The sequence below is a fragment of the Tardiphaga sp. 285_C5_N1_2 genome, from assembly GCF_052076065.1.
GTDB lineage: Bacteria > Pseudomonadota > Alphaproteobacteria > Rhizobiales > Xanthobacteraceae > Tardiphaga > Tardiphaga robiniae.
Map to the genome: position 1 here is coordinate 2150276 of NZ_CP197241.1, position 57671 is coordinate 2207946.

The following is a 57671-nucleotide window of genomic DNA, read 5'->3' on the forward strand; positions in this document are numbered from 1 at the left end:
CCAGCTCCGTGTTCAGGGCTTTCGCTTCGGGCATCTGATCGGTAGGGGCAAATGCCCTGGAAGCGACGCTGGAAAGCCTCACTGGGGGTTTTCCCGCGCCCGCGGTCGCGGTAGAAACCGCTCCATGAACGCACCTGTCAAACCTTCGAAGCTCATCAAGGGCGCCACCGGCGACTGGGAAATGGTCATCGGTCTGGAGATCCACGCCCAGGTCAATTCTCACGCCAAACTGTTCTCCGGCTCGTCCACGGAGTTCGGCGGCGCGCCTAACAGTCATGTGTCCCTCGTCGATGCGGCGATGCCGGGCATGCTGCCGGTCATCAACGAGGAATGCGTGAAGCAGGCGGTCCGCACCGGCCTTGGCCTGAAAGCGCAGATCAACCGGCGTTCGACCTTCGACCGCAAGAATTACTTCTATCCGGACCTGCCGCAGGGCTACCAGATCAGCCAGTACAAGTCGCCGATCGTCGGCGAGGGCGAGGTCACGGTTGAGCTGTCCGACGGCCAGACCATCGCCGTCGGCATCGAGCGTCTGCATCTCGAACAGGATGCCGGCAAGCTGGTGCATGACCAGAGCCCGACGCAGACCTTCGTCGATCTCAATCGCTCCGGCGTGGCGCTGATGGAGATCGTCTCCAAGCCAGACATGCGCTCAAGCGAACAGGCGCAGGCCTATGTGTCGAAGCTGCGCACCATCCTGCGCTATCTCGGCACCTGCGACGGCGATATGGAGAAGGGCAACCTGCGTGCCGACTGCAACGTCTCGGTCCGCAAGCCGGGCGATCCCCTGGGAACCCGATGCGAGATCAAGAACGTCAACTCGATCCGCTTCATCGGCCAGGCCATCGATTATGAAGCCCGGCGCCAGATCGGAATCCTCGAGGATGGCGGTTCGATCGATCAGGAGACGCGGCTCTACGACCCCAACAAGGGCGAGACCCGGTCGATGCGCTCCAAGGAGGAGGCGCATGACTACCGCTATTTCCCGGATCCCGACCTGCTGCCGCTGGAATTCAGCGAGGACTATGTCGCTGCGCTGAGAGCCGAGCTGCCGGAACTGCCGGACGAGAAGAAGGCGCGGTTCATCAGCGCGTTCGGCCTGTCGGCCTATGACGCCGCCGTGCTGGTGGTCGAGCGCGAGAGTGCCGAGTTCTTCGAGACGACGCTCGCCGGGCTTGCCGACAAAGCGCGCGACGGCAAGCTCGCCGCCAACTGGGTGATCAATGAACTGTTCGGGCGCCTCAACAAGGAAGGCCAGGACATCGCGTCGTCACCGGTGTCGGCGGCGCAGATGGCTGCCATTATCGACCTGATCGGCTCAGGCGTGATCTCCGGCAAGATCGCCAAGGACCTGTTCGAGATCGTCTGGACGGAAGGCGGTGATCCGCGCGCGCTTGTCGAAGAGCGCGGCATGAAGCAAGTGACGGACACCGGCGCCATCGAGAAGGTGGTCGACGACATCATCGCAGCCAATCCCGACAAGGTCGCGCAGGCGCAGGCCAAGCCGGCTCTGATGGGCTGGTTTGTCGGCCAGGTGATGAAGTCCTCGGGCGGCAAGGCCAATCCGCAGGTCGTCAACGACCTCCTCAAGAGCAAGCTCGGTATCTGACGACGGCCTTGCGATGACCGCGGCGCCGCCTCGAGCGGCGCCGTTTTCGTTTTGGCAGACCTCGTTGGCGCGTCGTAACCTACGCGATAAACGGTCACGAGCGCGGGATCAGATCGCGAATCGGCGTGCCGTCAGCTGACAAAAAGTGCGGTTGTGGCCAGCACCGATAAGTCGCGAACGCGTTTTCCCGAAAAATATTTTCATTGCCAAAAATCTCGACTCAGAGTCCGCAGCACCTGTTTTCAGTGCCCCGACTCAGGCCTGGGGGCGGCAGAAGTTTGTGTAGTTGTTTGATAGTACGAATTGCGGGCGTACGGAAAAAATAAGCACTTTCTGCAATCTTGACATTTGTGGACGCAACGTTTTCGGGCGTTTCTCGCGTCGCCTCGCGTGCCGGATTTCAAGTTGTGACTGAGCCCGTGGGGGAAGTGGCGCGTTGCGCTCATCAACACTTCCTTAAGCGGGAGACTGTTCTTTTGAAATCGTTGGTGTATTCGGGATGAAGTGCATTTCGATTCCCGAGTGCACGCAGCGATCAAGTCATCTCTTTATTGGAGGGCAACATGGCCAAGAAAGCTACGAAGAAGGCAGTCAAGAAGACCGTCAAGAAGGCAGCGAAGAGCGCTGTGAAGAAGACCGCGAAGAAGACCAAGAAGGTCGCCAAGAAGAAGTAACTTCTTCTGCCACGATCGACGCCGGTGGCAACGCCGGCGACGTCACGAGAGCCTCGACGACAATTTGCTTCTCGAAGCGGATATTGATCGCAGCTCTGGTCGACGAAAGAGGGTGTCGGCGAGACATCAGGTCAAACGGCTGGACCGTCACTTCGAGGCAGAGCTTGCTCTCCCCGAGAACCGGTCCGGCAAAGAAGCCGGTCATTCCGTGATTGGCGTTCTTTATTCGGTGCGGATCATTGGTCCGCAGTTTCATCGGTGGCTCCGGCCACATGAGATATGATCCTGACGTGTTGCCGACGCCCTCGTTTTTTGCCGGTGCGGTTCATCCCCGGCGCTTTGAATGTCCCGATCCCGAATAGCTTTTGATCTGCTCGCTGTGACGTATCTCGCATTGGCGTCGTCGCATGCGCGGAGCAGGCCCTTTTAACATCCCTGGTCGCCAACGCTGCCGAGATGGTTACGGCATCCCCAAACAGCAGGGTAAACCGAATTCCGCGGAAATGCAGAAAACCCGCATAAATGCTGGGTTTTTGGCGGCGTATGAGCCGGTTTCGGCTTCGGCTCTTCAGATTTCGTTCATCCCGATACTTAAACTGCTCTTCAAATTTGATCGGTCATATTGATCCCAACAAGCCGGCAAACGGCGGTTGGGATTGCATCAGATAACGGACGGGAGCCGCGCTCGGTTTGGGGCGGCAAAAGCAAAAAAAGGAATGACCGATGTTTCAGGGGCAGATCGATTTTGAAGCTGCGATGCCGATCGCAGAGACCGCCATCCAGGACGTGCTGTTCGAGCGCGGTCTGTACTGGGCGTCGGGCCGTTCGGGGATCGTTGACCTCGTCGCCGCGCACAAGTGGTTCAACCTCGCTGCCCTCAAGGGCCGGGTCGACGCCATCCCGATGCGCCGCGAAGTCGCCGAGATGATGTCGGATGTCGAGATCGCCGCCGCGCAGCGCGATGCCCGCGCCTGGCTGTCGACGGTTCATTAATCCGACTGCGCGCTTTCGCGGTGGTTTGGCAGGCGGCGATGCCCGCCAGGGCAGCGTGATGAGCCGCTACTTCTTGACGATGGTGAAGATGCCGTCGGTCTCCGGCTCCGCCACATAGCGGTTGTCCGGCGTCGAGAAACGGATGCGCAGTTTGCGGGTCGCGTCGGCCAAGCCGATCGTCCATCCCTCATAGAGCCGCCACGCCGCGATCTCGTCCATGACGGGGAAAGTCCAGGCGCAGTCCTTGGCCACGTCGATCTGTGAGCCGCCGATGGTGCTGTCGCTCTTCAAAACGACGCGGCAGCGTTTGCTGCCTTTGGCGTCCTGCAGCTCCCAGGCTCCGTAGATATCCCTAAGCAGCGCCGGATCGACCTCCTTGAGATCCATCAGCTTAAGGGTCTGCCCCGGGGCGGCAGATGAGATCGCCATCGCGACGGCCATCACGGCAGCCCATTTCATATCGCGCACTCCCTCGCATGTTTCCAAATGTGCCGTAGCCACGTCACGGCCTTGTTACGAGCATCACGGTTGTAACGGGCATGTGCGCCCCAATGTCTGTCTCGTCGCCTGCAACGAGGCCGAGAGGCCGCGCAACAAAAAGGACAATGCCATGTCGACGAAGAAACTCACGCTCCCATCGATCATCCGCGCCAGCGGCCTTGCGAGTCTGGTGGTTATTGCCGTTGGCGCAGCCCAGCCTGCAGTTGCTGCATCGGCGCCCGCCTATCTGCAATCGATCAACGCGTCCGCTGCTGTCACATCCACCGATATCAGTGCGGCACGCAAGAACCGGCAGGTGAGGCGCGCATCGCCGCGTGATGCCTTTGGCAGCTATGTCGGCGGGGGCAGCTATGTTGGGGCGCCCGGCGGGGTATCGCAGTCCTATCCCGGCTACGGCTATGGCGTTGGAGACAATTCGCGGAATCAGACCTGGTAGATCAGTCATCCAGGATGTGACGCCACGGCGGCGACCGCGAGCGTCGTCCGGGGAGGGGGCGTGCTGTCGTGGCAGGTGATGGCGGATTCGTACCCGGCTTCGTCTATCATAATCATGTCTCGCAGCGAGGACGGCGGATGTCAGACCTGAATCCAAAAAGCTTAGGCCGACTTGCTTTGGGCGGCTTCTTTGTTGCCTTTGCTGACGTCGAGATGAGAATTGGAGAAGTGCTGAAATCTCTGCTCAAGGCTGAGGGGCCGCATCAGGATCTTATACTTGCAGCGATCGGAAATTTCGCCGCCAAGGCCAATGCTATTAAAGCGGGTCTTGGTAATGCGACTTCGTATGGCAGCCAGCCGGGGACTCAGGACCGACCCAAACTAGAGCAGCCCGTCGTCGAGATGGCTAGGAAGGCAATGAGCAAGGCTCTGGCACTGAACGAAATGCGGGTAAAACTCGCACACGGCCATCTCGCGCAAATGGATGATGGCTCATTTGTCGTAACCCACCTGAAGATTCAGGATGGCCGACTAAAGAAGGACCGTTACGAATTTTCGGTCCAGGCTTTGGAGGATAAATGCACGGAGCGGGAAGGTTGGGCCCGGGACATCTGAGATCAGGAGGCGGCTTGCCTCCACGGTCATCTTGCTTCCGGCAATTCGGCTCAATCTCTCCACAGGACAACTCCGAGGCGTTGGTAGCGTCGGCTCAGCCGAGCCGTTTGGGCTACTCTAATCGCGCGCGTTTGGGGCAGAATCCAATCGACGAGCCTAATCAATGATTTCAGATAGTTGCAGGAAGTAATGGCGGAGCCGGAGGGATTCGAACCCTCGATACCCTTGAGAGGTATGCCGCTTTAGCAAAGCGGTGCCTTCAGCCACTCGGCCACAGCTCCATCATTGCTGCATATGCCCGACACCGTCGCGAGCCGCAAGCGCCAGATCGCAGTCTTCAGCGCATGTTCGCAGAAATCGGACACGTCCGATGTGGATGTGTCTTTATAACATTCAGATGCCGCGCCCGCCTGTGGTGCATTTGCCGCTGGGAAATGGGCCCCGAGGCCGTTTATCGATTGCCATCCGCCCGGAATTTATCGCTCCGGCAAATGCGAGGCGATTCGGCCGATGGGCCAGCAAAGTCGGCCAGATACATCGAATGCGAGTGAGAATGTGTTTCTGCTCGTTACGGGATGGATCGGTGCCCTGAAATGCGGCGCTGGAAATTCTGATTTTGAAACAATTGCTTGCCGAGAATTCGCATTCACGAGTCCGTGTGATTTAAGCAACACAGCCTAGGAAACGGCCGAATGGAGGCCGCTTTGAGGCGTTCCATTGTTGCGGAGCGAGAAGCCTTAGGAGATGGTCTCGGTGCGACGGAGGGGGGCATCCCGAGGTCGTCCCGTAAGGTGGTTCGTCCTGAATCTCGTCGGCACGCTCGTGCGACGGGTTTTGCGATTCGGAGCGTTTGCGGGTTGTCAGGGATTAAGGGGACTTGTCTTCAGGGTGGCCTCCACCCCGTTGCAGAACCTTCCCTAAAGCAACTTGGAGGTTTACATGAAGACGATTAAGGGCCTTATTCTCGGCTCGACGGCAGCTCTGCTCGCCGTCGGCGGAGCTCAGGCAGCCGATCTTCCCGTCAAGGCCAAAGCGGTCGAATACGTGAAGATCTGCTCCCTCTACGGCGCGGGTTTCTACTACATCCCGGGCACCGACACCTGCATCAAGATCGGCGGCGCGATCCGTTTGGACACCTCGTTCAACGCCGCAGCTTACGACACCCCGTTCTGGCAGGGTGGCGCTGGTGGCAATAATCTTTGGACCAAGGATTATTTCATCACCCGCGAACGTATCAACCTGACCACCGATACCCGCACTGCCACCGAATACGGTGTCGTTCGTACCTACGCGAACATGCAGTTCGACTTCTCGCAGAACCGTGAATCGATCGCTGGTGGCTTCACCGAAGTCGACTACGCCTTCATTCAGTTCGCCGGCTTCACCTTCGGTAAGGCCGTCTCGCAGTTCGATCCGCAGTGGGCCCTCAACAAGCCTTACATCTCGTCGGGCTTCATGGCCGGTTCGAACAACACGACCGGTATCCCGCAGATCGCCTACACCGCTTCGTTCGGTAACGGCGTGTCGGCGACGATCTCGCTCGAAAATGCTTCGGCCTACCGCAATGCAGGTCTCTGGAACACCAACACCTTCATCACCGGACCGGGCGCGAGCACGTTCACGGGTACGTTCTACGGCACGAACTCGAACACCTTCCTGGGTAACGCCTACGGCGGCAACCACATTCCTGACGTCGTCGGCAACATCCGCCTCGACCAGGCTTGGGGCACGCTGCACTTCGGCGCTGCGATGCACGCTGCAACCCCGGGCTTCTACGCCACGGCGGCTGGCGGTGGAGGCACCGAGGCGCTCGGTCATCCGGATGACAAGTACGGTTTCGCAGTCAACGGTGCGGTTGAATTCAAGAACCTGCCTACCGGCGCTGGCGACACTCTGAAGCTCGAAGCAACCTACGCCAAGGGCGCAGCGAAGTACGCGATCGCCGGCGGCACCACCGACACCTCGGGCGGCGGTCGTTTCGCGAAGGTCGACGGCAACACCATCGGCTTCGGCTATGTTCTGGACGGCGTTTACAGCAACGGCGGTCAGATCATCCAGAGCGAAGCTTGGTCGGTCGCTGGCTTCTACGAGCACTACTGGAACCCGGCATGGCGCACGTCGCTGTTCGGCAGCTACAGCAGCATCTCGTATGGTGACGGCAATGCTCTGATGCTCGCCGCATTCCAGGGCCTGTCCACCGGTGGCCCGGGCACCAGCAGCTCGTCGGCTGCAGCGTCTCGCGCTGGCACCTTCACCGGCACCGGCAACTTCGACTTCGCCGTGGCCCAGATCGGTACCCGTACTGCCTGGACCCCCGTCAAGAACCTGACCCTGTCGGCTGAATTCACCTACAGCCGCCTCGAGCAGAACCTCAACGGCACCTACGCCGTGACGAGCATGTCCGGCAAGCCGGCCGGCACGCTCCTGAACACGAGCAACCAGAACCTCTACAACGGTTCGGTGCAGATCCTGCGCTCGTTCTAATATCGACTGCCTCACGGCAATCGCTATCTGAAACAAAGACCCCCGGCAGGAAACTGCCGGGGGTTTTTGCTTGCGTGATTGATCGCTATGCCGAGGGGCAGGACGGGTTTCGCTTCGACGCTTACGCGTCTGCGGTCTACCCATCCGACGTATTCGCCCTGTTCTGGTTGACGCTATTCGACGCTGCTGCTGGCGCCACGATGCAGGTCGGCCTCGATCTGAAGCCGCGAGCCACCGCCGAAGCGGGCGCGATAGACCTGCAGGTTCTCCATGATGCGCTGGACGTAGTTGCGCGTTTCCGAGAATGGAATCGACTCGACCCAGTCGACCGGATCGACCTTGGGGTCACGTGGATCACCGTAGCGTTCGATCCACTTGCGCACGCTGCCGCGCCCGGCGTTGTAACCGGCGAAGGTCATGATGTAGGAGCCGCGATAGTCCTCAAGGAGGCCACCGAGTTCGGCGGCGCCCAGCGTAGCATTGTAAACCGAATCGCCCTTGAGGCGGGCGAGGTCATAGGTGCCGCCATGTCGCTTGGTGACGTATTGCGCCGCGCTCGGCGTCACCTGCATCAGACCATAGGCCTGGGCTGGCGACACGACGGCCGGATTGAAGGCGCTTTCCTGCCGCGCGATCGCATAGACGACAGCGGATTCGACTTCAGGTCCGATCGGACGATAGCTCGGAATGCCCGTTGTCGGATAGGCATAGTGATCGAACGGCAGGCCGCGATTGAGCGCCGCCTTGCCGACCAGCAACGTACCGCGGGCATCCTTGTTCTGTTGCGCGAGCTCGGCAAGGCCTAGCACAGCTTCCGGATCTCCGTTCTCACCGACGTCGGCGAAGATCGGGATGGCGACTTCGCGCTCGTCCAAGGCGTAGAGCAGTTGCACCGCGCGTACGATTTCCAGTCGATCGAGCCCGCGCGCGCGGGCGGTCAATGCACCGCTGATGTCGAGCTGCTGCAGGCCAAGCTTCGCGCGGGCGAGCTGGCCGTAATAGCTGGTGGATTGCTCTGCTGCGCGCGTGTAGGCGGCACGCGCTTCCTGGCTGCGGCCTGCGGCTTCCGCAGCACGGCCCTGCCAGTAACCGGCGCGGGCGAGGGCTGTCGGATTGACGCTGCCGACGCCGATACGTGCGAAGTGCTGAGCGGCAGTTGCGGGATCTTTCAGGAAGCGCAGCGCGATCCAGCCGGCGGTGAACTCCTGCTCGGTCTTGTAGATGTCGCGCGCCGGCAGGGCAGCATCGCGTGCCACGAGATAGGCCGAGCGATGTTCGCCGACGTCGAGTAACTTGCGCGCCGTGAGACGTCGCTCGATCCACCATTCGTCGAGATTGTGCAGGCGCTGCGGTTCGCGCGGCGCTGCAATCATCAGCCGCGCTGCTTCGCTGAATTTCTCCTCGCGGCGCAGCTGCTGAATGTGGCTGAAGATGTAGCCGGGGTCGCTATGCAGCTCGGACGGCACTGCAGCGAGCAGCGCGTTGGCGTTCGATGCCTTCTTGGTGACGCCGATGCGCGCCCGCGCGAGCGCCATCTGCGCGCCGCCGAGGCGCTTGGCAGAGCGCAGCGCAGCATCTGAATCGCTGCCATAGAGCAGCATGTCCATGCGCGCCTTGTGATCGCCGGGTGTGATCAGCGGACCGAACATGTCGATGGCCATGTTCTCGGTATCGCCCGATAACGGATCGCTGCGCCATGCATCACGGATCAGCCGCTCCGCGCCGGCACGGTCGCCGCGCGCGAGGAGCGACTTGGCGAGCGCGAATTTGCCCTTGGCGGAAATCGGCTTCTCGCTCTCGAAATAGGACTGGATTGCGGAGTCGTCGCGCTTGTCGTCCCACAGCGCCGCTTCGATGCGGCGTCGCAGGAAGGTCTGCGACGGCCAGCTCGGATTGGCGGCGACGAAAGCGCGGTAGCGCTCGACCGAAGCGCCATTGTCATCGCTGCGCAGATAGATCCATTCGCCAAGCTTGCGCGCCACCGGATCGCCAATCGTCTGCACGACCTGCGCGGCTTCCGAGCCCTTGCGCTTGCGGATCAGCTCGATGACGTTTTCGAGCGTTTCGGCATCCGCCTGTGGGGTGGATGTTGTTGCCGCCACCGCGGCGCGGGCGATCGGCTTCTTGGCAGCAGGGGGAATCGCCGCATGCTGGCGTGTGGCGGGCTGGATTACGGGAGTCGGGCTCGCAGCATCCGGCGCGAGCGGCTTCGCCGGGGTCGCCACGGCCGTGGGGGCCTGTGCGGCACTGCGCGCAATGGGGCGCGCTTTCGGCAATGGAACCTTGGTGGCCGCCCAGGCCTCGACGGCCAGCACCGATACTCCGACCGCCAGCGCCAGACCGGAGCCCAAGGCTGTCCGTTGCAAGGCCGTCCGCCGCGCAGTCGTGGTGAGGAGCAGGTGCTTCACGGCGTTCCCTCGCGGCGAATCAGACAATCGCACGCATTCCCATGATGTATTTGATTGAAACGGTGACCAAATCGTCAATTTCTGTAACCGCTTGGTCCTCTCTGCCCGGCTACGGCGGCGAAATCACGGCCAAACAGCCGGTAAACCGCGCTGAAACCGCTTCGGGCGGTCTTTCGCCGCAGCCATAGACTCGATAAGACTTGCTGTTCAATCAATCGGTTCAAGCAGACGGCTAAAGCCGCATCGCGTTCGGAGCAGACCATGGCAGCCACCAAGACGAATTTCCGGGGGTCTTACACCGCGCTGGTCACGCCGTTCAAAGATGGCGCGCTGGACGAGGCAGGCTTTCGTGCGCTCGTCAGCTGGCAGATCGCCGAGGGCAGCAACGGCCTCGTTCCGGTCGGCACCACGGGCGAGAGCCCGACGCTGAGCCACGAAGAGCACTACAAGGTCGTCGAATGGTGCATTGACGAAGCCAAGGGCCGTGTGCCGGTGATCGCTGGCGCCGGGTCCAACTCCACCAAGGAAGCGGTAGCTTTGGCGAAGCACGCCGAGAAGGCCGGTGCGGATGCGGTGCTGGTGGTGACGCCGTATTACAACAAGCCCACGCAAGAGGGCATGTATCAGCACTTCAAGGCGGTGAACGACGCGATCGGCATTCCGATCCTGATCTATAACATTCCGCCGCGTTCGGTGGTGGACATGTCCGTCGAGACCATGACCCGGCTGTTCGAATTGAAGAACATCGCCGGCGTCAAGGATGCCACTGCCAATCTCGCGCGCGTGTCGCAGCAGCGCCATGCCATGGGGCCGGATTTCATCCAGATGTCCGGCGAAGACATGACTGCGCTGGCCTATATGGCGGCGGGTGGCCATGGCTGCATTTCGGTGACGGCGAATGTTGCGCCGAAGCTCTGTGCCGAACTGATGTCGCTGGTGCTCAAGGGCGACTATGCCGGGGCGCTCAAGGTCCAGGATCGCCTGACGCCGCTGCATGACACGATCTTCAAGGAGCCGGGCCTTGCCGGTGCCAAGCACGGCCTCGCACTGTTGGGCCGCATCAAGGAAGAAGTACGTCTGCCGCTGATGACGGTGACGCCGCCCACCGGCAAGGTGATCCGCGATGCCATGGTCTTCGCGGGCCTTATCAACTAGGCATCTGCATCAACCAGATGTTGAGTGACTTGGCTGCGTCATCTCTCCTTGTTTGTAAGCGCGTACGCGTCGTTCGTTGAAAACAAAAGGAATTGCAGATGCTGAAGGAATTTCGCGATTTCGCGATGAAGGGCAATGTGGTCGATCTCGCCGTCGGCGTGATCATCGGCGCAGCCTTTGGTGCCATCGTCTCGTCGATGGTGGCCGATGTCATCATGCCGATCATCGGTGCGATCACCGGCGGTCTCGATTTCTCGAATTACTTCACGGGTCTCTCGAAATCCGTTACGGCAACCAATCTGGCCGACGCCAAGAAGCAGGGCGCCGTGCTCGCCTGGGGCAGCTTCCTGACCCTGACGCTGAACTTCATCATTGTCGCCTTTGTCCTGTTCTTGGTGATCCGCTTCATGAACCAGCTGAAGCGCAATGATGCCGCCAAGCCGGTTGAACCGCCGAAGCCGACCCGTGAAGAAGAACTGCTGACCGAGATCCGCGACCTGCTCAAGAAGGCCTGAGCCCAAGGCTTGGGTCGGGCATTCGCGGCACCTATATTCGGTCAGCATGCTGAAAGTATTGAACGATGGCCGAAAAGAACGAACGCCCGATCAAGGTGATCGCCGAGAACCGCAAGGCGCGGTTCAACTACGCCGTCGAGGATACGGTCGAGGCGGGCATCGCCTTGACCGGGACCGAGGTGAAGTCGATCCGCAACGGCAAGAGCACCATTGCGGAATCCTACGCCGATCCGAAGGACGGTGAGATCTGGCTGATCAACTGCAACATCCCTGAATATCTGCAGGCCAACCGCTTCAACCACGAGCCGAAGCGGCCGCGGAAGCTGCTGCTGCATCGCAAGCAGATCAACAAGCTGATGGGTGCGGTAGAACGCCAGGGCATGACCCTTGTGCCGTTGAAGATGTACTTCAACGAACGCGGCCGCGTTAAGCTGCAGCTCGCGCTGGCAAAGGGCAAGCAGCTCCACGACAAGCGCGCGAGCGAGAAGGACCGTGACTGGGGCCGCGAGAAGGGCCGTCTGTTACGCGCGCGGGGATAAGGCTGGGCGTCGCCCATTCTTTCAAACAAGAGGATGAGATGACGCAAGGCAACCTGCTCGAAGTCGACTGGAGCAAGATTCCGGCGCCGGAAGACGACGGTGCCGCCAATCATCTGACCGGCATGACGATCCCTCCGGTCAGCCTGCGCGCAACGAACGATACGGCGGTCACGCTGTCCGAACTCACCGGCCGCACCGTGGTGTTCGGCTATCCGCGTACAGGCGAGCCCGGTAAAATTGGGCTGGTCGATGACTGGGACATGATTCCGGGCGCGCGTGGCTGCACGCCGCAAACCTGTTCGTTCCGGGATCTGTTCGCGGAGCTGAAGGCCGCTGGCGCCAAGCATGTGTTTGGCCTGTCGACGCAGAGCAACGAATATCAGACCGAAATGGCCGGGCGGCTGCATCTGCCGTTTCCGGTGTTGTCCGACAAGCACCTTGAGCTGAGTGACGCACTCAGCCTGCCGACCATGGAGGTTGCCGATCTCACGATGATCAAGCGCATGGCCATGATCATCGACGACGGCAAGATCACCCATGTGTTCTATCCGGTGTTTCCACCGGACCGGAACGCGGGCGATGTGCTGGAATGGATGAAGGCGAACCCGGTTTGATCGCGTTGTCGCGGTCCTAGCCCGGATAGCGCTTCGCTCGTCCGGGCTACAGGTTAGGCATCACTCAGATCCGCCTTTACCCGCGCAAACACCGCACGGAACATCTCGGGCGTCAGTACGCGCGTGTTCGTGTTGTAGCGCGAGCAGTGATAGCTGTCGTAGAGCTTGAAGCGGCCGACATCGTGAACGGCGCCGTGCGCAAAGGGCGCTGTCACGGCGCGAATGCCGAGCGTCCTCAGCATCGTGTCGTGGGCGACGCGGCCCAGCAGCACGATAGCGCGCAATCGCGGCATGGTGTCCATCGTGGCAATCAGAAACGGCCGGCAGGTGGTGATCTCGACGGGCAGCGGCTTGTTCTGTGGTGGTACGCAGCGCACGGCATTGGTGATCCGGCAATCCTGCAGCATTAGCCCGTCATCAGGGCGTGCTTCATAGGTGCCGGAGGCAAAGCCGAAATCGAGCAAGGTCTCGTAGAGCAGATCGCCGGCATAGTCGCCGGTAAAGGGACGCCCGGTACGATTGGCGCCCTGCACGCCGGGGGCGAGGCCCACGATCAGGAGGGCAGCATCGGACATGCCGAACGACGGCACGGGTCCGTTGTAGCCGTCGGGGTCACGCTCGCGCACCTCCAGCCGGTACTCGACGAGGCGGGGGCACAGGGGACAATCGCGCCCGGGATCGGTGGAAGTGCCAGCGGAAATCGCGGTTGCGACCACCGCCGGCTGTTGTCTGCTGAGTTGCGTCTTAGTCTTCGAAATCTTCATCGCCTCGTGGCGCCATGGTGGTCGCGCGCTGCAGGAATTGCGGCGTCTGGTGACGCGGTTCGCGCGGAGCAGGGCGCTCTGCCGGATCGCGGCCGAGCTTGCTCTGCAGCTCCATGAGATCGGTAAACACGTCTGCCTGCCGGCGCAACTCGTCGGCGATCATGGGGGGCTGGCTCGAGATGGTGGACACCACGGTGACGCGGACACCGCGACGCTGCACGGCTTCGACCAGGGAGCGGAAGTCGCCATCGCCCGAGAACAGCACGATCTGGTCGACATGTTCGGCCAGTTCCATGGCATCGACGGCGAGCTCGATATCCATATTCCCTTTCACCTTGCGTCGGCCGGACGCATCGATGAATTCCTTGGTGGCCTTGGTTACCACCGTATAGCCGTTGTAATCGAGCCAATCGATCAGCGGCCGAATCGACGAGTATTCCTGATCCTCGATGATGGCGGTGTAATAAAAGGCCCGGACGAGGGTCCCGCGGCTCTGAAATTCCTTGAGGAGGCGCTTGTAGTCGATATCGAAACCGAGGGTCTTGGCGGTGGCGTACAGATTGGCGCCGTCGATGAAGAGTGCGATCTTGTTAGATGTGAGGGACATCAAGTTTTCTCATGTGGTTTGTTGTTGTTAGCGTTTTTGGCGCGACTTCGTCGTTGCGCATTTGAATCACATTTGTCGTCCGCTCTTCGTCGGATCGGCCTTATTGACGCCACGCAATCAGCTGGTCTGGAACTGCCCGAATATGCCGATCCATCTTCCCTTGCAATGAAGCCTTTTGGTGTCGAGATATCCGCTTCTGGCCAGATGGTGTCACCGCTTCTGCGGTCTTTTTGAGGGTACCATAGTGCGGCAGAAAACCAAGCCAAGAAGGACGCAATTCCAAATTGGTCCTTGCGAATGCCGCAAAGCCCCTATACCTACGGGACTTAATCATCATATTCGGTCCCACAACAAACGGAGCGACATTTTATGGCGCGCGTAACCGTCGAAGATTGCATCGATAAGGTCGACAACCGGTTCGACCTGGTGTTGCTGGCAGCACACCGGGCACGAATGATCTCGTCCGGTTCACAACTTACGATTGATCGCGACAACGACAAGAATCCCGTTGTTTCGCTGCGCGAAATCGCTGATCAGACCATTTCCCCGGAAGATCTCCGTGAGGAACTGGTCCATTCGCTGCAGAAGTTCGTGGAAGTGGACGAGCCAGAACCGGATACGATTCCGCTGATCGGCTCCGCCGGCGCCAGCGTCGATGCCGACGATACCGAAGTGGCTGTCGAGCGCATGACCGAAGAAGAGCTCCTCAAGGGTCTCGAAGGCCTCGCTCCGCCGGAAGAGCAGCCCGAAGAAGACGAGTAAAGCGATACACACGGTCTTTTGCTTAACCGTTTTGATTATCAGTCATCACAAAGGCCCGGACATGCGTCCGGGCCTTTGCTTTTGCAGTCCGTTTCGGGGCAAACTTGAGACGAAGAATCCAGGTCGCTGCTGACCGGATCGAACGAGGCTAGGATGGCGACTTCGCGCCGTAATAAACGGCAGATGCAGGCTGCGAACGACACGGTCGCCGCGGTCTCGCCAGTTTCGCCTGAAGCGCTGTCTGCAGAGACGCCAATTCCGGCCAAGGTGCCGCGGACGTCCCGTGTCCGGATGATGCGGCAATACGATCTGGTGGACCGCGTCCGGGCCTATAACCCGAACACCGATGAGGATCTGCTCAACCGCGCCTATGTCTATGCCATGGTCGCCCATGGCGAGCAGACGCGGGCCTCGGGCGACCCGTATTTCTCCCACCCGCTGGAAGTGGCAGCGATCCTCACCGACCTCAAGCTCGACGACGCCACCATCGTGGCGGCGCTGCTGCATGACACCATCGAGGACACCGAGGCCACCCGGACCGAAATCGACAAGCTGTTCGGCGCCGAAATCGGCGCGCTGGTCGAGGGCCTGACCAAGCTGAAGCGGCTCGAACTGGTGTCGCGCGAAGCCAAACAGGCCGAGAACCTGCGCAAGCTGCTGCTGGCGATCGCCGACGACGTCCGGGTCCTGCTGATCAAGCTCGCCGACCGTCTGCACAATATGCGGACGATGGAGTTCATGCCGCCGGCCTCGCGCCGTCGCATCGCCGAGGAGACCCTTGACATCTATGCGCCGCTCGCTGGACGCATGGGTATGCAGGCGATGCGCGAGGAGCTTGAGGAACTGTCGTTCAAGGTGCTCGATCCCGACGCCTATCTGGTGGTGATGCAGCGTCTGGACTCACTGACCGAACGCAATCGCAACCTCATCGACATGATCGAGAGTCATCTCTCCACGAAGCTGGAGAAGAACGGCATCGCGGCGCGGGTCACCGGCCGACGCAAGAAGCCGTTTTCGATCTGGACCAAGATGAAGCGCAAGTCGGTGGGCTTCGAACAGCTGTCGGACATTTACGGCTTCCGCGTCGTGCTGCAGGACATGGAGGCGTGCTACCGGGCGCTCGGCGTGGTGCACACGACCTGGCCAGTGGTGCCCGGCCGCTTCAAGGACTACATCTCGACGCCGAAGCAGAACGACTATCGCTCGATCCACACCACGGTGATCGGCCCCGGCAACCAGCGCGTCGAACTGCAGATACGCACCGAGGACATGAACAGCATCGCCGAATACGGCATCGCGGCGCATGCGTTCTACAAGGATGGCATCGGTTCGCCGACCGAAATGCTCAAGCGCGAATCCAACGCGTTCTCGTGGCTGCGCCATACCATCGGCATTCTCTCGGAGAGCACCAATCCGGAAGAATTCCTGGAGCATACCAAGCTCGAACTGTTCCACGACCAGGTGTTCTGCTTCACGCCGAAGGGCAAGCTGATCGCGCTGCCGCGCAACGCCAATGTCGTCGACTTCGCATATGCCGTGCATACCGACGTTGGCAACAGTGCGGTGGGTTGCAAGATCAACGGCAAATTCGCGCCGCTGTCGTCCGAATTGCAGAATGGCGACGAGGTCGAGGTGCTGACTTCGGCGGCACAGCAGGCGCCGCCATCCGCATGGGAAGGCCTGGCGGTCACTGGCAAAGCGCGCGCTGCGATCCGCCGCGCGACGCGAACGGCGGTCCGTGATCAATATGCCAGTCTTGGCCGCCGCATCGTCGAGCGTCTGTTCGTGCGCGCCAAGATGGAATATTCGGACGACCAGTTGAAGGGGGCGCTGCCGCGTCTGGCGCGCACGTCCATCGACGATGTGATGGCCTCGGTGGGGCGCGGCGAATTGCGCGCCGCGGACGTCGCGCGTGCGATGTATCCTGACTACAAGGAAGAGCGCATCGGCCGCTTTTCGGCCAACAACAAGAAGTCGACGGCGGACAAGGTCAGAACGCCGGATGGCGCGGCACGCTTCACCTCGATCATCTCGATCGGTGGCGTCGATTCCGATCTGCCAATTAAATTCGCTCCGAACGGTGGCGCCGTGCCGGGCGACCGCATCGTCGGCATCGTTACGCCGGGCGAGGGCATCACGATCTATCCGATCCAGTCACCGGCGCTGAAGGATTTTGAGGAAGAGCCGGAGCGCTGGGTCGACGTGCGCTGGGATATCGATGAATCCTCGCCGCAGCGTTTTCCGGCGCGGCTGTTCCTGCAGAATGTCAACGAGCCCGGCAGTTTGGCGCAGATCGCTCAGGTGATCGCCGACCATGACGGCAATATCGACAATATCAGCATGCATCGACGCTCGCCCGATTTCACCGAACAGACCATCGATCTCGGTGTCTACGACCTCAAACATCTCAGCGCGATCATCAATCAGTTGCGCGCCAAGGCCGTTGTCGCCAAGGTCGAACGGGTCAATGGGTAGCGTCTTCCCTTAAGGTTTTCTGGAATTCCGTCATGTCCTCATCCTCGCTGCGCCTCGGCGTCAACATCGATCACGTCGCGACCCTGCGCAACGCGCGGGGCGGTAAGCACCCGGATCCCGTTCGTGCTGCGCTGGAAGCCATTTCGGCCGGTGCCGACGGCATCACGGCGCATTTGCGTGAGGATCGTCGCCACATACGCGACGCCGATATGGAGCGGCTGAAGGCGGAGATCTCCAAGCCGCTGAATTTCGAAATGGCGGCGACGCCGGACATGGTGCGGATCGCGCTGGCGGTGAAGCCCCATGCGGTCTGCCTGGTGCCGGAGCGGCGTGAGGAGCTGACCACCGAAGGCGGGCTCGACGTGGTCGGCCAGCGTGAATCGCTGGAGCCATCAATCGCGCGCTTCACCGAAGCCGGCGTGCGGGTGTCGCTGTTCATCGCGGCTGATCCCAAGCAGATCGAAATGGCCGCTAAACTAAAGGCCCCCGTGATCGAACTCCACACGGGCGCCTGGTGCGACGCGATCACCGATGGCGATACCGCGAAGGCCGCCAACGAGTGGCAGCGCATTGCCGCCGGCGCCAGGCTGGCGAAATCCGTAGGCCTGGAAGTGCATGCCGGCCATGGCCTCGACTATGCGACCGCCGAGGCGATCTCGGCGCTGCCCGAAATCATGGAGCTGAACATCGGCTACTATATGATCGGCGAGGCACTGTTCATCGGCCTGTCCGATACGGTGCGTCTGATGCGCGCGGCGATGGATCGCGGGCGGATGCAGTCCAAGGGCGCCTCATGATCATCGGCATCGGTTCCGATCTGATCGACATTACGCGCGTCGCCAAGGTGATCGAACGCCATGGCGATCGCTTCCTCGATCGCATCTTCACCGAGGCTGAGCGGGCGAGGGCGCAGCGCCGCGCGAAGAGCGAGAGGATGGTGGTGGCGACATATGCCAAGCGTTTCGCTGCCAAGGAGGCCATGTCCAAGGCGCTGGGCACCGGCATCCGTCAGGGCGTCTGGTGGCGGGATATGGGCGTCGTCAATCTGCCAGGTGGCAAACCCTCCATGAAGCTCACCGGCGGCGCGCTGGAACGCCTGCAGGCCCTGATACCGCCCGGCCACGAGGCCCAGATCGATCTGTCGATCACGGACGATTGGCCCCTGGCGCAGGCTTTCGTCATAATTTCGGCCGTCCCGTCGCCCAAGCCCTGAGGGCTGGCTGGGAGCCGCACCTGAAGCGGTGCGATCACAAGCCGGCACGTCAAACTGGCGGGAAATAGCGGCTTTTCGGGGCGGTTCATTGCACCGTTACCAACAACCGTTTAAACCTGCGAGGACACCGAACCGACGCCAATTCTCGCTGACGCCGCTCATGGCATTTGCAGGACTTTGCCGTAATTATATGAATCTAATGCATTTTTCGTGCGAGGCGCGACGCCGCCTTGCCCCAAAATGCGCTACCAGCCGCGCGGCGACGCTGCGGGAATCGGGAAAGCGATGAGTGTGACATCCGGGACCAAGACTGAAAGCGGCGTCGGCGAGACCATCCGTGTTGTCATCAACGCACTGCTGATCGCGCTGGTGATCCGGACCTTCCTGTTCCAGCCCTTCAATATCCCGTCGGGCTCGATGAAGGCCACGCTTCTGGTCGGCGATTACCTGTTCGTCTCGAAATATTCCTACGGCTACAGCCACTATTCGATCCCGCTGTCGCCGAATATCTTCTCCGGCCGCGTCTTCGGTTCCGAGCCGTCGCGCGGTGACGTCGTGGTGTTCCGTCTGCCGAAGGACGACTCCACCGACTACATCAAGCGCGTGATCGGTCTGCCCGGTGACCGCGTCCAGATGAAAGAGGGGCTGCTCTACATCAACGAGAAGCCCGTGCAGCGCGAGCGTATGAGCGACTTTGTCGGCGAAGATCCGTGCGGTTCCGACGCCACGGCGCGCGTCAAGCGCTGGAAGGAAACGCTGCCCAATAACGTCACCTATGAGACACTCGATTGCGTCGACAACGGCTTCTACGACAACACCAATGTCTACACCGTGCCGCCCGGCAACTTCTTCATGATGGGCGACAACCGCGACAATTCGACGGACAGCCGCGTGCTATCGGCCGTCGGCTATGTGCCGTTCGAGAATCTCGTCGGTCGCGCGCAGATGATCTTCTTCTCGATCGCCGAAGGCGAACACGCTTGGCAGATCTGGCGCTGGCCGACCGCCGTACGCTGGAATCGAATTTTCTCTATCGTGCGATGACCGACGACTCCAACAATCCCATCGAGACCGCGCCGAAAACCGACGAAGTCAGCTCGACGACCGAGGCTACGCCGGAGACGGCGGCTGCCCGCAAGAAGAAGGCACGCGCAGCGGCGAAGGTCGCCGCAGCCGAGATCGAAACGCGCATCGGCCACAGCTTCAAGGATCCGCTGCTGCTGGCGACAGCCTTCACCCATGTGTCGGCCCTGAAGTCGCAGCGCAGCCGGACCGAGAGCTACCAGCGTCTTGAGTTTCTGGGCGATCATGTGCTCGGCCTCGTGGTCTCCGACATGTTGTTTCGTGCTTTCCCGAATGCGGATGAAGGCGAGTTGTCGAAGCGACTCGCCGACCTCGTGCGCAAGGAAGCATGCGCCGACGTCGCACGGCTGTTGGGTCTCCTCGAGGGTATCAAGCTCGGCACGGTCGGCGCCGGCGCCGGTCAGCGGTTGCGCAAGTCGGTCCTCGGCGATATCTGCGAAGCCGTGATCGGCGCGATCTTCCTCGATGGCGGCTATCCGGCTGCGGAAAGCTTCGTGCAGCGCAACTGGACCGAGCGCATGCGCAAGCCGGTCCGTCCGCTGCGCGATCCCAAGACGGTGCTGCAGGAATGGGCCCAGGGCCGCGGTCTGCCGACACCGGCCTATCGGGAGGTCGAACGATCCGGTCCGCATCACGATCCGCATTTCAAGATCGAGGTGGACGTGAAGGGTTTTGCACCGGCCGAAGGCGAGGGCGGCAGCAAGCGCGCCGCCGAAAAGGCCGCGGCGCAGGCAATGATTGCGCGTGAAGGCGTCAGCAGTGGCGGCAATGAAGGATGATGTCGTGAACGATGCTGAACCAGATCATGAGTCCGAAGGGACACCCGTTGAAACCCGCTGCGGCTTTGTCGCTCTGATCGGTGCGCCCAATGTCGGCAAGTCGACGCTGGTCAATGCGCTGGTCGGCTCCAAAGTCACCATCGTCTCGCGCAAGGTGCAGACCACCCGCGCACTGATCCGCGGCATCGTGATCGAGAACCACGCCCAGATCATTCTGGTCGATACGCCCGGCATCTTCCTGCCGAAGCGGCGCCTCGACCGGGCGATGGTCAAGACGGCATGGAGCGGTGCGCATGATGCCGACGTCGTTTGCGTGCTGCTCGATGCCAAGGCGGGCATCAACGAAGAGGCCGAGGCGATCTTCGCGCAGCTTGCGAGCGTCAATCACCCGAAGATCCTCGTGATCAACAAGGTCGATATCGTCTCCAAGGAAAAGCTGCTGAAGCTGGCGCAGATGGCCAATGAGCGGCTGAAGTTCGAAGAGACCTTCATGATCTCGGCGATGACCGGTGACGGTGTCGACGACCTGCGCCGCAGGCTCGCGGCTGATGTTCCCGCCGGCCCGTATCATTATCCCGAAGACCAGATGTCGGACGCGCCGATGCGGCATCTCGCGGCGGAAATCACCCGCGAGAAGATCTTTCGTCAGTTGCATCAGGAATTGCCGTACCAGTCGACGGTGGAGACCGATAGCTGGACCGAGCGCAAGGACAAGTCGGTCCGCATCGAGCAGACGATTTTCGTCGAGCGCGAAAGCCAGCGCAAGATCGTGCTCGGCAAGGGCGGTGCGACGATCAAGCAGATCGGTGCGGACTCGCGCAGGGAGCTGACCGAAATCGTGGGCGCGTCCGTGCATCTGTTCCTGTTCGTGAAGGTGCGCGAAAACTGGGGCGACGATCCCAATCGTTATCGCGAAATGGGCCTCGAATTTCCTCACGAGTGATCGAGGAGCGATGATGGAAGTGCAGCCGACAAGATGACCGCTCCCGCCAACCTTCCGAAGAACGTCTTCTATTTCGAAGTCCTGCTCTACATGTCGCTGATCCTCGACGCGCTGTCGATCGCGTTCCAGGACCGCACGCCTGACCTTGCGATGTCCGAGAGCACCATCATGGCGGCAAATCTGGTCGCCGCTTGCATGCTGTTGTTCTTCGTCTGGCTCGTCTGGCTCGCCGCCTATCACCGCAAGGGCTGGCCGCGCTGGGTGCTGGTGGTGTCGCTGGCGTTCTCGGTATTGTCGCTGTTTCAGGTGCTTGGCCTGTACGGACTGCAGTTCGACAGTGCGATCGAGATCGTGTCATGCATCCTGACCGGGCTCGGGCTGTATTGCGCTTTCACTGGCGACGCGAAAACCTGGTTCAAGGCCTGATCGCATTTACTGCGGCGGCTGCCGAATTCCTGTAAACTGCCCCCATGGAATGGACCGATGAAGGCATCATCCTGGGCGTGCGGCGGCATGGCGAATCCAGTGCCATCGTCGAATTGCTGACGCGTAGCCATGGTCGTCATCTCGGCCTGGTGCGCGGTGGTGCGGGGTCAAAGATGCGACCGCTGCTGCAGCCCGGCAACAGCGTGCAGGCGATATGGCGGGCGCGGCTGGACGAACAGCTCGGCTATTACCTGATGGAAGGCACGTTGATGCGTGCCGCGACGCTGCTGGGTTCGTCCCATGCGGTCTACGGCATCACCCATCTCGCCTCGCTGGCGCGGTTGCTGCCGGAGCGCGATCCGCATGAAGACATCTACGAGACGCTGGAGCGCATCCTGGATGACTTCGATGATGTCGGCGAAGCCGCGCTCCATGTGATCCGGTTTGAGCTGGCGATGCTGACCGAACTCGGCTTCGGCCTCGATCTGGAGAATTGCGCCGCCACCGGCGTGACCTCTGACCTGATTTACGTGTCACCCAAATCTGGCAACGCAGTGTCCCGGACGGCGGGTGAACCGTATCGCGACCGGCTGATGCGGCTGCCGTCATTCCTGCGCGAGAGTGAAGACGGCCAAAACAGTATCTCCGACCGCGACCTGCAGGACGGCTTCGACCTGACCGGCCGCTTTCTGCTCCGCAACGTGCTGGAACCGCGCGGGCAGGGCCATTCCGACGCCCGCGAAGGGTTCATCAACGCGGTGACGCGGCACCTCGCGCGAATCTCATCGTCCTGAGGCAAGTTCGACATTGGCGAATGCCGGATTCGCGTCTATGTTCCGTGCATTGACGGGTTGATAGGAAGATATCGCATCCAGATGCTGGTTCGTCTGACCAGAGTGCAGCGACTAAGAGCAGGGTGGTTCGTCGCCCTGGCATATCTGTTGTGCGTGCTGGCGCCGACAATCTCCTTTGCCTTGCCGGGACAGCACCCGGTCGCGCCGTGCCTGACTGGCGAAAGTCATATGGCCGGCATGGTTCATGTTAATAGCAGCGCGTCTGCGCACATGCATGGGGATGGTCACGCGCACGATCATTCTGTCGCGCACTCATCAGCCGCACACTCTGCAGCCGCACATGCTGATGGCGACCACGCATTGACGGCGATCGACGATGCCTCCGGTTCGCACAAAGTGCCGCATTCGCCGAACGGTCCATGCTGCGGCCTGATGTGTATTTCCGCACTGCCGGCACCGCTGACTGACATCGTGACCCCTTCGGTGCCGACGGTCCTTCGTGTCACCGAAGGCTATCGCGCGGTCACCGACAGTGCGCCCGCCCGGCTCTACCGCCCTCCCATTTCCTGATCTGATCGTATCGACGCGGTGCCGTGCCCGCTAAGGGCACGCGCACCTGTGATCCATCGTCATTTCAGGAAAATAACATGCTTGCGCAGCTTGGGGCGAAGCTCGCCGCCGTTTGTTCGGTGGTCGGGAAGCTATTCGATATCAGATTTGGAATCCTCGCAGCGATGACCGCTGCCAGTATGGCGCTCGGTGGCTGCATGCCAGTGACCGCATCGTTGGCCGGCGCCGACCCGGCAGATCCCGGCACCAAGGTCGCTGGTGTCGGTTATCGCTCCACCGTGGCTCCTTACAGCAGCCTTCGGCCGGTTGCCCCGTCGTCATGGCGCGAGCAGAACGACCGTGTCGCTCCTATGCCGAAATCTGGCCGGTAGGGGCACGTCATGTTCAACAAGCATCACAAGTCGCGCACGCATGCGCGCCAGTTCGGTTCAAGGTCTGCAGCCGGCATTACGCTGCTATCGACGCTGTTGCTGGCGGGATGTGCATCGTTCTCGCCTGATGGCGGTATGGGCGTCGTCGCCGGGGTCGCAAGCGAGACCATCAACAAGGACGTGATTGCGATCCGGACGCCGGATGACGCACAACGTGCCGATGCAATCGTCAAAGCCCTGCAGCGGCGGCCACTGACAGTCGACAGCGCGGTCCAGATCGCACTGCTCAGTAATCGCGGGCTGCAGGCCGCCTATAACGAACTGGCGCTGGCTGAGACTGACCTGGTCGGCGACAGCCTGCCGCCCAATCCGACATTCTCGATCTCGCGCATTTCCGGCAACGGCGCGTTGGAAATCGAGCGACAGGTCGTCGGCGATATTCTCGCGCTGGCGACACTGCCGTTCCGCTCCGAGATCGCCCGTCAGCGATTCCAGAAGGCGCAATTGCGCGCCGCGGAGGAGACGCTGCGGCTGGCCGCTGACGTCAGACGCGCCTACTGCCGCGCCGTCGCTGCCAACGAACTTGTCGGCCTGCTGACGGACGCCAAGTCGACGGCGGAAGCCACAGCGAAACTCGCGCAGAAGCTGGGCGAGACCGGATCGCTGAACAAGCTCGACCAAGCCCGCGAGCAGGTATTCTACGCGGAGACGACCGCCGATCTCGCAACGCTCCGCCAGGAGGCCACGAGTTCGCGCGAGCGTTTGATCCGTCTGCTCGGACTCTGGGACACCGACATCAGATTGCCCCAGAAGTTGCCGGTGCTGCCGCGTCAGCCGCTGTCGTTGCCGCGCATCGAGGTCGATGCCGTTGCACACCGCATTGACCTGCAGATCGCCCGCATTGAACTCGCCGCTCTCGCCAAGTCGCTGAACCTCACCGAAGCAAGTCGGTTCGTGACGTTGCTCGACGTCGCCGGCATCGACCGTAAGACGCGTGATCCGGAGGGGACGCCGTTCCGCGAACGCGGCTTCGACGTGCAATTTCAGATTCCGATCTTTGACGGCGGTGAAGTGCGCGTCCGACAGGCGGCGGAGACCTATAACCAGGCCTTCAACCTGTTGACCGAGAAGGCCGTGAATATCCGCTCCGAAGCGCGCGATGCCTTCAGGGTGTATCGCTCGACCTACGATATCGCCGGTCACTACCAGCGCGAGGTGTTGCCGCTGCGCAAGATCATCTCGGACGAGATGCAATTGCGCTTCAGCAGCATGCAGGTCGATGTATTCGCGCTGTTGACCGAGGCCCGCCAACGCATCGCAGCTTTGCGCGCAGCCATTGAAGCCAAACGCAATTTCTGGCTCGCGCAGTCGGAACTGCAGACCGCGATCAATGGCGGCGGCCGCAGCGAACCATCATCCGAAACAAGATCCGCGCCGGCCGCGCAGGCGTCCAGTGGAGGAGGGCACTGAAATGGAGAAAACCATGTTGTCCCGGCGAAACTTTCTCGGCACGGCCACGGTGCTTGCCAGTGCGGCTGCGGTGACCGGCCGCGCCCAGGCGGCGAGTATTCCCGAAGCGCCCATGATGGACAAGGTAACGATGCAGCCACCGCTGCATCCGCCGAGCGGGCCCGACTACAATCCGGTGGTTACGCTCAACGGCTGGACATTGCCGTGGCGTATGAATGGCGACTGGAAGGAATTCCATCTGGTCGCCGAGCCCGTCGAGCGCGAATTCGCGGACGGCATGAAAGCATATCTCTGGGGCTACAACGGCCAGTCGCCGGGGCCGACGATCGAAGCTGTCGAAGGCGACAAGGTTCGCATCTTCGTTACCAACAAACTGCCGGAGCACACCACCGTGCATTGGCACGGTGTGATCCTGCCGAGTGGCATGGACGGCGTCGGCGGCCTGAGCCAGCCACATATCAAGCCCGGCAAGACCTTCGTCTACGAATTCGAGATGAAGCACAGCGGCACGTTCATGTATCACCCGCATTCGGACGAGATGGTCCAGATGGCGATGGGCATGATGGGGATGATGGTTGTGCATCCCCGCGACAACAGCTTCCGGCCCGTCGATCGCGATTTCGTCTTCATCATGAGCAGCTATCTCATCGATCCCGGTACCTATCTGCCGAAGGTCAACGAGATGACCGACTTCAATATGTGGGCGTGGAACAGTCGCGTCTTTCCCGGTATCGATCCGTTGCCGGTGCGTCTCGGCGATCGCGTGCGGATACGGGTCGGCAATCTCACGATGACCAACCATCCGATCCATCTGCATGGGCACAAGTTTGCGGTCAGTTGTACCGATGGCGGATGGGTGCCTGACAGCGCGCAATGGCCGGAAGTCACCACTGACGTGCCGGTAGGCGCGATCCGGGCATTCGACTTTGTCGCCGACAATCCCGGTGATTGGGCGTTCCACTGCCACAAGTCGCATCACACCATGAATGCGATGGGTCACGACGTCAGAAACCTGATCGGCGTCTCCAAAAAGGATCTGGCGAAGGCAGTCGGCAAGCTGGCGCCGGACGCGATGGTGATGGGGTCCACCGGCGGTGCCATGGGCGAGATGGAGATGCCGATGCCTGACAACACGCTGCCGATGATGACGGGATCAGGTCAGTTCGGTGCGATCGAGATGGGCGGCATGTTCAGCGTCATGAAGGTGCGGGACGGACTCGCGCGCGACGATTACCGCGACCCCGGCCCGTATGATTTCCCGAAGGGCACCGTGGCCTATGAGATCGAGGCGCCGCAGAGCGAAGCGCCACGACAGACGGGCGTGAAGGACAAAACCATCAAAGGCCAGGGCCTGAAGCCGATGGACATGAAGAAGGGCATGAAAATGAAGGGAATGTAGGGCCAGGACTGCACATCGTCATCACAGACAACAATCAACACGGAAAACTGAAATGAACGAGACTCGAAAGTACATTGGTCGCGGCGTCATGCTGGCCGCGATGGCTTACGCGGCTGCTGCTGCAGCTCATGACAAGCATGGAGGATATTCGGCTGGCGAACCCGGCGATCCCAAGAAGCCGGCGCGGGAGATCGTCGTCAGCATGAACGAGATGGATTATTCGCCTGCGGTCATTGAGGTCAAGCGCGGCGAGCAGATTCGCTTCGTCATCCGTAACGCGGGGACAGAAGCACATGAATTCCTGCTGGCGACCACGGCAGAGAATCTGAAGCACGGCGAAGCGATGAAGAAAAATCCCGATATGGAGCATGACGAGCCCAACGGCCTGCGTCTCGCTGCCAAGAAGTCCGGGGAAATCCTGTGGAAGTTCTCGAAGGCAGGGACGTTCGAATATTCATGTCTGATCCCGACGCATCGCGAATTGGGGATGACCGGCAAGGTCATCGTGAAATAGCCCGATGCAAACAGCTCAATCTCACGCAAAGGACTGCACTATGAAGACCAATGGATTTGTCGCGCTTGTCGCGTTTGTTGCGCTCTCAATGTTCTGCGTCGCGGGTTATGCGCAGGACGCTGCGGTGCGCGGAGAAGTGAAGAAGATCGATGAAGCGGCAGGCAAGATCACTCTGAAGCACGGTCCGATCAAGAGCCTCGATATGGACGAGGGCATGACCATGGTCTTTCGCGTGAAAGACCCGGCGATGCTGAAATCGGTCAAGGTGGGCGACAAGGTGAAGTTCGATGCCGGTCGCGTCGATGGTCAGATCGTCGTGACCTCCATCCAGAAATCCAAATAGCCGCCGGAAGATGGCGTCCAGGCTGAGCCTGGAACCGCCATCTATCCATCGCCTAATGGCTGACGAAATGACGTGGGCGTCCTCTCCTGAGGCGAGGGCGCCCCGATATCGATGGAACTTGATCGGTGGCGCGTGATTCATTTCTTGCCCGATTCGCCGGGAGGCGCTAACCCCTCGCCATGGGAAAAAGACTGATTCCGCCGGAGCCGGCTGAAATTCACGAAGTGCAACTGCGGGACGCGCTCGAGGAGCGCTATCTCGCTTATGCGCTGTCAACGATCATGCATCGGGCGCTGCCGGATGCGCGGGACGGCTTGAAGCCGGTTCACCGCCGCATCCTCTATGGCATGCGCCTGCTGCGGCTCGACCCGGGTACGCCGTTCAAGAAATCCGCCAAGATCGTCGGCGACGTGATGGGCTCGTTCCATCCGCATGGCGACCAGTCGATCTATGACGCGTTGGTGCGCCTCGCGCAGGACTTCTCGTCACGCTATCCGCTGGTCGACGGCCAGGGCAATTTCGGCAATATCGACGGCGATAGCGCGGCGGCCTATCGTTACACCGAAGCGCGCATGACCGATGTCGCGCGGTTGCTGCTCGAGGGGATCGACGAAGACGCGGTCGAGCTGCGCCCGAACTACGACGGCCAGACCAAAGAGCCGGCCGTGCTGCCGGGCGGTTTCCCGAACCTGTTGGCCAATGGCGCGCAGGGCATCGCGGTCGGCATGGCCACCTCGATCCCGCCGCACAATGTCGCCGAACTCTGCGACGCCGCGCTGCATCTGATCGACAAGCCCGACGCCAAATCGAAATCGCTGATGCGCTGGGTGAAGGGGCCGGACTTCCCGACCGGCGGCATCATCGTCGATTCCAAGGAAAGCATCGCCGAGGCCTATATGACCGGGCGCGGTTCGTTCCGCACTCGCGCCAAGTGGCATGTAGAAGAGGGCGCCCGCGGCGCCTGGAATGTCGTCGTCACCGAGATTCCATGGCTGGTGCAGAAGTCGCGGCTGATCGAGAAGATCGCCGAGCTCTTGAACGACAAGAAGCTGCCGCTGATCGGTGACATCCGCGACGAGTCCGCCGAAGACATCCGCGTCGTCATCGAGCCGAAGACGCGCAATGTCGATGCCGGTCTGGTGATGGAGTCGCTGTTCAAGCTCACCGAGCTCGAAAGCAAGATTCCGCTGAACCTCAACGTGCTGGTCAAGGGCCGCATCCCCAAGGTGCTCGGTCTCGCCGAATGTCTGCGCGAGTGGCTAGATCATCTGCGCGACGTGCTGCTGCGTCGCTCCAATTTCCGCAAGAACCAGATCGAGCATCGCCTGGAAGTGCTCGGTGGTTACCTGATCGCCTATCTCAATATCGATGAAGTCATTCGGATCATCCGCACTGAGGATGAGCCGAAGCCGGCGTTGATGAAGGCGTTCAGCCTGACCGAATTGCAGGCCGAGTCGATCCTGAACATGCGGCTGCGCAGTCTGCGCAAGCTCGAAGAGTTCGAGATCAGGAAAGAAGACAAGGAGCTCCGCGCGGAGCTCAAGGGCATCAACGCGATCCTGAAGTCCGAGACCGAGCAGTGGGCCAAGGTCGGCGAGCAGGTCCGCAAGGTGCGCGACATCTTCGGGCCGAAGACGCCGCTCGGCAAACGCCGCACGGTGTTCGCCGATGCGCCGGAGCACGATCTCGCAGCCCTCGAAGAGTCGCTGGTCGAGCGCGAGCCCGTCACGGTCGTGATTTCCGAGAAGGGCTGGGTCCGCACGCTGAAGGGCCAGGTTGCGGATCTCTCCAACCTGACCTTCAAGACCGACGACAAGCTCGACAAGGCGTTCTTTGCCGAGACCACCTCGAAGCTGATGCTGCTGGCCACCAATGGCCGGTTCTATTCGCTCGACGTGTCGAAGCTGCCGGGCGGTCGCGGCCATGGCGAGCCGATCCGCCTGTTCATCGACATGGAGGGCGATGCCGCCATCGTGTCGATGTTCGTGCACAAGGGCGGCCGCAAGTTCCTGATTGCCAGCCATGACGGTCAGGGCTTCCTCGTCAATGAGGACGACTGCGTCGGCACCACCCGCAAGGGCAAGCAGGTGCTGAATGTCGAGATGCCGAACGAGGCGCGGGCGCTGACGGTGGTCGGGGAAGGCAGCGATCAGGTCGCTGTCATCGGCACCAACCACAAGATGGTGATCTTCCCGCTCGACCAGGTGCCCGAAATGGCGCGTGGCCGCGGCGTGCGTTTGCAGAAGTACACCAGCGCAGGTCTGTCGGATGTCGCCACTTTCGTGGCCAAGGAAGGCCTGACCTGGAAGGATTCGTCCGACCGCGAGCATCGTCTGACCTGGAAGGAATTGGCCGACTGGCGCGGCAACCGTGCGGACGCCGGCCGTCTCGCGACCGGTCTGCCGAAGTCGAACAAGTTCGGCCGGGTGATCGAGTAATCTCGCGCGTTATGACGGTCACCATCTTCCACAATCCCTCCTGCGGGACATCGCGCAATACGCTCGCGATGATCCGTCAGAGTGGGATCGAGCCGGTGGTGATCGACTATCTCAAGATGCCGCCGGATCCCGCCCGGCTGGTTGCGCTCATCGGCGCCATGGGCGGAGGCGTTCGGGCGCTGTTACGTGAGAAGGAAAGTGTCTATGGCGAGCTTGGGCTTGTTGATCCCACGCTCGGCGATGACGCACTGATCGACGCGATCATCGCGCATCCGATCCTGATGAACCGACCCATCGTCGAGACGCCGAAGGGCACGCGATTGTGCCGGCCGGCAGATGTGGTGCTGGAGCTGCTCTAGGGATCCAACTCGCCGATCAAACGACGGCCCCATCCTGAGGAACCGCGCTCTTGCGCGGCGTTTCGAAGGACGGCGGCAAGGTTGGTGTCAACGAGTCCATGGTTCGAGACGAGCGCAAAGGGCGCGCCCCTCACCATGAGGGCTGCAGATCTCGGCGCCAGACGGGCCGCGGCAATTACGTCACCGGCGCGAACTTGAACAGCTTCTCTGGGTTGGTCACCAGCAGTTTGCGTTGAACCGCAGGATCCGGCGCGTAAAGCGGGATCAGATCCACGAGCGTGCCGTCATTGGGCATGATCTTGACATTCGGATGCGGCCAGTCGGTGCCCCACAACACGCGGTCCGGCGCATTGTCGATCAACTGCTTCGCGAACGGCACGGAGTCGTGGAATGGCGCTGCGCCAGCCGAGGCGCGTTCGAGACCTGTAATTTTCATCCAGCACTTATCGTCGCTGGCCTGCAGATCGAGCAGTGCCTTGAATTCGGGATCGTCGAGGCCCTTGGCGGCGCTGATCGTCCCCATGTGATCGATCACGCAGGTCACCGGGAGCGCTTTCAGGATCGGCACGAACTCACGGACTGTGCCGGCTTCGAGATAAATGTCCACATGCCAGCCGATGGCGGCGACGCGGTCGACCAAAGTACGGAAGACCTTCATGTCGCCGACGCCGCCAAGTCGTTTGAGGAAGGCGAAGCGGCAGGCGCGGATGCCGCCTGTGTCGAGCGCCATGAGATCGGCTTCCGACATGCTGTTGTTCACATTGGCGACGCCCCTGTACTTGCCGCCGCTCTGCGCGATCGCGTCGATCACCACGCGGTTGTCAAACCCATGGACGGTCGCATTGACGATGACGGCGCGTTCGACGCCGATCGCTTCATGCAGCTTGCGAAACATCTCAAGCGGAGCGTCAGGCGGCGAGTAGGGGCGCTTGGGCGAGAACGGATACACCGCGGCAGGGCCAAAGATGTGTGTATGCGTATCGACGCTTCCGGCGGGCGCGCGGAATTTTGGAGGAATTGTATTGAGATCGGGGCCTGCAATGGCGGGGATTGCGGGTTCGTCGGCAGCCTGCGCTATTCGGCTTCCAATCACATTTGTGAGGCCAAGTGATGCCATCGCGGCCAGAACGTCACGTCGGTGCATTTAGTCTCCTTGCGTCTGCATGCGCTGCGCATGCGCCAGACGTGAATCATCGATGCATGTGTCGCCGTAGAGCGGCACCTGCAAATTTGTTGGCTGTCGAAACGATATATGTCTCTGCGGGAATGCGAGCGGCGCTCATGGCCGGACGATGAATCTCTGCAGCGTTTTCACCCTGAAAGTTATTTGTTGAAATCCAGAGCGCGCATGACGTGCAACGGAAACAGACCGCATTAAAGCTAGTGGGGGTAAATTTATGAAACAAATGAGAAATTCGCGATAATAGCGCTATCTCGTGCATATATTGCAAATCCGTAAGGTCGCCTGAATTCGAACTGCTTGCTATCGAATTGTAATAGGCGTATCGCCGCAGCCCGACGAAGCGGCGCGTCGATCGTGCGAAGAATGATAGTTCGGAGGAAATCCCATGGCGTACACCAATCGCAGGACCATCTTGCAGGCAGCTGCTGCGCTCCCGGCTCTGGCTGCAGCGGGGCGTGGTGCCTTGGCTGCAGAGCCAGCTGCCAGTGAGGCGCCGAAGAAGGTCGCATCTGCTCCGCCGCATGTGACGCAGATTCTCGCGCATTACATCGTCAATGCCAAATACGATGACCTTCCGGTTAATGTTCGCAAGGAAGGCGTGCGCACGCTGTTGAACTGGGCCGGTGTCGCCATTGGCGGTTCGCATCATCAGACGGTGGGCATCGCGGCGTCGGCGCTGGCGCCATTCTCCGGTCCGGCGAAGGCCTCGCTGTTCGGGCGCAACGAACGCTTCGACATCATGAACGCCGCTTTCATCAATGGTGTCTCAAGTCACATCTTCGATTATGACGACACCCATCTGAAGACGATCATTCATCCGGCTGGTCCAGTCGCATCTGCGATTCTGGCGATTGCGGAAATGAAGCCGGTGTCCGGCAAGGATTTCCTCAATGCGCTGGTGCTCGGTATCGAGACCGAATGCCGGATCGGCAATGCCGTTTATCCGAACCACTATGACGTTGGCTGGCACATCACCGGCACCGCCGGCGTATTTGGCTCGGCCGCCGCGGCTGGCAAGCTGCTCGGTCTCAACGAACAGCAGATGATCTGGGCGCTGGGGCTCGCCGCCTCGCAGCCTGTGGGCCTGCGGGAGTCCTTCGGTTCGATGAACAAGAGCTTCAATCCCGGCCGTGCTGCCAGCAACGGCATCTTTGCCGCTATCCTTGCGTCAAAGAATTACACCAGCTCAGATGGCATGATCGAGGCCAAGCGCGGCTGGGCCAATGCCATCAGCACCAAGCAGGACTATGCCGAGATCACCGAGGGGCTCGGCAAGCGTTACGAGTCAGCGCTCAACACCTACAAGCCGTTTGCCTGCGGCATCGTCCTGCATCCGCTGATCGACGCGGCGATCCAGCTCAGGAATGAGAACAAGCTGACGCCGGATATGATCAAGCAGGTCGACGTGAAGGTTCATCCGCTGGTGCTCGAGCTTACCGGCAAGAAGACCCCCAGGGAGGGGCTCGAAGGAAAATTCAGCGTCTACCATGCGGTTGCCATCGCCTTTATCGAAGGCGCCGGCGGCGAGAAGCAGTTCAGCGATGGGGCGGTGCGCGACGCGAAGACGATCGAATTGCGCGGCAAAGTCGTTCCGACTGTCGATCAATCGATCAAGCCGGAACAGGTTGAGATGTCCGTCGAGTTGAATGACGGGCGCGTGCTCAAGAAGCGGATCGAGCACGCCATTGGCAGCCTCGAGAAGCCCATGAGCGATGCCGATCTCGAACGCAAGTTCAAGGATCTCGCTGAAGGAATCCTGCCGCACAAACAGGCAGCAAAGGTGATGGAGCTGTGCTGGAAAATCGAAAGCCTGGCCAGCGCAGGTGACGTCGCTCGGGCAGGCGCAAAGTCAGGCGCTTAGTAAATTTTGTCTTATCCATACGCTTACGTCATTGGTGCAGTGACGTAGGTGCGTCTACCGGAATACCGCGTTCCGGAATATGCGTCGTGTGAGGCGTCGTTGCCTCGAATTGGTCAACCAATCCACCTTCATCGTCAAAGGTTCACATGCCCCAGCGCCGTACGCCGTCACGCCGTCGCGTTCTTCAGTCCGCCAGTGCTCTCGCCGCATTGACGCTTTCGCCGCCCATCATTCGCAACGCTGCAGCGGCAGATGCGAAGGCCGCCGCGGCAGGTGCGGATGTCACCGGGCGTCTTGCGCGCTACATGGTCTCGGCGCGCGACAAGGCGCTTCCTGATGTGGTGATGACGGAATGCAAACACCGCATCCTCGATACGTTCGGCGCGATGGTCTCCGGTGCGCGGATGCATCCGGGCGAGATGGCCCTGAAATATGTTCGCGGGCTCGGCGGCGAACAGCAGGCGTCGGTGATCGGATCCAGTTTCCGCACTACCGCCGTCAACGCCGCGCTGGCCAATGCCATGTGCGCGCATGCGGACGAGACCGATGATTTCGAGCCGGTCACCAAGGCGCATCCGGGAAGCGCTGTCGTGCCGTCCGCGCTGGCGATGGCGGAAAAGGAAGGTGGCCGGTCGGGCATCGAATTCATTCGGGCCGTGACGCTGGGATATGATCTCACTTGCCGGCTGTTGATGGCGCTCGGACCTGACCTCGTGCGCGGCAGCCATCGTAGCGCGGAAGGGACGAGTTCCACCTTCGGTTCTCTTGGTGCAGCCGCGTCGCTGGCTCGGCTGGACGAGAAGGGTATGCGTTATGCGATCTCCTATTCCTCGCAGCAGGTGGCTGGTCTGTGGAGCTGGGTGAAGGACGAGGATCACGTCGAGAAGGCTTTCGACTTCGCGGGCATGGGCGCCCGCAACGGCCTGACCGCCGTGACCATGGTTCAGGCCGGATTGACCGGCGTTCATGATGTGCTGGATGGCACGCATAATCTCTTCATTGCGCTGTCCACCGATCCGAAGCCGGAAGAGATGCTCGCTGGTCTTGGCAGCCGCTTCTACGTCACTGAAACGGCGATCAAGACATTCTCGGTCGGCTATCCCATCCAATCGCCTCTCGACGCCATCCTGACCCTGCGCAAGCAGAACGGCCTGACGCCGGGCAATGTGAAGAGCATCCTTGTCAAGATCCCGACCGATGCGACAGGGATCGTCGGCACCAGCGCGATGCCCGACGTCAACTGCCCGCATCTGGTGGCGGTCGCGCTTGTCAAGGGTGCCGTGTCGTTCGTCGACAGCCATGACCAGGCGCTGATGAAGGATTCCAAGATCCTTGAGCAGCGCGCCAAGGTAACCGTGGTCGGCGACAAGGCTCTGATGGACCCTGCCGCGCCGCGCGGTGCCATCGTCGAAGTGACGATGATGGACGGGAAAAAGGTCGAGCACTTCACCAAGTTCCCGCCCGGCACCAAGGAAAATCCGCTGAGCACCGACGCCGTCAGTGCGAAGACCCGTGACTTGATCGCGCCGGTTCTCGGGGCCGAAAAGGCGAAGAAGCTGATCGATCAGATCAACAATCTGGAGAAGGTCAAGGATATCCGCTCGCTGCGGCCACTGTTCACGGCCTGATACCCGATACGCGAAGCGCTGGGATCAATTTACCCCAGCGCCTCTTCCTTGACGCGGCTCGCCAGCACCTTGTCGATGCGGCGGCCGTCGAGGTCCATGACCTCGAACCGCCAGGCATGCGAGACGATCTCGTCGCCGACCTCGGGAATCTTGCCGAACTCCTGCAACAGAAATCCTGCAAAGGTCTGATAGGGGCGCGACTGCGCGGGCAAGTCGATGCCGAGCAGGGCGGCGAACTCCACCGCGGGCATCCAGCCGGAGATGAGGTAGGAGCCGTCCTCGCGTTTGTGGAAGGCGACCTCGGCCGGGCCTTCCTCGGTGTGAAAGGCGCCGACAATCGACTCCAGAATATCCGCTGATGTCACCACCCCCTGGAACACGCCGTATTCATCATGCACGAGGCCGATATGGAATGGCGAGTCACGCAGGATCGCCACCACGTCGCGCGCATCGACCGTGTCGGGAATGACCGGAGCCTCGCGCACCAGCGCGCGGATGTCCGGCGTCTTGCCGCTCAAATACACATCGAGCAGATCCTTGGCCTGAACGATGCCGATGGCGGAATCGCCGTCGCCATCGAACACCGCAAAGCGCGAATGCGAGCTGCCCGCGAGTTCGGCCTGGATGGTCTCGATGGGATCGGCAAGATCGATCATCGCCACTTCATGGCGCGGTGTCATCACGGCGCCGACGGGCAGGTCGCCGAGGCGCATCACGCCTGCGATCATTTCCTTTTCGCCGGGCTCAAGCACGCCGGCGGTTTCCGCTTCGGTCACGAGCGTGCGGATTTCGTCTTCGCTGACCTTCTCCTCGGCTTCACCGCGCTGCCCAAGTAGAAACAGGATCGCCTTGCCGGAACGATCGAGCAGCCACACCAGCGGCAGCGAGATTTTTGCGAGCAGCACCATGGCGGGCGCAACGCGCACGGCTACGGCCTCGGGATCGCGCAACGCGATCTGCTTCGGCACGAGTTCGCCGATGATCAGCGAAGCGTAAGTAATGACCGATACGACGATGCCGACGCCGAGCGTATCGGCGAGGCCTTTCGATACGCCAAGGTCAAGCAACAATATCGTGAGACGCTGGCCCAGCGTCGCACCGGAGAAGGCGCCCGACAATACGCCGATCAGCGTGATGCCGATCTGCACGGTGGAGAGGAACTTGCCGGGATCGGAGGCCAGCGCCAGAGCGCGGCGAGAGCCTGTCACACCTTTTTCAACCAAGGCGGCGAGGCGGGCAGGGCGGGAGGATACGATCGCCAGCTCAGACATTGCGAGCAGGCCGTTGACGACGATCAGGACCGCAACGATCCCGAGTTCGAGAGATAACACGCTCAATCCTTTTGGATGATGGGCAGGTATTATAGTCGATCCGCTTATCTCGCGCCATGGTGGCAAGTGGCGTTGCGACACTCCGCCGGGCGGGTTGAATTCCTCGGTGCGCCCATAGGTCGCTCCCCCCGAACCGACGCCTTGCACGCGCGCGCGTCCCGCAGCAGGACGTTATTATAACGTCGGTATGACGCGAGGCGTCGCGTGGATGTGGCAAGACAATGGCCGCAGGATAGCAGCCCATTCGGGCATCAATTATTTCGCTTGATGTCGAATTGATATAGCGCATGATGACGGCCATATCGCGTGTCGTGGCGGGGGTCTGGTTTTGAAACATTCAATCAGTTTGTCGCGATCATATGACGTTGGAAATGCCTTTGCGTCGTGTTTGTCGGTCGTAACGCCTGTTGTGGCTCTTCTCCTGCTCGCCGGCTGCGGCAAGAAGGAAGAGGCCGCTGCACCTCCGCCGCCATCGGTCACGGTCGCCAATCCCACCAAGAAGGTCACGACCGATTGGGATGAATTCACCGGCCGCTTCGATGCGATCGAACAGGTGCAGATACGCGCCCGCGTAACCGGCTTCGTTACCAAGGTTGCTTTCACGGATGGTGCCGTCGTCAAGGCCGGCGATCTGCTGTACGAAATCGATCCGCGCCAGTATCAGGCTGCAGCAGAGCAGGCGCAGGGCCAGCTCGACGATGCCAAGGCCAAGGTCGTGCTGGCGGAGAAGGAGCTGGAGCGCGCCACCACGCTGATCAAGACCCAGGCGATCTCCGAAAATATCGTCGATCAACGCAGCCAGGCAATAGCTGCCGCGCAGGCAGCGACGCTGCAGGCCGAAGGTGCACTGAAGCAAGCTCAACTCAATGTCGAATATACCAAGGTCGTCGCGCCGATCGCCGGCCGCGTCAGCCGTCATCTCGTGACAGTCGGCAACCTGGTGCAAGGCAGCGAGAGTGGCGCGACGCTGCTGACCTCGATCGTGTCGCTGAGCCCCATCTACGTCTATTTCGACACCGATGAAGCCACTTACGTCCGTAACAGCAAGCTGTGGTTTGAGGGCAAGCGGCCGAGCTCGCGCGATACGCCCAATCCCGTGCAGATCACGCTGGTCGGCGAAACCAAGCCGTCGCACGAGGGCAAGATGGATTTCCTCGACAACCGGCTCGACGTCGGTACGGGCACACTGCGCGGTCGTGCCATTGTCGACAACAAGGATCTCTCCATCCTGCCTGGCCAGTTCGCCCGGGTCCGGGTCATTGCCAGCGGCGAATATGAAGCGCTGTTGATTCCTGATGCTGCGGTCGCCAACGACCAATCACGCAAGATCGTGATGGTGGTGAAAGCCGATGACACGGTGGAAGCGCGGCCTGTGACACTCGGGCCGCTGGATGGCGGATTGCGGGTGATCAGGGAAGGGCTCAAACCCGACGATCGGGTAATCGTCGACGGGATTCAGCGCGCCCGTGTGGGCGCCAAGGTGGCGCCGAAGATGGCGGCCGCGACGCCCGCACCAGCAGCTGGCACAAAGCCATGAATCTGGGCAGCCTCTCCGTCAACCGGCCCATCCTGGCGATGGTGCTCTCCATCGTGCTGCTGATCGTCGGCGCGCTTGCTTACACGACCTTGCCGGTTGCGGAATATCCGCAGGTGGCGCCGCCGACCGTGGTCGTGACCACGCAATATCCCGGCGCATCGGCACAGACAGTGTCGGACACCGTGGCGACGCCGATCGAACAGGAGATCAACGGCGTTGAGGATATGCTGTATATCTACAGCCAGGCCACCTCGAACGGCCAGCTCAACATCACCGTGACTTTCAAGCTCGGCACCGATCTGGATAAAGCCCAGGTGCTGGTGCAGAACCGCGTGGCCATCGCGCAGCCGCGGCTGCCGGAGGAGGTCCAGCGCAACGGCGTCGTCACCCGCAAGAACAGTCCCGACCTGATGATGGTCGTGTTCATGCTGTCGCCTAACGACACTTACGACCAGCTCTACATTTCGAATTACGCGCTGCGTCAGGTCCGCGATCCGCTCCTGCGCCTCGATGGCATCGGCGACATTACCATCTTCGGCGCGCGCGATTATTCGATGCGGCTGTGGCTGGATCCTGACAAGATTGCCACGCTGGGCATGACCGCAGGCGACGTGCTGACTGCCATCCGCGCGCAGAATTTGCAGATTGCGGGCGGCCAGGTCGCCGAGCCGCCGATTGCAGATCGCGCGTTTCAGCCTAACCTGACCTTCACCGGTCGTCTGAAGGAGCCGCGGCAGTTCGAGGACATCGTACTGAAAGCCGGCGACGATGGCCGTCTGGTGCGTCTCCGCGATGTCGCGCGCGTCGAGATAGGCGCGCTGTCGTCGACCACCAACGGCTTCCTGTTGCGCAAGGAAGCGGTGGCCATGCTGGTCTATCAGCGTCCGGGTTCCAACGCGTTGGCGACCGCGAAGAACATCGAAGAGGAGATGAAGAAGCTCAAGGCCGATTTTCCGAAGGGGCTGGACTACAATATCGGCTACAACCCGACCGAATTCATCGCACAGTCTGTCTCGGAGCTGATCAAGACTATCTATGAAGCTATGGTGTTGGTGGTCATCGTCGTGCTGGTGTTCCTGCAGGGCTGGCGACCGGCGATCATTCCCATCATCGCCATTCCGGTGTCGCTGGTCGGCACATTCGCTGTGATGGCCGCGCTGGGCTTCTCGATCAACAACCTTACTCTGTTCGGGCTTGTGCTCGCGGTCGGCATTGTCGTCGACGACGCCATCGTGGTGGTGGAAAATGTCGAGCGCCATCTCGGCGACGGCATGAGCCGGCGTGACGCGGCACTGCTGACCATGGACGAGGTCGGCGGCGCGCTGATCTCGATCGCGCTGGTGCTGTGTGCGGTGTTCGTGCCCACGGCATTTCTCGGCGGCATCTCCGGGCAGTTCTTCCAGCAATTCGCTATCACGATTGCGGTCGCAACGGCGATCTCATGCTTCTGTTCGCTGACGCTGTCGCCGGCACTGGCATCGCTGATCCTGCAGCCGCATCACGAGAAGAAGCCGCCGGCGAGCTGGAATTTTCTGGCACGAGGATGGGCGGCGTTTACCGGCGTGTTCAATCGCGGTTTCGACCGCCTGTCGCATGCCTATGGCGGCCTCGCAGGCTTCGTCATCAAGCATTCGGCGCTGATGCTGATCCTGTATGTCGCCCTGATCGGCTCCGCCGGCTGGCTACTTTACGCTACGCCGCAGGGCTTCATTCCAGCCCAGGACCGTGGCTACGTCATCGTGGTCGCGCAATTGCCCGGTGCCTCGTCGCTTGCGCGCACGACGGCGATCGTCAAGCAGATCGAAGGCATCGTGCTGGATACGCCCGGTGTCGCGCGCATGCCGGCGCTGGCCGGCCTGTCCGGTGCGACCTTCACCCAAGCCGGCAATGCGGCCGCCATGTTCCCCGTGTTCGAGAATCCCGAGGAGCGCGCCAAGAAGGGGCTGAGCGCGGGAGCCATCACGGCTGAATTGCGCAAGCGCCTCTCGGTGATCGAAGGCGCTTTCATCATCGTGCTGCCGCCACCCGCGGTGCCGGGTATCGGCACCGGCGGTGGTTTCGCCATGCGGATCGAGGATCGTCAGGGCAGGGGGCCGCAGCTGCTGGCCGCGGCGACCGATGAGCTCGTCAATGCCGCGCGCCGTGCGCCCGGCCTGACGTCGGTGTTCTCGCCGTTCTCCGCCAACACGCCGCAGGTGTTCGTCGATATCGACCGCCAGAAGGCGCAGATGCTGGGCGTGCCCATGCAGAATGTGACCGAGGCGATCGAGACCTATTTCGGCTCGACCTATGTCAACGACTTCAACATTCTCGGCCGTACCTATCATGTCACGGCGCAGGCCGATTATCCGTTCCGCAAGGAAACGGCGGATCTGGCGCGGCTGCAGACCCGCAACAGCGCCGGCAATATGGTGATGCTGGGCAGTGTCGTGAATTTCAGCGACACGGCAGGTCCGGACCGCGTCGCGCGTTACAATCTGTATCCCTCCTCGGAACTGCAGGGCGACACGCTGCCGGGCACCAGCTCGGCCACAGCGCTGGCGACCATGAAGAAGCTCGCGGACGACACGCTGCCGAGCGGCTTCGCATTCGAGTGGACCGATCTGTCCTATCAGCAATCGACCGGCGCCAAGGCCGGTCTCTATATTTTCCCGATCTGCGTGCTGTTCGTGTTCCTGGTGCTGGCCGCGCAATATGGCAGCTGGACATTGCCGTTCACGATCATCCTGATCGTGCCGATGTGCCTGCTCGCGGCCACCATCGGCGTACGCATCATGGGGCAGGACATCAACATCCTCACCCAGATCGGTTTCGTCGTGCTGGTCGGCTTGGCGGCAAAGAATGCGATCCTGATCGTCGAGTTTGCCCGCGACATCGAGCAGGAAGGCCGCGATCAGCTCGAAGCCGTGATCGAGGCCTGCCGTTTGCGTATCCGCCCGATCCTGATGACGTCCTTTGCCTTCATTCTCGGCGTGCTGCCACTTGTGATCTCGTCGGGCTCAGGCTCGGAGATGCGTCAGGCCGTTGGTGTCGCGGTGTTCTTCGGCATGATCGGCGTCACGATCTTCGGCCTCGTTTTCACGCCGGTCTTCTACATCCTGATCCGGCGTCTGTTCCCCGGCTCCGTCGAGATCCACGCCAAGGGGCAAGGCGCGCATGGTTAAAGCGCGGCAGGATGGGTTTCGCAAAGGCTCAAGCCATCCTACAAGTGTCTCATGGAAACTGCCGCACGCATTGAACTGATGAGCTGGCTGGTCGGCGAGGGTCTGACCGGCCTTCCGGAAAACGACCTGATCCGCGGCTTCTGCGAGCGCTGCCGTGCCGGCGGCATCGATGTATCCCGTGGCCTCGTCTTCATTGACACGCTGCATCCGATCTTCGAGGGCCGTGGCTTCCGCTGGAACGACACGGCCAGCAATGAGAGTGACGTGTTCGAATACGGCTCGACCGAGATCGGCGAGGCTGCCGCGAACTGGCGACGATCGGTATTCTTCCACATGCTGGAAGAGGGGCACGACGAATTGCGGCTCGATCTGCACGCGCCCGGGATCGCTGACCGCTTCTCGATGGTCAGCAGCTTGCAGGAAGGCGGTCACCGCCATGGCGCCGTGTTCCTGCACAAATTCGGCGAGGCTGGCTCGATGGGGCAGATGGATTGCCTCTATTCGTATTGGGCCACGCGCCATGAAGACGGGTTCGACGAGCGCCAGATGTCGGCGCTGCGCGAACTGGTGCCGATGCTCGGTCTCGCCATCAAGTCGGGAGCCCAGATGGAGATCGCGCGCACGCTTGGCCGCGTCTATCTCGGCCGCGATGCCGCCGAACAGGTTCTGCGCGGCAAGATCGCGCGAGGCGTCACCGAGCGTATCAATGCGGTGTTGTGGTTTTCCGACCTGCGCAACTCCACGGGGATCAGCGAGGCGATCGGACCGGACGAGATCATCCCGTTCTTGAATGACTATGCCGAAGCCTCGATCGCTGCGATCCATGATGTCGGCGGCGACGTGCTCAAACTTATCGGCGACGGCATTCTGGCGATGTTCACCGGCGACGACATGGTGAAGGCGAAGCGCAACGCCTTGCGCGCCCAACATCAGTTCCGCAAGAATATCGCCAAGCTGAATGCGAAACGATTGGCAGCGAACCGGCCGGTCACGACGGCCTATGTCGGTCTGCATGAGGGCGAAGTATTCTACGGCAATATCGGCAGTGACGAGCGGCTCGATTTCACCGTGGTTGGTCCCTCAGTCAACGAGGTGAGCCGCATCGCTTCCATGTGCTCGTCGGTCGATCGGCCGCTGTTGACCTCGTCCGCGTTTCAGGCCGGGCTCGACGCGGCCGGCCGCAAGTATCTGGTCTCCACGGGCCGCTACGCCTTGCGCGGCATCGGCCGCGCGCAGGATCTGTACACGCTGGATCCCGAGATCGACAGCGACGAGGTCGTACGTGGCGGTTATGAGCGCTATCTGGCCCGTTAGCTGACCGCAGCGGTTGGCTGGCGCATTGCGTAGAGTACGATAGCGATCAGGCAGGCTGCACCGAGAACTATGCCAAGCGCCAATGCGGCCTGCGGCACGATCGTGGCCGACAGGGATACGCCGATCGCGGCCCCCATCATCTGCCAGAAGCCGAGCAGTGCCGAGGCGGCGCCGGCATGGGTGCCGAACGGTGACAGCGCCTGTGCCGTGCCGAGTGGATTGACTACGCCCATGCCCAGCAGGAACACGCAAGTCGCGGCTATGAAGGTGACAACGTTGCCGTGGAAATAGGCGGTCGCGAGCACCGCGATGCTGCCGATGAACGCGATCAGCAATCCATAGCGAATAGCCCGATCCAGCCCGAAGCGGGGAGCGAGGCGGGCGGCCAGCATGCCGGAGCCGAACACAACCAGCACGGTGCCCGCAAAGAACAGCCCGAGCGCAATCGGTGTGAAGCCGTAGCCCTCAATGAGAATGCGAGGTGTTGCGGAGAAGATCGAGAACAGTCCACCCATGATCAGGCCCACTGTGGCGGCTGGGATCAGGAAGTGGCGGTTCACCGAAAGCTTGAGATAGGTTGCGCTGACGGCGAGCGGATTGAGCGGGATACGCGTCGTGTTGTGGGTTTCACCGAGCACCAGGACATAGCTGAACGCCGACAATACCGCGAAGGCGCCGACGAAAACAAACTCTGAACGCCATCCGAAAAAATAATCGAGGCCGCCACCGAGCAGCGGAGAGAAGCCGGGGGCTGCGGCCTGCGCGATCATCACCAAGGTGAGTGCGCGTGCCAGCGCGGCACCGCTGAACAGGTCACGGGCGATGGCGCGCGAGAGAACCGAGGTCGAACAGGCACCGGCGGCCTGGATCGCGCGGCCGACCAGCAGCGAAGAAAGATCAGTCGAGACGCCACACCAGATGCTGCCGATGATGAAGACAGCGAAACCGGCCAGCACCGGCATGCGGCGCCCGTAACGGTCGGAGATTGGCCCGACCAGCAATTGGCCAAGCGCGAAGACCAGCAAAAACACGGTGATCGATGCCGTAACCGCGGGCGTCGTTACCTGCAACGATACCGCCATCTGTGGCAGCGATGGCAGCAGAATGTTGGTCGCCAGGGTACCCATCGAGGCCAGCCCCGCGAGGACCGCGATCTGCAGTGCGGTGGAGGATGCTTCCTGCGGCGGGCTGTCTGCCATGGCGTCTGCCGTGCGGTCGGTCATATGATGATCCTCATTTTATAAATGATATACATCATATAAAGCGAGCTGCAAAGAGCAGGGCAGTCATGCAGTATTCCGGGAGGACGTGAGTGCCACCGCCGCGTTCCCGGCGGTGGTCGAGGCTGATGGATCAGTTTCCGTAGAGGTAATTCGGCAGCCACAGCGTCAGGCCGGGCCAGATATACATCAGCACCATGCAGATGATGACGATGAGCATATAGGGCATCATGCCGGAGAAGATCTGGTTCAGCGTCACATGCGATGGCGCGACGCCTTTCAGATAGAAGGCGGACATCGCGACCGGCGGCGACAGGAAGGCGGCCTGCAGGTTGACGAAGACGAGCACGCCCCACAAGATCGGGTCGATGCCGAAATGCTTCAGCATCGGCAGGAAGATCGGCACGAAGATCACGATGATCTCGGTCCATTCCAGCGGCCAGCCGAGGATGAAGATGATCGCCTGTGACAGGATCATGAACTGGACCGGCGTTAGGTTCAGCGACAGGACCCAACTCTCCAGCAGCGCCTGTCCGCCGAGAATGGCGAACACCGCGGAAAAGAGCGCGGAGCCGACGAACAGCCAGCACACCATGGAGGTGGTCTTGGCGGTCAGGAATACGGCCTCCTTGGTGCGCTTCCAGTCCAGGGTGCGCGCCTGGAAGGCAAGCAGGAACGCGCCGGCGGCACCGACGGCGGCGGACTCCGTTGCCGTCGTGATGCCGAGCAGGATCACGGCCAATACGATGGCGGTCAGAATGCCGAGCGGCATGACGGACGATGTCAGCAGTCGCAATACCTCGAACTGCGCGGCGCCCATGGTCCAGTAATAATAGAACAGCATCAGGGCGATGATGGCTGCTGTGAAGGCGAAGTAGGTGTAGAATTCCGGCGGCGGCCCGGCATCGACCGGCGCATTCGCCGGACTGTTTTGCAAATCGGCATTGCCCATCTGCTGCAACACTTCCGGTTCATTCTCTTTTGCCGAGCCGGCCTGGGCGGCGCCGAGCTCCTCCAGTTTTTCTTCTTCCGGTGCGACCGTGCCGCCGGACTGAACCCGCTCGGTGATCGCGGCGGGTGCGGGGGCGTCGGGCTGCGGATGGATGACGACATACCACCACGCGGCCCATAGCGTGGTCAGCGCCAGGATCAGTGGCACCAATGCAAAACCGAGATTCTTCAGGATCGTCGCATAGGTGATCCGTGCGCCATCCATGGTCAGGGCCATCGCGCGCGACGGCGCCACGGCTGCCGTCAGCAAAGCCGGCAGCATCTTATGCGAATAGGCTTGCTGCAGATCGGCGATCCACGGCCGGACGGGCACGCGCGTTTCGCTCTCGGGCAGCTTCGGCGCGATCTTCGGGTTAATGAGCGCCCAGCCGATGATGTAGACGAGGTAGAGGAAGGCCAGAAAGAAGCCCGGAAACATCGCCGCGGCATAGAGCTTCACGACAGACTGTCCGGCGACGGCGGCATAGACGATGATCATCACCGATGGCGGGATCAGGATACCCAGCGTGCCGCCGGCCGTGATTACGCCCGATGCCAGCTTGACGTCATAGCCGGCCTTCAGCATCGGATTGAAGGCGATCACGCCCATCAGTACGACGACGGCGCCGACCAGACCGGATGCTATGCCCCAGAAAGTGCAGACGATCAGCGTCGCCACCGCCAGCGAGGCCGGGACGCGGCGGAAGGCGAGCTGGATCGAATAGAACATCTTGTCGACCAGCGCGCCGCGTTCCATCACATAGCCCATCAGCACGAAGAGCGGGATGGAGATCAGGACGTCGTTGGTCATGGCGCCATAGGTGCGCTGGACCATCAGATCGAAGATGTGGTTGTCGGCCCAGGACTCACCCGCGCGGTAATAGGCGAAGAAGCCGAAGAACATGCCGAGACCCATCAGCGTGAAGGCCGTGGGGAAGCCCAGCATGATCACGACAACAATGAGGCCGAGCATCAGGAGACCGAGTGCAGGATCGCTCATTTCTGCGTCTCCCCGCCCATGCCGCGCTGGCGTGCGCTCTCCTCGATCTCCTGCGCCTGCGCGATGGCATTCCGGCGCACGTCATCATCGACGTGTTCGCTATGCGCGAGCTGCTCCTCGACGACATCGATTTCGGACACGTCCTTGAGCCGGCTCGGCCACACCCCTGTCTTCAGGCAAATCGCGGCGCGGGTGATTTCAGCCATGCCCTGCAACAACAGCAACGCGCCGGCGAGCGGGATCATCGCCTTGAAATGATAGACGGGCGGCCCGTCCGCCGTGACGTTGGAATGCTCGCGGATGCGCCAGCTGTCGCCCGCATAGTCCCAGCCCGCATAGACCAGCGCGGCGATGCCCGGCAGGAAGAACACGATGTAGAGAACGAGATCGAGCGAGGCCTGCGTGCGCGGCCGCATCGAGCTGTATAGAAAGTCGCCACGGACATGACCGTTCTGCGCCAGCGTATAGGCGCCGCACAGCATGAATAGCGTGCCATAGAGCATGTTCGACGCGTCGAAGATCCATGCAGTCGGCATGTTCAGCATATAGCGCTTGAACACTTCGGCGCAGACGAGGCCCATCAATCCCAAAATGAGCCAGGCCGCGGCCTTGCCGGCGAATGTACTGATACCGTCGATGGATTGCAGGAAACGCTCGGCAGTCATGTCATTCAGGCCACTGATGCAGGAAACGTCGATGTAGATTTCGTCCGGCGCGGATGTATTGCAAGCGGCAACAGCAAAGCATCATCCGGGAAAGGGGCGTCCCGGATGATGCGAGATACGTATGCCGCGAGACGTCAGGTCTTCTTCTTCGCGTTCGGGCCGAAGTAATGGTTATAGGCCATGCGGCGATTCACGACCGTATCCTGCTCCCACTGTGTGGCGCGCTTGGCGAAGGCCTGCTGGGACTCGGAGATTTCCTTGAACAGGGGATTCTCGGCCGATTTCTTGGCGACGACCTCGTCATAGACTTCAAGCTGCTTCTGCAGGATCGAGTCAGGTGTCTTGTAGAACTTGACCTTGTCCTTGCTCTGCATCTCCGCGTAGTCCTGCGAATAGCGGTCGATGGCCTTCCAGGACATTTCCTGACCGGCCGCATCGGCGGCGCCCGCGATGATGGCGCGCAGCTTCTCGGGCAGGGCGTCATATTTGGTCTTGTTGAACAGGATCTCGAACTGTTCGGCGTTCTGGTGGTAGCTCTGCAGCATGCAGGTCTTGGATACGTCGGGAAAACCGAGGATGCGGTCCGACGAGGCGTTGTTGAATTCTGCGGCATCGAGCAGGCCGCGGTCCATCGCCGAGACGATTTCGCCGCCGGGCAATGCGTTCACCGCGGCGCCCAGACCAGTGAATACGTCGATGGAAATGCCGACGGTGCGGAATTTCACACCCTTGAGATCATCGGCCTTGGTGATCGGCTTCTTGAACCAGCCGAGTGGCTGGGTCGGCATCGGCCCGTAGGGAAGTGACACGACATTGGCACCGATCGACGCGTAGAGCTTGGCCAGAAGCTCCTTGCCGCCGCCAAATTTGTGCCAGGCCAGCAGCATGTTGGCATCCATCGCATAGGCCGGGCCGGAGCCCCACAGGGCCAGCGCGGTCTGCTTGCCGTAGTGATAGACCATCACGCCGTGGCCGCCGTCGAGCGTGCCTTTGGAGACCGCATCGAGCAGGCCGAAGGCCGGGACTACGGCGCCAGCCGGAAGCACCTCGATCTTCAGGTCGCCACCGGTCATGTCGTTGACCTTCTTGGCGTAGTCGAGCGCGTATTCGTGGAAGATGTCCTTGGCCGGCCAGGTGCTCTGCCAGCGCATGCTGATCGGGCCCTGCGCCTGGGCGATTGCCGGTGCGACGACGCTTGCAGCGGCACCGGCGGTGGCGACCTTCAGAAAACGGCGCCGAGACGGAGTCCTGTCCTTGGATGAAGCCATTGTGTTCTCCCCGAATGGTCGTCCTTTTTGCGGACTGACCTTGTTGATTGGTGATAAGACAAAGGCTTGCTTGCAGCTTTGGCAAGAAAGTTCGCTTTGCTGCGACGCTTCGACGCGGCGTAACTACACTAACTATCCGTGCTGCGGTGCGGGGAGATCATGAGCGAGTGCGAACTACAGATGAACTACACCAAGCCTGTTAGACTTTCGTCGGAACGCATCCGGTCACATCGCCGACCATGTCCGGCTGCCGTTCCAGCGTCACTGCGGGCGAAGTCAGGATCACCACGGCCTGCCAGGCGAAACCCGCGACGGCGAGGTAGAGGCACGCCTCCGCGTGATAGAGCCCGCCGACAACGGCCGCTATCCCGGTTCCGATCGGACGGGCGCCGTAACTCAGGATGTTGATCGCGGACACGCGTCCGAGCAGGCTCGGCGGCGTTACCGACTGTCGCAACGTCGCGGTGGAGATCACCCACAGGATCGGACCGACGCCGAGCAGGAAGAAGCTCAGGCCCGCCAAAGCCGGCGAGGGGATCCATGTGGTCAGTGCCATCATGACGGAGGCAACGAAGCCGGTGACGGGGCCAAGCGCGATCACGGTGCCGAACGGCAACCGTCTCATCACACGTGTTGCCAGCAGTGCGCCGATCACCATGCCGACGCCATACATCGCGAGTGTCACGCCGACGCCGGAGGCGGAGAGACCGAGATGGCGAACCGCGTAAGGCACGAACACCGCCAGCACCATGAAGGACGCGGCGCTGAAGATGAATTGTGTGATGAAGACCGGCCGCAAATACTGATGATAACAGACGAAGGACAGGCCTTCGGCGATATCCTGCACCGGGTTGCGTTGTTGAATGGTTGTGCGCGGGGGCTCGTGGATGCCCGATAGCAACGCGACAGCGATGACCGACAGCGCGGCGGCAAAGCCGAAAGCAGGCGCGGCGCCAGTGAAGCCGACGAGCGCGCCGCCGACGGCAGGACCGCTCGCAAAAGCCACGGTGCGCGCGAGTTCGATCCGCGTATTCGCCGCGCCGAGCAATTGCGGTACGACCAGCGATGGCACAAGCGACGGCGCGGCGACGCTGTAGACCACGGTGCCGCACACCGCGACGAAGCCGAGCAAAGCGAGCAGCGTCATCGTCAGCGCGCCGAACCAGATCAGCCCCAGCGTCAGCAACAGCGCGATCGCACGCAGCGCCTCAGCTCCGGCCATCAGCGTGCGGCGCGACATCCGGTCGGCGAGCAGACCGGCTGGAATGGCGAACAGCACGAAGGGCAGGGTCAGCGCGGTCTGCAGCAATCCGGTCTGGCCTTCACCGACGCCGAGCAACAGCACCGCGACGATCGGCGCGGCCGCCAGCGCGATCTGCTCGGCCGACTGCGCCGCGAGGTTCGACCAGGCGAGGCGGTTGAAGGTTGGTGGCAGTCGGTCAGTCGGCGTGCGGGACATGGCGATTCCTGTCTGTGACAGCCACCATGGGGTCCGGACGAGTACGCAGCCACCCGATTACTGAGCGCACACCGTGACAGGGAGTGCCCACCAACCGGCTAGATGCAGTTGCAAATGAGTTGCAACAAGGGAGGGATTGCTCTATGCAGCTCTGATGGATGCACTTTCGCCGAAAACCTCGCCCGATTCGTCAACGTCTCCAATCCCCGGCAGCGTTCCAGACGCGGCCGGCTGGCGCTCCGGCCTTGGCGGGGATTTCCGCCGCAGCCTCTCGGAGGTCAATTCGTCGATTCCGGTTCCGATCGGCGGCCACTGGTTTCGGCGGCTGCTGGCGTTCGCCGGACCGGGTTACATGGTCTCAGTCGGCTACATGGACCCCGGCAACTGGGCGACCGATCTCGCAGGTGGCTCGAAATTCGGCTACACGCTGCTCTCGGTGATCCTGCTGTCGAACGTGATGGCGATCCTGCTGCAGGCATTGGCCGCGCGTCTGGGCATCGTCACCGACCGCGACCTGGCGCAGGCCTGCCGCGACAGCTTTTCCCGCCCGGTCAACATCATGCTGTGGCTGGCCTGTGAGACGGCGATCATCGCCTGCGATCTGGCGGAAGTGATCGGTACCGCGATTGCGCTGCAGCTACTGTTCGGCATTCCGCTGATCGGGGGCGCGCTCATCACCGCGCTGGATGCCTTTTTGTTGCTGTTGCTGATGAACAAGGGTTTCCGTTTTCTGGAAGCTTTCGTGATCGCGCTGCTCATCGTCATCGCGGTCTGTTTCACGGTTCAGATTGTCGCCGCGGCGCCGCCCGTGGCTGCAGTGCTGAGCGGCTTCCTGCCCTCCACCGCGATCGTGACCAATCCCGAAATGCTCTACATTGCGATCGGCATTATCGGCGCAACCGTGATGCCGCATAACCTCTATCTGCATTCATCGATCGTGCAGACCCGTGACTATCCGCGCACCGATGCAGGCCGCCGCGACGCGATCAAGTGGGCGACGGCGGACAGCACCATCGCGCTGATGCTGGCGCTGTTCATCAATGCGGCGATCCTCATCGTCGCGGCGGCGTCCTTCCATACCAGCGGTCATGCCGATGTGGCCGAGATCGGTCAGGCTTACGAGCTGTTGTCGCCGTTGCTAGGCCTCGGCATCGCATCGACGCTTTTCGCGATCGCATTGCTGGCATCCGGCCTCAACTCGACGGTGACGGCAACGCTGGCCGGCCAGATCGTGATGGAGGGCTTTCTCCGGCTGCGCCTGCCGAACTGGGCGCGCCGGCTGCTGACTCGCGGCATCGCCATTGTCCCGGTCGTGGTCGTCACCGCGCTCTATGGCGAACGCGGCACCGGACAACTCCTCGTCTTCAGTCAGGTCATCCTGTCGATGCAGTTGCCATTTGCGATCATCCCGCTGGTGCGGTTTGTCTCGGATCGGCGAAAGATGGGTGACTTCGTAATTTCGCGGGCGGTCGCCACGGTGGCATGGATCATCGCCGGCATCATCGTGATCCTGAACTGCAAGCTGCTTTACGACACCTTTTTCGGCTGAAGCCTTGAAATTTAAAGCAGCTGCAGATGATGCCACCAGACTTTGGTGAAGGGGACTGGCCTTTGTGGCTATGTGCGACGTAATCCTGCCGCGCTGGATTTCGCGATCTCCCGCGTGAGTTCCATGACAGTCCGGCATGCCAGCGTCAGGCTTCCATGACGCGACATCGCTAGAGCAATGTGGCGCGTGACGATCGGATCGACCAGTTTCGACGATTGCAGGCGGCACTCCTTCGATGCCGCGGCGACAGCATAGGGTCCCAGCAAAGCGTAGATGCCTCCTTCGGCGACAATATGCGTTTGCAGACTGAGTGAATCGGCTTCCAGCGCGACGTTGCGCGAAATGCTTTAGCCTGCAACCTCAGAAGCCGCCGACATCAGCTCTCGCGGAGTGGGAGCCCCAAACATGCGACGGCCATCCTCGGGAACTTCGGTAAAGCTCCAGCGCACGATACCCTCCCGATCAAGCAGGAATTGGCCGAAGAGTTGGCCCTGGCCAGTTGCCTTCATGCGCTCGTCGGCTTCGGTCATTTCGTAGCCGTCCTTGGTGTTGAGGAGATCAGCCGCCGCCATCGGGTTCATCGGCTCGGGCAGTTCGTCCGGCATGTCCATCCGCATGGTCATAACAGCGTCCATCCCCATCTTGTGCGGCCACTCGCTTTCGCTCTCCGTGAACTCGAGATTGGGCAAGCCAAACGCGCGGTGCGAAACGCGCTCGGGGTCGGACGCGGCGAGCAGATTGGGCAAGGGATGATACCGGAAATAGAGCCGCGCACGCTCGATTGGCGTGTTGACCACCACGAGACTCTCGACGCCTTTCTCGCGCAGGGCCGGGTCAAGTTGCGCCTGGGCCGCGAGATGGCGCCGGCAGAACGGGCAGTGCAGACCTCGAAACAAGCCGACCAGTACTGGGCTGTGGCCGCGAAAGTCATCAAGCGCGATCTTGCCGTCACGTGTGATCGCATCCAGCACAATGTTCGGTGCGCGGTCGCCCGGGTGGAGTAACCCATCGACATGATGCTCAGACATGGTCAACCTCCTCTACTTGCTAATCAAGAAATGGCAGTACGACCAGCGCTTCGGGATTGAGCCCGTGCCGGGCGCAGACATCGTGCGCCAGAGCAAAATACCGCTCGGCCTCAGGCATGTCGCCTCGATCGAGGTTCAGCGTCGCGAGACCATCATAGCATGGAAAGAGCTGCTGGGGCTCGCCCGTTTCCTGCGCCACCTCAATTGCTTCATTGTAGCAGCGGGCGGCGAGTTCCGGCTGGCCATGGCATTGATGAATTTGCCCGAGCACAATCAATGGCACAGCGAGATGTTCGCGCTGATCAAGCGAGCGGTCGAGTTCGATCGCCTTTTCGGCCGCCGGCACGCCTTCGTCGGCACACCTGTCCGTGAAGGTGCAACAGGCGACAGCGAGATTGACAAGGAGACGCGCCTGAAAACCGAGATCGCCGATCCGGCGGGCGACATCAAGACCGCGCCGGCATACTTCCATGGCTTGCGCCGGATCGACCATCGTGTAGAGCACGCCAAGATTGGTGTAGCCGCGGCAGGCTGCGCTGAGAAGGCCAGCGGCTTCGGCAACTGCGACGCTTCGCTCCACCTCGCGAACGGCCTCCTGGCTTCGGCCCAGCCGCGCCAATGCAACCCCCTTGGTATTGAGCGCCTCCGCGGTGGCGCGAGCCGCTTCTAGTCCGGCTTGCTTGTCTACCTCCGGCGGCACGGATTGAGCGTAGCCAAGCGCATCGTCTGCCCATCTCGCGGCCGCAGCATGATCGCCGATGCGAAACGCGAGGTGGCCGCGCTCCTGTAACAGGTGCGCCCACTCGATCGGCGCGTCCGTTCCTTCGAGCAACGCAGCCGCCTCGGCGTAATGCGCCTCCGCCCCGTTTCGTTTGCCGGCATCCCACATCAAACGGCCAAGCTTGCGAAGTATCCGCGCTCCGGCGGCGCGGTCCCCGGCCGCGCGGTGGGCCTCCAATACCGTCTGGTAATGTTCGTCGGCCGTGTCACGCCGGCCCGCCGCTCCACACAGGTCGGCAATTCGTTCGTATAGCACAAGCCGTTCCGGTCCTTGATCGCCAGCGGTCAACAAGACGGCGAGGGCCTGCTGATAGAGGCGGATGGCGTCGTCGTTGGCATAGATCGCGCGTGCGCGATCGCCGGCCGCGCTCAGGTAATGTGCACCCTTCGGCTTGCTCGCGCTGAGGCTGAAATGATGTCCCAGTAGGGAGAGGTCTTCGAGCCGCTCCGGATCATCTCCGCACAGCCGCTCCAGGGCAGCACCGATCCGCCCATGCATCTCAATGCGCCGTTGCAGAAGGAGGTTTTGGTAGATCACATCCTGAAGCATGGTTTGCGTGAAACGATAGGATTGCAGCGAAATCGAGTTTGCGCCCGCGATCTCCTCGATGATCTCGGCGTCGCATAGCAGTTCAAGCCCTGCCTCTACTTTCGCCGGGTCGGTCGCTGTGGCACCGAGAAGGGCCACATCAAAGCGCGGCCCGATGACCGCTGCCTCCTGAGCCAACCTGCGCACGCCGTGTGGTAGTCGGTCCACTCGCGCGAGCAGCAGCGCCTGAATGCTCGCCGGGATGTCAGCGGCCGCTTCATCTGACTTGATCTGCCAATGCGAGCCGTCACGTTCCAAAATGTCAGCTTCGATGAGACCGCGTATGATTTCTTCAACGAACAGCGGATTCCCGCTTGCGCGTTCAAGAATTCGATTGAACAGATTGCCGGATGATCCATTCCAACCGTCACCGAAGAACGCCGCGAGCAGCTTTTGTCTGTCGGCGATGCCAAGGGGTACCAGCCGCAGTGTTGTATGGCTAATTCGACTTGAGTCGAGCTGATCCATTTCAAGTGTCGGCCGGTGTGTGAACAATAGCATCAGCCGCCCGCGCTCCAGCCGATCCATCACGAACCGCAGCGCCTCAAGCGATACGGCGTCGGCCCAGTGCAGGTCCTCGACAATGATCAGGAGGGGCGATAGGGCCAGACGCCGTTCGAAGACGGTGCGGATCGCGAAAAAAATCTGCCGTCGAAGCTGTTCCGGTTCAACGTGCTGCAGGGCGTCGTCGGGGTCGCAGAGACCAAGAACATAAAAATAGAGGGGCATCAGCCGCTCGACCTCTTCGGTCGCCATGCCCAGCCCCGACAACGCTTCGGCTAGCTTGGCTTGCGCCTCTGCCGCCGAAGCCTTGTGCGCGATGCCGTAGGCGCTGCGCAGCACTGCGGCAAGAGTACCGTAGGATTGCTCGCCCAGCGGCGAGCAAGCGGCTCGCCGGATCGCCACGCCTGCGAAGCGATCCTCATCGCGAGCGCGGGTAACGAATTCATCCACCAGGCGCGATTTTCCGATGCCGGCTTCGCCAACCAGCCGCATCAGCTGGGCAGCTCCGCCACACGCCAGGTCAAGGCACCCCATCATACGGGCCATCTCCGCGTCGCGCCCGATCAGCGGCGCGCTCAGGCCCAGTATCTCGAGTCCGCGTGCCGCACGCGGTGTCTCGAGCGGCCCCCTCAGACGATGGACCAGGACGCTGCCTGCCTTGCCGCGCAGCGCAACGTCGCCAAGCGATTCATACGAGAATGCATGCCGGGTGAGGCGGTAGGTCAGCGGTCCCACCAGCACATCGCCCGGGGGGGCCATCGACTGCAAGCGTTGAGCGGTATTCACCGTGTCGCCGGTCACTGAATAGGACTTGGCAACGCCTGCGCCCAATCCACCCGCAACCACGTGCCCGGTGTTGATTCCGATATGAAGCATGAGCGGCGATCCGGCGGATATCTTCGAACGTTCGCTCAAGCACGCCGTCCGCTTGATCATGTCGAGGGCCGCGCGGAGTGCCCGCTCAGGATCGTCCTCGTGCGCGGCCGGCGCACCAAACAGAGCGAGTAGCGCATCGCCAATGAATTTGTCTACGAAGCCGCCGAAATTTTGCACCGCTGCGGTCAGTTCCTCGAATAATTCGTTCTGAAACGCCTGCACGACTTCCGGGTCGAGCCGTTCGCTCATCGTGGTGAAGCCGCTGAGGTCGGCAAACAGCACCGTGATGGTGCGGCGGTTAGCTTCGCTGTCGACCTTATGGAGCGTCCGCCGGGGTGCGCGCTCGGGCTCGACAAGCATCAGCGCCGGTGAACGGGCGCCAGTCGTGACCGTCGCCGGAATTGTTGGCGATGACGGCTCCCGCTGGTTGCCGGCCTTGGGGGCGTGATCGACGCGGGCGCCGCATTTCGGGCAATACGCAAAATCCGGTGCGCACGCGTAGCCGCAACTGGGGCATGGGTCCGGCTGCTTCGCGCCGCATTTTGGGCAGAACGCAAAGCCGCTCTGAACCTCGAAACCGCAACACGAGCAGTTCATGGATCAAGACCTCGCGGAAGCCGCGATGGCACGATCTAATCCTGGACCTCGTCGAACAGGCCCTGGATCATTGGTAACAATGGGCTTGTGGCGCCGGAAGAGCAAGCCATGGCTGCGGCCCTACCAGCGCGCATGCGCGACCGGGATCACCGATGTCGCTGATCGGGCCTCGACTACGCGCGGCGTAGTCCTGCCGCGCTGGATTTCGCGATCTCCCGCGCGAGCTCCATGACAGTCCGGCATGCCAGCGTCAGGCTTCCATGACGCGACATCGCCAGAGCAATGTGGCGCGTGACGATCGGATCGACCAGTTTCGACGATTGCAGACGGCACTCCTTCGATGCCGCGGCGTCCTTCCATACCAGCGGTCATGCCGATGTGGCCGAGATCGGTCAGGCTTACGAGCTGTTGTCGCGGTTGCTAGGCCTCGGTATCGCATCGACGCTTTTCGCGATCGCGTTGCTTGCATCCGGTCTCAACTCGACGGTGACGGCGACGCTGGCCGGCCAGATCGTGATGGAAGGCTTTCTCCGGCTGCGCCTGCCGAACTGGGCGCGCCGGCTCGTGACGCGCGGCATCGCGATCGTTCCGGTCGTGGTCGTCATTGCGCTCTATGGCGAACGCGGCACCGGACAACTCGTCTTCAGTCAGGTCATCCTGTCGATGCAATTGCCATTTGCAGTCATCCCGCTGGTGCGGTTTGTCTCGGATAGGCGAAAGATGGGTGACTTCGTAATTTCGCGGTCGGTCGCCACGGTGGCGTGGATCATCGCTGGCATTATCGTGATCCTGAACTGCAAGCTGCTTTACGACACCTTTTCGGCTGAAGACCTGAAATCCAGGACGGTCGCGGATGATGCCGAAGACGGATCGTCAGCCGGACCAGTTAATCCTGCGGCTCGGGCATCGTTTCGCCGGTCGCGTCCACGCGCAGCCATCCTGATGGCGCCAGCCGCTGCTGCGGCAGATAGCGGCCCTTGTAGTCCATCTTCTTGGAGCCTTCGATCCAGTAGCCGAGATAGACGTAAGGCAGGCCGAGCCGCCTGGCGCGGGCGATGTGGTCGAGGATCATGAAGGTGCCGAGCGAACGGCTTTCCTCACCGGGCTCGAAGAACGAGTACACCATCGACAGCCCATCGCTGAGTACATCGGTCAACGCGACCGCGAGCAGGTCCTCGCCGCGTCCGGTGATGCCTGTATCGGGGCCGCGGCGGCGATATTCGATGATGCGGGTTTCGACGTGGCTGTCTTCCACCATCATAGCGTAATCGAGCACGGTCATGTCGGCCATGCCGCCATGGCGATGGCGCTGGTCGAGATAGGCGCGGAACACGGAATACTGTTCGGAGGTCGGCACCGCGCTGCGCTGCTCGCCGATCACGTCGGCATTGCGTGCCTGGATCTTGCGGAAGTTGCGGGACGGCTTGAACTCATTGGCGATGACCCGGACGGAGACGCAGGCGCGGCACTGGTCGCAGGCCGGGCGATAGGCGATCGACTGGCTGCGCCGGAAGCCGCCATGGGTGAGCAGGTCGTTGAGATCGCCGGCCTTGTCGCCGACCAGATGGGTGAAAACTTTCCGTTCGTGCCGGCCCGGCAGGTAGGGGCAGGGCGACGGCGCCGTGAGGTAGAATTGCGGAGTGTCGCGGGAGTGCTGGGTCACGGGTTGCCGTCGGTCTCCGAAGCAGTTTGGCGTAGCATCGCGCCGGCCGGGCAAACGGTCAATCGCTTTGCCCGGCCAAGTTGGCGTCCTTCGCGGCTGTTAGTAGGCGCGGCCGGGCGGCTGGGCGTAAGCGGCGCGGACCACGGAATTATTCACCACCACGGTTCCCAGCACGAGGTCGTGGAGCAACTGACGGCGGCCGTTAAGCAGGCCGACCACCAGCACCAGCGGCGTGAGTAGCGACACCGAGGCCCAAAACAAGACCGCGTGTGCGGCGCCAAGCACGAAGTAGCCCGGCGTGCCGCTGAAGGTGCGCATCTGCAGATCCATCATTCGCATGCCAACGGTGGCCGAATGCGGCCCGCCCAGCGACATGCCGTAATAGACGACCGGCCAGATCACCGTCGCCGGCGAGATCAGCCAGAACAGCGCCCAGCCGAGGCCGAGGGTGACGACGCCGAATAGGAGAATGAATACCCAAGCCAGCACGATCGGAATCGACAGCACCACGAGATCGATCAGGAAGGCGACAACGCGGCGCATCAACACGCCGCGGAATAAATCCGGCTGCGCATAGGGATCGAAGGCATGGGCGCGGGGCGGGGTACCGGCACTGCGCCAGGTGTCGCCCTGCCAGCTTCCGTTGTTGGGGCCGCCAGCATTCGGGCCGGTATCAGACATGACGCATCCCTCCGTTTGCATCCTCACGGTCCATCACATGGATATCACCAGACCGCGCAACAAGTGCGCGGAATCGTTACAGACTGTCCATGACGTAAATCAGGCGAGGCTTGAGCGCGGATGCGCTCAGCGCGCAGCCTTGATGCGTTCCGCGGCGTGTGGCGCGAAATAAGTCAGCACGCCATCGGCGCCGGCGCGCTTGAAGCCGAGCAGGCTTTCCATGATGGCGCGGTCGCCGTCGATCCAGCCGTTGTTCGCGGCGGCCATGATCATCGCGTATTCGCCGGACACCTGATAGGCGAAGGTCGGAACCGCGAACGTGTCCTTCACGCGGCGCACAATATCCAGATAGGGCATGCCCGGCTTGACCATGACCATGTCGGCACCTTCGGCGAGATCGAGTTCGACCTCGCGCAGCGCCTCGTCGGAATTGGCGCTGTCCATCTGATAGGTACGCTTGTCGCCGGTCAGCGTCTTGGCCGAGCCAATGGCGTCGCGGAACGGGCCGTAGAAGGCCGAGGCATATTTCGCGGCATAGGCCATGATCTGCACGTCCAGGAATCCGGCTTCATCCAGCGCCTCGCGGATCGCGCCGACACGGCCGTCCATCATGTCCGATGGCGCAATGATATCGCAGCCGGCCTCGGCCTGGACCAGCGCCTGCTGGACCAACACGGCGACGGTCTCGTCGTTGAGGATCTTGCCGTTCTGGATCAACCCGTCATGGCCGTGGCTGGTGAACGGGTCGAGCGCAACGTCGCAGAGCACGCCGAGATCGGGGAATTCCTTCTTGATGGCGCGCACGGACTGGCAAACCAGATTGTTGGCGTTGCATGCCTCGGTGCCCATCTCGTCGCGCAGGGATGGGTCGGTATAGGGGAACAGCGCGATGCAGGGGATGTCCAGCTTCATGGCGCGTTCGGCATCGCGGA

Annotated in this window: 49 protein-coding genes, 1 tRNA gene and 1 pseudogene (2 of these 51 running past the window's edge); 34 read left to right on the plus strand and 17 right to left on the minus strand. The window is 61.6% G+C overall.

The window, feature by feature from the left end; genetic code table 11:
• The 3 genes from AB7951_RS10270 to AB7951_RS10280 form a co-directional block, all read left to right on the plus strand.
• Nucleotides 1–38, plus strand: partial view of a patatin-like phospholipase family protein gene (locus AB7951_RS10270; protein ID WP_170849819.1) — the final stretch only. 1351 nt of this gene lie to the left of the window's left edge; only the last 38 of its 1389 coding nucleotides appear in the window; its start codon lies beyond the left edge, outside the window; it ends in the stop codon at nucleotides 36–38.
• Nucleotides 39–124: 86 nt separating this feature from the next.
• Nucleotides 125–1609, plus strand: a complete 1485-nt coding sequence (gene gatB, locus AB7951_RS10275; protein WP_120292089.1) for an Asp-tRNA(Asn)/Glu-tRNA(Gln) amidotransferase subunit GatB — start codon at nucleotides 125–127, stop codon at nucleotides 1607–1609.
• A gap of 1397 nt (nucleotides 1610–3006) precedes the next feature.
• A complete protein-coding gene (locus AB7951_RS10280) occupies nucleotides 3007–3276 on the plus strand; it encodes a hypothetical protein (RefSeq protein WP_068732448.1) in 270 nt (89 codons plus the stop codon).
• Nucleotides 3277–3342: 66 nt separating this feature from the next.
• On the opposite strand, the gene AB7951_RS10285 is transcribed toward AB7951_RS10280, so the two are convergent.
• The gene (locus AB7951_RS10285) at nucleotides 3343–3735 is read right to left on the minus strand and encodes an AprI/Inh family metalloprotease inhibitor (RefSeq protein ID WP_120292091.1); all 393 of its coding nucleotides are present in this window, start codon (nucleotides 3733–3735) and stop codon (nucleotides 3343–3345) included.
• Nucleotides 3736–3886: 151 nt separating this feature from the next.
• On the opposite strand from AB7951_RS10285, the gene AB7951_RS10290 reads away from it, so the two are divergent.
• Nucleotides 3887–4213, plus strand: coding sequence for a hypothetical protein (locus tag AB7951_RS10290; protein WP_147421718.1), 327 nt, complete (start codon nucleotides 3887–3889; stop codon nucleotides 4211–4213).
• A 137-nt stretch (nucleotides 4214–4350) separates the two neighbouring features.
• Nucleotides 4351–4827 (plus strand): hypothetical protein, encoded by a 477-nt coding sequence (locus AB7951_RS10295; RefSeq protein WP_120292095.1) that lies wholly within the window; start codon nucleotides 4351–4353, stop codon nucleotides 4825–4827.
• 190 nt (nucleotides 4828–5017) lie between these two features.
• On the opposite strand, the gene AB7951_RS10300 is transcribed toward AB7951_RS10295, so the two are convergent.
• Nucleotides 5018–5108 (minus strand) — tRNA-Ser (locus tag AB7951_RS10300).
• 658 nt (nucleotides 5109–5766) lie between these two features.
• Here AB7951_RS10300 and AB7951_RS10305 point away from each other — a divergent pair.
• Nucleotides 5767–7311, plus strand: coding sequence for a porin (locus AB7951_RS10305; RefSeq protein WP_120292097.1), 1545 nt, complete (start codon nucleotides 5767–5769; stop codon nucleotides 7309–7311).
• Between the two features lie 173 nt (nucleotides 7312–7484).
• Here AB7951_RS10305 and AB7951_RS10310 read toward each other — a convergent pair whose 3' ends face one another.
• Nucleotides 7485–9644 carry a transglycosylase SLT domain-containing protein gene (locus tag AB7951_RS10310; protein ID WP_441256113.1) on the minus strand — a complete coding sequence of 720 codons (2160 nt, stop codon included), beginning with the start codon at nucleotides 9642–9644 and terminating at the stop codon, nucleotides 7485–7487.
• A gap of 336 nt (nucleotides 9645–9980) precedes the next feature.
• On the opposite strand from AB7951_RS10310, the gene dapA reads away from it, so the two are divergent.
• The 4 genes from dapA to AB7951_RS10330 all read left to right on the plus strand — a co-directional run bounded on the left by dapA (nucleotide 9981) and on the right by AB7951_RS10330 (nucleotide 12542).
• The gene (gene dapA, locus AB7951_RS10315) at nucleotides 9981–10874 is read left to right on the plus strand and encodes a 4-hydroxy-tetrahydrodipicolinate synthase (protein ID WP_120292101.1); all 894 of its coding nucleotides are present in this window, start codon (nucleotides 9981–9983) and stop codon (nucleotides 10872–10874) included.
• 98 nt (nucleotides 10875–10972) lie between these two features.
• Nucleotides 10973–11389 (plus strand): large conductance mechanosensitive channel protein MscL, encoded by a 417-nt coding sequence (mscL, locus tag AB7951_RS10320; RefSeq protein ID WP_089263809.1) that lies wholly within the window; start codon nucleotides 10973–10975, stop codon nucleotides 11387–11389.
• 65 nt (nucleotides 11390–11454) lie between these two features.
• Nucleotides 11455–11928 carry an SsrA-binding protein SmpB gene (gene smpB, locus AB7951_RS10325; RefSeq protein ID WP_068732465.1) on the plus strand — a complete coding sequence of 158 codons (474 nt, stop codon included), beginning with the start codon at nucleotides 11455–11457 and terminating at the stop codon, nucleotides 11926–11928.
• 38 nt (nucleotides 11929–11966) lie between these two features.
• A complete protein-coding gene (locus tag AB7951_RS10330; RefSeq protein ID WP_120292103.1) occupies nucleotides 11967–12542 on the plus strand; it encodes a peroxiredoxin in 576 nt (191 codons plus the stop codon).
• Nucleotides 12543–12595: 53 nt separating this feature from the next.
• Here AB7951_RS10330 and AB7951_RS10335 read toward each other — a convergent pair whose 3' ends face one another.
• Both AB7951_RS10335 and AB7951_RS10340 read right to left on the minus strand, forming a co-directional pair.
• Nucleotides 12596–13306, minus strand: a complete 711-nt coding sequence (locus AB7951_RS10335) for a uracil-DNA glycosylase (RefSeq protein ID WP_120292105.1) — start codon at nucleotides 13304–13306, stop codon at nucleotides 12596–12598.
• Nucleotides 13287–13913, minus strand: coding sequence for a LabA-like NYN domain-containing protein (locus tag AB7951_RS10340; RefSeq protein ID WP_068732474.1), 627 nt, complete (start codon nucleotides 13911–13913; stop codon nucleotides 13287–13289). Before AB7951_RS10340 ends, AB7951_RS10335 begins: the two co-directional genes overlap by 20 nt.
• Nucleotides 13914–14282: 369 nt before the next feature.
• Between AB7951_RS10340 and rpoZ the strand changes: the two genes are divergently transcribed.
• From rpoZ to arsC, 17 genes are all read left to right on the plus strand, one after another.
• Complete coding sequence (rpoZ, locus tag AB7951_RS10345) at nucleotides 14283–14675, plus strand: DNA-directed RNA polymerase subunit omega (RefSeq protein WP_068732476.1); 393 nt, start codon at nucleotides 14283–14285, stop codon at nucleotides 14673–14675.
• 153 nt (nucleotides 14676–14828) lie between these two features.
• Nucleotides 14829–17150 carry a RelA/SpoT family protein gene (locus AB7951_RS10350; RefSeq protein WP_120292108.1) on the plus strand — a complete coding sequence of 774 codons (2322 nt, stop codon included), beginning with the start codon at nucleotides 14829–14831 and terminating at the stop codon, nucleotides 17148–17150.
• Nucleotides 17151–17182: 32 nt separating this feature from the next.
• Entirely contained in the window at nucleotides 17183–17947 is a 765-nt protein-coding gene (locus AB7951_RS10355) for a pyridoxine 5'-phosphate synthase (RefSeq protein ID WP_120292110.1), read from the plus strand.
• Nucleotides 17944–18363: a holo-ACP synthase gene (acpS, locus tag AB7951_RS10360; RefSeq protein ID WP_093761400.1), complete on the plus strand. Its 420-nt coding sequence runs from the start codon at nucleotides 17944–17946 to the stop codon at nucleotides 18361–18363. The genes AB7951_RS10355 and acpS overlap by 4 nt, the downstream gene beginning before the upstream one ends.
• A 285-nt stretch (nucleotides 18364–18648) precedes the next feature.
• Nucleotides 18649–19407: a signal peptidase I gene (gene lepB, locus AB7951_RS10365; protein WP_089264616.1), complete on the plus strand. Its 759-nt coding sequence runs from the start codon at nucleotides 18649–18651 to the stop codon at nucleotides 19405–19407.
• Nucleotides 19404–20225, plus strand: a complete 822-nt coding sequence (rnc, locus tag AB7951_RS10370) for a ribonuclease III (protein WP_089263817.1) — start codon at nucleotides 19404–19406, stop codon at nucleotides 20223–20225. The genes lepB and rnc overlap by 4 nt, the downstream gene beginning before the upstream one ends.
• Complete coding sequence (gene era, locus AB7951_RS10375; protein ID WP_120292112.1) at nucleotides 20215–21168, plus strand: GTPase Era; 954 nt, start codon at nucleotides 20215–20217, stop codon at nucleotides 21166–21168. The genes rnc and era overlap by 11 nt, the downstream gene beginning before the upstream one ends.
• Nucleotides 21169–21201: 33 nt before the next feature.
• Nucleotides 21202–21594: a hypothetical protein gene (locus tag AB7951_RS10380; RefSeq protein ID WP_120292114.1), complete on the plus strand. Its 393-nt coding sequence runs from the start codon at nucleotides 21202–21204 to the stop codon at nucleotides 21592–21594.
• A 44-nt stretch (nucleotides 21595–21638) separates the two neighbouring features.
• Complete coding sequence (gene recO / locus AB7951_RS10385; RefSeq protein WP_089263820.1) at nucleotides 21639–22388, plus strand: DNA repair protein RecO; 750 nt, start codon at nucleotides 21639–21641, stop codon at nucleotides 22386–22388.
• An 81-nt stretch (nucleotides 22389–22469) separates the two neighbouring features.
• Nucleotides 22470–22958 carry a hypothetical protein gene (locus tag AB7951_RS10390; protein ID WP_439061703.1) on the plus strand — a complete coding sequence of 163 codons (489 nt, stop codon included), beginning with the start codon at nucleotides 22470–22472 and terminating at the stop codon, nucleotides 22956–22958.
• 77 nt (nucleotides 22959–23035) lie between these two features.
• The gene (locus AB7951_RS10395) at nucleotides 23036–23329 is read left to right on the plus strand and encodes a hypothetical protein (protein WP_120292118.1); all 294 of its coding nucleotides are present in this window, start codon (nucleotides 23036–23038) and stop codon (nucleotides 23327–23329) included.
• Between the two features lie 9 nt (nucleotides 23330–23338).
• Nucleotides 23339–24799, plus strand: coding sequence for a TolC family protein (locus tag AB7951_RS10400; protein WP_120292120.1), 1461 nt, complete (start codon nucleotides 23339–23341; stop codon nucleotides 24797–24799).
• Nucleotides 24800–24812: 13 nt separating this feature from the next.
• Nucleotides 24813–26198 (plus strand): copper oxidase, encoded by a 1386-nt coding sequence (locus AB7951_RS10405; protein ID WP_120292513.1) that lies wholly within the window; start codon nucleotides 24813–24815, stop codon nucleotides 26196–26198.
• A gap of 52 nt (nucleotides 26199–26250) precedes the next feature.
• Nucleotides 26251–26712 (plus strand): cupredoxin family protein, encoded by a 462-nt coding sequence (locus AB7951_RS10410; RefSeq protein ID WP_439061702.1) that lies wholly within the window; start codon nucleotides 26251–26253, stop codon nucleotides 26710–26712.
• A 40-nt stretch (nucleotides 26713–26752) separates the two neighbouring features.
• Nucleotides 26753–27055, plus strand: coding sequence for a copper-binding protein (locus tag AB7951_RS10415; protein ID WP_093761412.1), 303 nt, complete (start codon nucleotides 26753–26755; stop codon nucleotides 27053–27055).
• 179 nt (nucleotides 27056–27234) lie between these two features.
• Nucleotides 27235–29493, plus strand: coding sequence for a DNA topoisomerase IV subunit A (parC, locus tag AB7951_RS10420; RefSeq protein WP_120292122.1), 2259 nt, complete (start codon nucleotides 27235–27237; stop codon nucleotides 29491–29493).
• Nucleotides 29494–29504: 11 nt separating this feature from the next.
• Nucleotides 29505–29852, plus strand: a complete 348-nt coding sequence (arsC, locus tag AB7951_RS10425; RefSeq protein WP_120292124.1) for an arsenate reductase (glutaredoxin) — start codon at nucleotides 29505–29507, stop codon at nucleotides 29850–29852.
• A 175-nt stretch (nucleotides 29853–30027) separates the two neighbouring features.
• Here arsC and AB7951_RS10430 read toward each other — a convergent pair whose 3' ends face one another.
• Nucleotides 30028–30996, minus strand: coding sequence for an amidohydrolase family protein (locus AB7951_RS10430; RefSeq protein ID WP_120292126.1), 969 nt, complete (start codon nucleotides 30994–30996; stop codon nucleotides 30028–30030).
• Between the two features lie 424 nt (nucleotides 30997–31420).
• On the opposite strand from AB7951_RS10430, the gene AB7951_RS10435 reads away from it, so the two are divergent.
• Both AB7951_RS10435 and AB7951_RS10440 read left to right on the plus strand, forming a co-directional pair.
• Nucleotides 31421–32896, plus strand: coding sequence for an MmgE/PrpD family protein (locus AB7951_RS10435; protein WP_120292128.1), 1476 nt, complete (start codon nucleotides 31421–31423; stop codon nucleotides 32894–32896).
• Between the two features lie 146 nt (nucleotides 32897–33042).
• The gene (locus AB7951_RS10440) at nucleotides 33043–34524 is read left to right on the plus strand and encodes an MmgE/PrpD family protein (RefSeq protein ID WP_120292130.1); all 1482 of its coding nucleotides are present in this window, start codon (nucleotides 33043–33045) and stop codon (nucleotides 34522–34524) included.
• Between the two features lie 29 nt (nucleotides 34525–34553).
• Here AB7951_RS10440 and AB7951_RS10445 read toward each other — a convergent pair whose 3' ends face one another.
• Nucleotides 34554–35855 (minus strand): hemolysin family protein, encoded by a 1302-nt coding sequence (locus AB7951_RS10445; protein ID WP_120292132.1) that lies wholly within the window; start codon nucleotides 35853–35855, stop codon nucleotides 34554–34556.
• A 388-nt stretch (nucleotides 35856–36243) separates the two neighbouring features.
• Here AB7951_RS10445 and AB7951_RS10450 point away from each other — a divergent pair, with 388 nt between their 5' ends.
• The 3 genes from AB7951_RS10450 to AB7951_RS10460 are packed head-to-tail and all read left to right on the plus strand — an operon-like array spanning nucleotide 36244 to nucleotide 41870.
• On the plus strand, nucleotides 36244–37392 hold the full coding sequence (locus AB7951_RS10450; RefSeq protein ID WP_439061700.1) for an efflux RND transporter periplasmic adaptor subunit: 1149 nt from the start codon (nucleotides 36244–36246) through the stop codon (nucleotides 37390–37392).
• Entirely contained in the window at nucleotides 37389–40556 is a 3168-nt protein-coding gene (locus tag AB7951_RS10455; RefSeq protein WP_120292134.1) for an efflux RND transporter permease subunit, read from the plus strand. Before AB7951_RS10450 ends, AB7951_RS10455 begins: the two co-directional genes overlap by 4 nt.
• Before the next feature lie 51 nt (nucleotides 40557–40607).
• Nucleotides 40608–41870, plus strand: coding sequence for an adenylate/guanylate cyclase domain-containing protein (locus tag AB7951_RS10460; protein ID WP_120292136.1), 1263 nt, complete (start codon nucleotides 40608–40610; stop codon nucleotides 41868–41870).
• On the opposite strand, the gene AB7951_RS10465 is transcribed toward AB7951_RS10460, so the two are convergent.
• The 5 genes from AB7951_RS10465 to AB7951_RS10485 form a co-directional block, all read right to left on the minus strand.
• On the minus strand, nucleotides 41867–43093 hold the full coding sequence (locus AB7951_RS10465) for a multidrug effflux MFS transporter (RefSeq protein ID WP_120292138.1): 1227 nt from the start codon (nucleotides 43091–43093) through the stop codon (nucleotides 41867–41869). The two genes, AB7951_RS10460 and AB7951_RS10465, sit on opposite strands and share 4 nt — an antisense overlap.
• Before the next feature lie 130 nt (nucleotides 43094–43223).
• The gene (locus tag AB7951_RS10470; RefSeq protein ID WP_120292140.1) at nucleotides 43224–45080 is read right to left on the minus strand and encodes a TRAP transporter large permease subunit; all 1857 of its coding nucleotides are present in this window, start codon (nucleotides 45078–45080) and stop codon (nucleotides 43224–43226) included.
• Nucleotides 45077–45745, minus strand: a complete 669-nt coding sequence (locus AB7951_RS10475; protein WP_120292142.1) for a TRAP transporter small permease subunit — start codon at nucleotides 45743–45745, stop codon at nucleotides 45077–45079. Before AB7951_RS10475 ends, AB7951_RS10470 begins: the two co-directional genes overlap by 4 nt.
• 134 nt (nucleotides 45746–45879) lie before the next feature.
• Entirely contained in the window at nucleotides 45880–47013 is a 1134-nt protein-coding gene (locus AB7951_RS10480) for a TRAP transporter substrate-binding protein (RefSeq protein WP_120292144.1), read from the minus strand.
• A 199-nt stretch (nucleotides 47014–47212) separates the two neighbouring features.
• Nucleotides 47213–48472: an MFS transporter gene (locus AB7951_RS10485; protein WP_120292146.1), complete on the minus strand. Its 1260-nt coding sequence runs from the start codon at nucleotides 48470–48472 to the stop codon at nucleotides 47213–47215.
• 154 nt (nucleotides 48473–48626) lie between these two features.
• Here AB7951_RS10485 and AB7951_RS10490 point away from each other — a divergent pair, with 154 nt between their 5' ends.
• Nucleotides 48627–50021 (plus strand): Nramp family divalent metal transporter, encoded by a 1395-nt coding sequence (locus AB7951_RS10490; protein WP_120292148.1) that lies wholly within the window; start codon nucleotides 48627–48629, stop codon nucleotides 50019–50021.
• A gap of 347 nt (nucleotides 50022–50368) precedes the next feature.
• Here the strand turns inward: AB7951_RS10490 and AB7951_RS10495 are convergent, their stop codons facing one another.
• Both AB7951_RS10495 and AB7951_RS10500 read right to left on the minus strand, forming a co-directional pair.
• A complete protein-coding gene (locus AB7951_RS10495) occupies nucleotides 50369–51049 on the minus strand; it encodes a peroxiredoxin-like family protein (protein ID WP_120292153.1) in 681 nt (226 codons plus the stop codon).
• Between the two features lie 19 nt (nucleotides 51050–51068).
• Nucleotides 51069–54395 carry an adenylate/guanylate cyclase domain-containing protein gene (locus tag AB7951_RS10500; protein ID WP_120292155.1) on the minus strand — a complete coding sequence of 1109 codons (3327 nt, stop codon included), beginning with the start codon at nucleotides 54393–54395 and terminating at the stop codon, nucleotides 51069–51071.
• 342 nt (nucleotides 54396–54737) lie between these two features.
• Between AB7951_RS10500 and AB7951_RS10505 the strand changes: the two are divergent.
• A pseudogene (locus tag AB7951_RS10505) lies at nucleotides 54738–55211 on the plus strand (divalent metal cation transporter); the annotation flags it as partial.
• A 70-nt stretch (nucleotides 55212–55281) separates the two neighbouring features.
• Here AB7951_RS10505 and AB7951_RS10510 read toward each other — a convergent pair.
• The 3 genes from AB7951_RS10510 to hemB form a co-directional block, all read right to left on the minus strand.
• The gene (locus AB7951_RS10510) at nucleotides 55282–56058 is read right to left on the minus strand and encodes an arginyltransferase (protein ID WP_089263842.1); all 777 of its coding nucleotides are present in this window, start codon (nucleotides 56056–56058) and stop codon (nucleotides 55282–55284) included.
• 99 nt (nucleotides 56059–56157) lie between these two features.
• On the minus strand, nucleotides 56158–56739 hold the full coding sequence (locus tag AB7951_RS10515) for an RDD family protein (protein ID WP_089263843.1): 582 nt from the start codon (nucleotides 56737–56739) through the stop codon (nucleotides 56158–56160).
• Between the two features lie 126 nt (nucleotides 56740–56865).
• Nucleotides 56866–57671 carry the 3' portion of a porphobilinogen synthase gene (gene hemB / locus AB7951_RS10520; RefSeq protein ID WP_120292157.1) on the minus strand. It continues 256 nt past the right edge of the window, so the window shows 806 of its 1062 coding nt (coding positions 257–1062); its start codon lies off the right edge, out of view; its stop codon occupies nucleotides 56866–56868.

Excerpts from the sequence above, each read along its gene's own strand:
- AB7951_RS10410 (WP_439061702.1), top strand. The coding sequence starts at position 26,251 with ATGAACGAGACTCGAAAGTACATTGGTCGCGGCGTCATGCTGGCCGCG.
- smpB (WP_068732465.1), top strand. The coding sequence starts at position 11,455 with ATGGCCGAAAAGAACGAACGCCCGATCAAGGTGATCGCCGAGAACCGC.
- AB7951_RS10435 (WP_120292128.1), top strand. The coding sequence starts at position 31,421 with ATGGCGTACACCAATCGCAGGACCATCTTGCAGGCAGCTGCTGCGCTC.
- AB7951_RS10515 (WP_089263843.1), bottom strand. The coding sequence starts at position 56,739 with ATGTCTGATACCGGCCCGAATGCTGGCGGCCCCAACAACGGAAGCTGG.
- AB7951_RS10390 (WP_439061703.1), top strand. The coding sequence starts at position 22,470 with ATGCTGGTTCGTCTGACCAGAGTGCAGCGACTAAGAGCAGGGTGGTTC.
- AB7951_RS10355 (WP_120292110.1), top strand. The coding sequence starts at position 17,183 with ATGTCCTCATCCTCGCTGCGCCTCGGCGTCAACATCGATCACGTCGCG.
- AB7951_RS10500 (WP_120292155.1), bottom strand. The coding sequence starts at position 54,395 with ATGAACTGCTCGTGTTGCGGTTTCGAGGTTCAGAGCGGCTTTGCGTTC.
- AB7951_RS10290 (WP_147421718.1), top strand. The coding sequence starts at position 3,887 with ATGTCGACGAAGAAACTCACGCTCCCATCGATCATCCGCGCCAGCGGC.
- AB7951_RS10400 (WP_120292120.1), top strand. The coding sequence starts at position 23,339 with ATGTTCAACAAGCATCACAAGTCGCGCACGCATGCGCGCCAGTTCGGT.
- lepB (WP_089264616.1), top strand. The coding sequence starts at position 18,649 with ATGAGTGTGACATCCGGGACCAAGACTGAAAGCGGCGTCGGCGAGACC.
- AB7951_RS10490 (WP_120292148.1), top strand. The coding sequence starts at position 48,627 with ATGGATGCACTTTCGCCGAAAACCTCGCCCGATTCGTCAACGTCTCCA.
- AB7951_RS10470 (WP_120292140.1), bottom strand. The coding sequence starts at position 45,080 with ATGAGCGATCCTGCACTCGGTCTCCTGATGCTCGGCCTCATTGTTGTC.
- AB7951_RS10430 (WP_120292126.1), bottom strand. The coding sequence starts at position 30,996 with ATGCACCGACGTGACGTTCTGGCCGCGATGGCATCACTTGGCCTCACA.
- AB7951_RS10305 (WP_120292097.1), top strand. The coding sequence starts at position 5,767 with ATGAAGACGATTAAGGGCCTTATTCTCGGCTCGACGGCAGCTCTGCTC.
- AB7951_RS10440 (WP_120292130.1), top strand. The coding sequence starts at position 33,043 with ATGCCCCAGCGCCGTACGCCGTCACGCCGTCGCGTTCTTCAGTCCGCC.
- AB7951_RS10465 (WP_120292138.1), bottom strand. The coding sequence starts at position 43,093 with ATGACCGACCGCACGGCAGACGCCATGGCAGACAGCCCGCCGCAGGAA.
- acpS (WP_093761400.1), top strand. The coding sequence starts at position 17,944 with ATGATCATCGGCATCGGTTCCGATCTGATCGACATTACGCGCGTCGCC.
- AB7951_RS10335 (WP_120292105.1), bottom strand. The coding sequence starts at position 13,306 with ATGAAGATTTCGAAGACTAAGACGCAACTCAGCAGACAACAGCCGGCG.
- era (WP_120292112.1), top strand. The coding sequence starts at position 20,215 with ATGAAGGATGATGTCGTGAACGATGCTGAACCAGATCATGAGTCCGAA.
- AB7951_RS10475 (WP_120292142.1), bottom strand. The coding sequence starts at position 45,745 with ATGACTGCCGAGCGTTTCCTGCAATCCATCGACGGTATCAGTACATTC.
- parC (WP_120292122.1), top strand. The coding sequence starts at position 27,235 with ATGGGAAAAAGACTGATTCCGCCGGAGCCGGCTGAAATTCACGAAGTG.
- AB7951_RS10380 (WP_120292114.1), top strand. The coding sequence starts at position 21,202 with ATGACCGCTCCCGCCAACCTTCCGAAGAACGTCTTCTATTTCGAAGTC.
- AB7951_RS10415 (WP_093761412.1), top strand. The coding sequence starts at position 26,753 with ATGAAGACCAATGGATTTGTCGCGCTTGTCGCGTTTGTTGCGCTCTCA.
- recO (WP_089263820.1), top strand. The coding sequence starts at position 21,639 with ATGGAATGGACCGATGAAGGCATCATCCTGGGCGTGCGGCGGCATGGC.
- AB7951_RS10495 (WP_120292153.1), bottom strand. The coding sequence starts at position 51,049 with ATGTCTGAGCATCATGTCGATGGGTTACTCCACCCGGGCGACCGCGCA.
- AB7951_RS10395 (WP_120292118.1), top strand. The coding sequence starts at position 23,036 with ATGCTTGCGCAGCTTGGGGCGAAGCTCGCCGCCGTTTGTTCGGTGGTC.
- AB7951_RS10405 (WP_120292513.1), top strand. The coding sequence starts at position 24,813 with ATGTTGTCCCGGCGAAACTTTCTCGGCACGGCCACGGTGCTTGCCAGT.
- AB7951_RS10460 (WP_120292136.1), top strand. The coding sequence starts at position 40,608 with ATGGAAACTGCCGCACGCATTGAACTGATGAGCTGGCTGGTCGGCGAG.
- AB7951_RS10350 (WP_120292108.1), top strand. The coding sequence starts at position 14,829 with ATGGCGACTTCGCGCCGTAATAAACGGCAGATGCAGGCTGCGAACGAC.
- AB7951_RS10330 (WP_120292103.1), top strand. The coding sequence starts at position 11,967 with ATGACGCAAGGCAACCTGCTCGAAGTCGACTGGAGCAAGATTCCGGCG.
- rnc (WP_089263817.1), top strand. The coding sequence starts at position 19,404 with ATGACCGACGACTCCAACAATCCCATCGAGACCGCGCCGAAAACCGAC.
- gatB (WP_120292089.1), top strand. The coding sequence starts at position 125 with ATGAACGCACCTGTCAAACCTTCGAAGCTCATCAAGGGCGCCACCGGC.
- dapA (WP_120292101.1), top strand. The coding sequence starts at position 9,981 with ATGGCAGCCACCAAGACGAATTTCCGGGGGTCTTACACCGCGCTGGTC.
- mscL (WP_089263809.1), top strand. The coding sequence starts at position 10,973 with ATGCTGAAGGAATTTCGCGATTTCGCGATGAAGGGCAATGTGGTCGAT.
- AB7951_RS10285 (WP_120292091.1), bottom strand. The coding sequence starts at position 3,735 with ATGAAATGGGCTGCCGTGATGGCCGTCGCGATGGCGATCTCATCTGCC.
- rpoZ (WP_068732476.1), top strand. The coding sequence starts at position 14,283 with ATGGCGCGCGTAACCGTCGAAGATTGCATCGATAAGGTCGACAACCGG.
- AB7951_RS10340 (WP_068732474.1), bottom strand. The coding sequence starts at position 13,913 with ATGTCCCTCACATCTAACAAGATCGCACTCTTCATCGACGGCGCCAAT.
- AB7951_RS10455 (WP_120292134.1), top strand. The coding sequence starts at position 37,389 with ATGAATCTGGGCAGCCTCTCCGTCAACCGGCCCATCCTGGCGATGGTG.
- AB7951_RS10280 (WP_068732448.1), top strand. The coding sequence starts at position 3,007 with ATGTTTCAGGGGCAGATCGATTTTGAAGCTGCGATGCCGATCGCAGAG.
- AB7951_RS10480 (WP_120292144.1), bottom strand. The coding sequence starts at position 47,013 with ATGGCTTCATCCAAGGACAGGACTCCGTCTCGGCGCCGTTTTCTGAAG.
- arsC (WP_120292124.1), top strand. The coding sequence starts at position 29,505 with ATGACGGTCACCATCTTCCACAATCCCTCCTGCGGGACATCGCGCAAT.
- AB7951_RS10485 (WP_120292146.1), bottom strand. The coding sequence starts at position 48,472 with ATGTCCCGCACGCCGACTGACCGACTGCCACCAACCTTCAACCGCCTC.
- AB7951_RS10295 (WP_120292095.1), top strand. The coding sequence starts at position 4,351 with ATGTCAGACCTGAATCCAAAAAGCTTAGGCCGACTTGCTTTGGGCGGC.